Source organism: Actinacidiphila cocklensis (genome assembly GCF_907177275.1).
Taxonomy (GTDB): Bacteria; Actinomycetota; Actinomycetes; order Streptomycetales; family Streptomycetaceae; genus Actinacidiphila; species Actinacidiphila cocklensis.
This window is the reverse complement of sequence record NZ_CAJSLV010000092.1, coordinates 227,587-273,729: the sequence shown is the minus strand read 5'-3', so window position 1 is coordinate 273,729 and position 46,143 is coordinate 227,587. Positions and strand designations below refer to the sequence as shown.

42 protein-coding genes and 2 pseudogenes (1 of these 44 only partly in view) are annotated in these 46,143 nt (G+C 71.3%); 17 read left to right on the top strand and 27 right to left on the bottom strand.

Annotated elements, in window-relative coordinates; all coding sequences use genetic code 11:
- The 3 genes and pseudogenes from NFU81_RS33575 to ssd form a co-directional block, all read right to left on the bottom strand.
- Positions 1–422: pseudogene (locus NFU81_RS33575) on the bottom strand (hypothetical protein); the annotation flags it as partial.
- Between the two features lie 148 nt (positions 423–570).
- The gene (locus NFU81_RS33570) at positions 571–1,725 is read right to left on the bottom strand and encodes a TadA family conjugal transfer-associated ATPase (RefSeq protein WP_251498744.1); all 1,155 of its coding nucleotides are present in this window, start codon (positions 1,723–1,725) and stop codon (positions 571–573) included.
- The gene (gene ssd / locus NFU81_RS33565; protein ID WP_251498743.1) at positions 1,722–2,831 is read right to left on the bottom strand and encodes a septum site-determining protein Ssd; all 1,110 of its coding nucleotides are present in this window, start codon (positions 2,829–2,831) and stop codon (positions 1,722–1,724) included. The genes NFU81_RS33570 and ssd overlap by 4 nt, the downstream gene beginning before the upstream one ends.
- Before the next feature lie 438 nt (positions 2,832–3,269).
- Here ssd and NFU81_RS33560 point away from each other — a divergent pair, with 438 nt between their 5' ends.
- Positions 3,270–4,115, top strand: coding sequence for an HAD family hydrolase (locus NFU81_RS33560; RefSeq protein WP_251498800.1), 846 nt, complete (start codon positions 3,270–3,272; stop codon positions 4,113–4,115).
- A 366-nt stretch (positions 4,116–4,481) separates the two neighbouring features.
- Here the strand turns inward: NFU81_RS33560 and NFU81_RS33555 are convergent, their stop codons facing one another.
- Positions 4,482–5,342 carry a Fic family protein gene (locus NFU81_RS33555; protein WP_422665355.1) on the bottom strand — a complete coding sequence of 287 codons (861 nt, stop codon included), beginning with the start codon at positions 5,340–5,342 and terminating at the stop codon, positions 4,482–4,484.
- A gap of 106 nt (positions 5,343–5,448) precedes the next feature.
- On the opposite strand from NFU81_RS33555, the gene NFU81_RS33550 reads away from it, so the two are divergent.
- Positions 5,449–6,483: an ATP-binding protein gene (locus NFU81_RS33550; RefSeq protein ID WP_251498740.1), complete on the top strand. Its 1,035-nt coding sequence runs from the start codon at positions 5,449–5,451 to the stop codon at positions 6,481–6,483.
- Here NFU81_RS33550 and NFU81_RS33545 read toward each other — a convergent pair.
- A complete protein-coding gene (locus NFU81_RS33545; protein ID WP_422665354.1) occupies positions 6,464–7,867 on the bottom strand; it encodes a polysaccharide deacetylase family protein in 1,404 nt (467 codons plus the stop codon). The genes NFU81_RS33550 and NFU81_RS33545 overlap by 20 nt on opposite strands.
- A 254-nt stretch (positions 7,868–8,121) precedes the next feature.
- Between NFU81_RS33545 and NFU81_RS33540 the strand changes: the two genes are divergently transcribed.
- The 6 genes from NFU81_RS33540 (at position 8,122) to NFU81_RS33515 (ending at position 15,903) form a co-directional block, all read left to right on the top strand.
- On the top strand, positions 8,122–10,407 hold the full coding sequence (locus NFU81_RS33540; RefSeq protein ID WP_251498734.1) for a SulP family inorganic anion transporter: 2,286 nt from the start codon (positions 8,122–8,124) through the stop codon (positions 10,405–10,407).
- A gap of 87 nt (positions 10,408–10,494) precedes the next feature.
- A complete protein-coding gene (acs, locus tag NFU81_RS33535; protein ID WP_251498732.1) occupies positions 10,495–12,453 on the top strand; it encodes an acetate--CoA ligase in 1,959 nt (652 codons plus the stop codon).
- Between the two features lie 175 nt (positions 12,454–12,628).
- Positions 12,629–14,020, top strand: coding sequence for a Na+/H+ antiporter NhaA (gene nhaA / locus NFU81_RS33530; protein WP_251498730.1), 1,392 nt, complete (start codon positions 12,629–12,631; stop codon positions 14,018–14,020).
- Positions 14,021–14,112: 92 nt separating this feature from the next.
- Entirely contained in the window at positions 14,113–14,616 is a 504-nt protein-coding gene (locus NFU81_RS33525) for a phage holin family protein (RefSeq protein ID WP_251498728.1), read from the top strand.
- A gap of 13 nt (positions 14,617–14,629) precedes the next feature.
- Positions 14,630–15,586, top strand: a complete 957-nt coding sequence (locus NFU81_RS33520; RefSeq protein ID WP_251498725.1) for an alpha/beta fold hydrolase — start codon at positions 14,630–14,632, stop codon at positions 15,584–15,586.
- 137 nt (positions 15,587–15,723) lie between these two features.
- Entirely contained in the window at positions 15,724–15,903 is a 180-nt protein-coding gene (locus tag NFU81_RS33515; RefSeq protein WP_251498723.1) for a hypothetical protein, read from the top strand.
- A 45-nt stretch (positions 15,904–15,948) separates the two neighbouring features.
- Here NFU81_RS33515 and NFU81_RS33510 read toward each other — a convergent pair whose 3' ends face one another.
- From NFU81_RS33510 to nth, 3 genes are read right to left on the bottom strand one after another with little or no spacing between them, the layout of a single operon-like run.
- Positions 15,949–17,148, bottom strand: a complete 1,200-nt coding sequence (locus NFU81_RS33510) for a MarP family serine protease (protein WP_251498721.1) — start codon at positions 17,146–17,148, stop codon at positions 15,949–15,951.
- A gap of 48 nt (positions 17,149–17,196) precedes the next feature.
- Positions 17,197–17,907: an NUDIX hydrolase gene (locus tag NFU81_RS33505; RefSeq protein ID WP_251498718.1), complete on the bottom strand. Its 711-nt coding sequence runs from the start codon at positions 17,905–17,907 to the stop codon at positions 17,197–17,199.
- Positions 17,904–18,740 carry an endonuclease III gene (gene nth / locus NFU81_RS33500; RefSeq protein ID WP_251498716.1) on the bottom strand — a complete coding sequence of 279 codons (837 nt, stop codon included), beginning with the start codon at positions 18,738–18,740 and terminating at the stop codon, positions 17,904–17,906. The genes NFU81_RS33505 and nth overlap by 4 nt, the downstream gene beginning before the upstream one ends.
- Positions 18,741–19,005: 265 nt before the next feature.
- On the opposite strand from nth, the gene NFU81_RS33495 reads away from it, so the two are divergent.
- The gene (locus NFU81_RS33495; RefSeq protein WP_033174884.1) at positions 19,006–19,680 is read left to right on the top strand and encodes a Crp/Fnr family transcriptional regulator; all 675 of its coding nucleotides are present in this window, start codon (positions 19,006–19,008) and stop codon (positions 19,678–19,680) included.
- A gap of 154 nt (positions 19,681–19,834) precedes the next feature.
- Here NFU81_RS33495 and NFU81_RS33490 read toward each other — a convergent pair whose 3' ends face one another.
- From NFU81_RS33490 to NFU81_RS33440, 11 genes are all read right to left on the bottom strand, one after another.
- Complete coding sequence (locus tag NFU81_RS33490) at positions 19,835–20,725, bottom strand: alpha/beta hydrolase family protein (RefSeq protein ID WP_251498713.1); 891 nt, start codon at positions 20,723–20,725, stop codon at positions 19,835–19,837.
- A 3-nt stretch (positions 20,726–20,728) separates the two neighbouring features.
- Complete coding sequence (kynU, locus tag NFU81_RS33485; protein ID WP_251498710.1) at positions 20,729–21,943, bottom strand: kynureninase; 1,215 nt, start codon at positions 21,941–21,943, stop codon at positions 20,729–20,731.
- A complete protein-coding gene (locus NFU81_RS33480) occupies positions 21,936–22,772 on the bottom strand; it encodes a tryptophan 2,3-dioxygenase family protein (RefSeq protein WP_251498707.1) in 837 nt (278 codons plus the stop codon). Before NFU81_RS33480 ends, kynU begins: the two co-directional genes overlap by 8 nt.
- Positions 22,773–22,907: 135 nt before the next feature.
- The gene (locus NFU81_RS33475; protein ID WP_251498704.1) at positions 22,908–23,798 is read right to left on the bottom strand and encodes a DUF3152 domain-containing protein; all 891 of its coding nucleotides are present in this window, start codon (positions 23,796–23,798) and stop codon (positions 22,908–22,910) included.
- A 241-nt stretch (positions 23,799–24,039) separates the two neighbouring features.
- Entirely contained in the window at positions 24,040–24,453 is a 414-nt protein-coding gene (locus tag NFU81_RS33470) for a DUF3151 domain-containing protein (RefSeq protein ID WP_251498701.1), read from the bottom strand.
- A 194-nt stretch (positions 24,454–24,647) separates the two neighbouring features.
- Complete coding sequence (gene fbaA, locus NFU81_RS33465) at positions 24,648–25,670, bottom strand: class II fructose-bisphosphate aldolase (protein WP_251498698.1); 1,023 nt, start codon at positions 25,668–25,670, stop codon at positions 24,648–24,650.
- Between the two features lie 237 nt (positions 25,671–25,907).
- Positions 25,908–26,450, bottom strand: a complete 543-nt coding sequence (pyrE, locus tag NFU81_RS33460; protein ID WP_251498696.1) for an orotate phosphoribosyltransferase — start codon at positions 26,448–26,450, stop codon at positions 25,908–25,910.
- A 107-nt stretch (positions 26,451–26,557) separates the two neighbouring features.
- The gene (locus NFU81_RS33455) at positions 26,558–27,361 is read right to left on the bottom strand and encodes an aldose epimerase family protein (protein WP_251498693.1); all 804 of its coding nucleotides are present in this window, start codon (positions 27,359–27,361) and stop codon (positions 26,558–26,560) included.
- Positions 27,362–27,483: 122 nt separating this feature from the next.
- Positions 27,484–28,353: an SRPBCC family protein gene (locus NFU81_RS33450; RefSeq protein ID WP_251498690.1), complete on the bottom strand. Its 870-nt coding sequence runs from the start codon at positions 28,351–28,353 to the stop codon at positions 27,484–27,486.
- A gap of 209 nt (positions 28,354–28,562) precedes the next feature.
- The gene (locus tag NFU81_RS33445; RefSeq protein ID WP_251498687.1) at positions 28,563–30,149 is read right to left on the bottom strand and encodes a polyamine aminopropyltransferase; all 1,587 of its coding nucleotides are present in this window, start codon (positions 30,147–30,149) and stop codon (positions 28,563–28,565) included.
- 90 nt (positions 30,150–30,239) lie between these two features.
- Positions 30,240–30,761: a DUF2617 family protein gene (locus tag NFU81_RS33440; RefSeq protein ID WP_251498685.1), complete on the bottom strand. Its 522-nt coding sequence runs from the start codon at positions 30,759–30,761 to the stop codon at positions 30,240–30,242.
- Between the two features lie 394 nt (positions 30,762–31,155).
- On the opposite strand from NFU81_RS33440, the pseudogene NFU81_RS33435 reads away from it, so the two are divergent.
- The 5 genes and pseudogenes from NFU81_RS33435 to NFU81_RS33415 all read left to right on the top strand — a co-directional run.
- Positions 31,156–31,779, top strand: a pseudogene (locus tag NFU81_RS33435) (aminotransferase class I/II-fold pyridoxal phosphate-dependent enzyme); the annotation flags it as partial.
- A gap of 109 nt (positions 31,780–31,888) precedes the next feature.
- On the top strand, positions 31,889–34,312 hold the full coding sequence (fxsT, locus tag NFU81_RS33430) for an FxSxx-COOH system tetratricopeptide repeat protein (protein ID WP_308208346.1): 2,424 nt from the start codon (positions 31,889–31,891) through the stop codon (positions 34,310–34,312).
- 456 nt (positions 34,313–34,768) lie between these two features.
- Positions 34,769–35,026: a type II toxin-antitoxin system Phd/YefM family antitoxin gene (locus NFU81_RS33425; RefSeq protein ID WP_251498682.1), complete on the top strand. Its 258-nt coding sequence runs from the start codon at positions 34,769–34,771 to the stop codon at positions 35,024–35,026.
- A gap of 10 nt (positions 35,027–35,036) precedes the next feature.
- Complete coding sequence (locus tag NFU81_RS33420) at positions 35,037–35,297, top strand: Txe/YoeB family addiction module toxin (protein ID WP_251498679.1); 261 nt, start codon at positions 35,037–35,039, stop codon at positions 35,295–35,297.
- A gap of 294 nt (positions 35,298–35,591) precedes the next feature.
- Positions 35,592–36,752 (top strand): pyridoxal phosphate-dependent aminotransferase, encoded by a 1,161-nt coding sequence (locus NFU81_RS33415; RefSeq protein ID WP_251498677.1) that lies wholly within the window; start codon positions 35,592–35,594, stop codon positions 36,750–36,752.
- Between the two features lie 227 nt (positions 36,753–36,979).
- Here the strand turns inward: NFU81_RS33415 and NFU81_RS41480 are convergent, their stop codons facing one another.
- A complete protein-coding gene (locus tag NFU81_RS41480; RefSeq protein ID WP_422665353.1) occupies positions 36,980–37,213 on the bottom strand; it encodes a DUF4259 domain-containing protein in 234 nt (77 codons plus the stop codon).
- An 89-nt stretch (positions 37,214–37,302) separates the two neighbouring features.
- On the opposite strand from NFU81_RS41480, the gene NFU81_RS33405 reads away from it, so the two are divergent.
- Positions 37,303–37,752, top strand: a complete 450-nt coding sequence (locus NFU81_RS33405; protein ID WP_251498779.1) for a DUF2199 domain-containing protein — start codon at positions 37,303–37,305, stop codon at positions 37,750–37,752.
- 183 nt (positions 37,753–37,935) lie between these two features.
- Here the strand turns inward: NFU81_RS33405 and NFU81_RS33400 are convergent, their stop codons facing one another.
- Complete coding sequence (locus tag NFU81_RS33400) at positions 37,936–38,472, bottom strand: hypothetical protein (protein ID WP_251498675.1); 537 nt, start codon at positions 38,470–38,472, stop codon at positions 37,936–37,938.
- Between the two features lie 156 nt (positions 38,473–38,628).
- Here NFU81_RS33400 and NFU81_RS33395 point away from each other — a divergent pair, with 156 nt between their 5' ends.
- On the top strand, positions 38,629–39,246 hold the full coding sequence (locus tag NFU81_RS33395; protein ID WP_251498672.1) for a hypothetical protein: 618 nt from the start codon (positions 38,629–38,631) through the stop codon (positions 39,244–39,246).
- A gap of 317 nt (positions 39,247–39,563) precedes the next feature.
- Here NFU81_RS33395 and NFU81_RS33390 read toward each other — a convergent pair whose 3' ends face one another.
- Positions 39,564–40,148 carry a short chain dehydrogenase gene (locus tag NFU81_RS33390; RefSeq protein WP_251498669.1) on the bottom strand — a complete coding sequence of 195 codons (585 nt, stop codon included), beginning with the start codon at positions 40,146–40,148 and terminating at the stop codon, positions 39,564–39,566.
- A 392-nt stretch (positions 40,149–40,540) separates the two neighbouring features.
- Here NFU81_RS33390 and NFU81_RS33385 point away from each other — a divergent pair, with 392 nt between their 5' ends.
- A complete protein-coding gene (locus NFU81_RS33385; protein ID WP_422665352.1) occupies positions 40,541–41,680 on the top strand; it encodes an NADAR family protein in 1,140 nt (379 codons plus the stop codon).
- A gap of 37 nt (positions 41,681–41,717) precedes the next feature.
- Here the strand turns inward: NFU81_RS33385 and NFU81_RS40905 are convergent, their stop codons facing one another.
- The 5 genes from NFU81_RS40905 to argG form a co-directional block, all read right to left on the bottom strand.
- Complete coding sequence (locus NFU81_RS40905; RefSeq protein ID WP_274036786.1) at positions 41,718–41,843, bottom strand: hypothetical protein; 126 nt, start codon at positions 41,841–41,843, stop codon at positions 41,718–41,720.
- On the bottom strand, positions 41,840–42,106 hold the full coding sequence (locus tag NFU81_RS33380) for a hypothetical protein (protein ID WP_251498664.1): 267 nt from the start codon (positions 42,104–42,106) through the stop codon (positions 41,840–41,842). Before NFU81_RS33380 ends, NFU81_RS40905 begins: the two co-directional genes overlap by 4 nt.
- Positions 42,107–42,904: 798 nt before the next feature.
- A complete protein-coding gene (locus NFU81_RS33370; protein WP_251498661.1) occupies positions 42,905–44,683 on the bottom strand; it encodes a caspase, EACC1-associated type in 1,779 nt (592 codons plus the stop codon).
- The gene (locus NFU81_RS33365; protein ID WP_251498658.1) at positions 44,680–45,066 is read right to left on the bottom strand and encodes an effector-associated constant component EACC1; all 387 of its coding nucleotides are present in this window, start codon (positions 45,064–45,066) and stop codon (positions 44,680–44,682) included. Before NFU81_RS33365 ends, NFU81_RS33370 begins: the two co-directional genes overlap by 4 nt.
- Before the next feature lie 495 nt (positions 45,067–45,561).
- Positions 45,562–46,143: the 3' end of an argininosuccinate synthase gene (gene argG, locus NFU81_RS33360; RefSeq protein ID WP_251498656.1), read on the bottom strand. It continues 873 nt past the right edge of the window; only the last 582 of its 1,455 coding nucleotides appear in the window; the start codon falls outside the window, past its right edge; its stop codon occupies positions 45,562–45,564.

The following is a 46,143-nucleotide window of genomic DNA, read 5'->3' as shown; positions in this document are numbered from 1 at the left end:
CGCTCGGCACGCCGCCGCAGCGCACGTCCCGCCAGCGGGACCGCCGCGGCCCCGGCCAGCAGCGGCAGCGCGGAGCGGGTCACCGCCGCGAGCAGAGCCCCGGCCGGCAGGCACAGCGCCTCGACGCGAGCCCACCGGCCCAACAGGGCGGCCCAGCCGTGCCATCGGCCCGGCCCCCCGCCGTCCGACCGCGCGATGTGGCGCTCCACGCGGCCGCGCAGCCCCGCTGCCGCCTCCCGCAGCCACTCCCCCGGCCTACCGCCGGAGCCTCCCGCCGCCGTCCGCTTCCGGCCGTCCCCCGACCCACCGAGCGTCCGTCGCGCCCGGCGCCGCGGCCCACCGCCTTCCACCACTGTCCACAGCAGTACGCACGCGCACAGCACGGCCGCCCACACCACCGCCGCCGGATCGTTCGCCCTCATGCCGCACCCCCGCACCCGGCGCCGCAGAACTCACCGAACTCCGTTGCGGGCAGTGCCGATCGACGGCGGACCGTCCCCATACCGAACCCGGGTGCGTCGCGCTGGGAGGCCCGGCCGCAGAGCGACCCCGCCGGCCGGCCGGCGGCCCTCATGCCGCACCCCTGGCGCACAGCCGGGTCAACCGGTCCCAGCCAGGGCCGCGTTCGTAGCGGCCGCGAGCGTCGCGGAGGAGTGCGGGCACGGTGGCGACCAGGCCGTCGGCGCCGCGGTGCAGCACATGGATCTCGGCGACCCTGCGCAGGCCCGTGGTGTCGCGGGACAGGTGGACGACGAGGGACAGCGCGGCCGCCAGCTGGCTGTGCAGGGCGGCACGGTCGAGACCCGCGGTCGAACCGAGGGCCTCCAGCCGGGCCGGGACGTCCGCCGCCGCGTTGGCGTGGACGGTCCCGCAGCCGCCTTCGTGACCGGTGTTCAGGGCGCTGAGCAGGTCGGTGACCTCGGCGCCGCGCACCTCGCCGACCACCAGCCGGTCGGGCCGCATCCGCAGCGCCTGCCGGACGAGGTCCCGCAGGGTGACCTCCCCCGCGCCCTCCTGGTTGGCCGGCCGGGTCTCCAGCCGGACGACATGCGGGTGGTCGGGCCGCAGCTCCGCGGAGTCCTCGGCGAGGACGATGCGCGCGGCCGGGTCGGCGAGGCCGAGCAGGCAGCTCAGCAGGGTCGTCTTGCCGGTGCCGGTGCCACCGCTGATCATGAAGGACAACCGCGCGTCCAGCACGGACCGCAGGAGCGCGGCGGTCCCGGCGTCCAGGGTGCCTGCGGTGACCAGTTCGCCGAGTGTGAAAGCGCGGGAGCGCACCACCCGGAGCGACAGGCAGGGCGAACCGACCACGACCGGCGGGAGCACCGCGTGCAGCCGGGTGCCGTCGGGCAGCCGGGCGTCGACCCAGGGGCGGGCGTCGTCGAGCCGGCGGCCGGCGCTGGTGGCCAGTCGCTGGGCGAGCCTGCGGACAGCCGCGGTGTCGGCGAAGCGGACGGTGCCGCGCTCCAGGCCCCGGCCGCGGTCGATCCACACCTCGTCGGGTCCGTTGACCAGGATGTCGGTGACCTGCGGGTCGGCCAGCAGCGGCTCCAGCGGCCCGGCGCCGACCAGTTCGGATCGGAGCGCGCCGACCACGCCGAGCACTTCGGTGTCCCCGAGCAGCCGGCCCTGGGCGCGCAGCGCGGCCGCGACCCGGGCGGGCGTCGCCTCGCCGCCGTGTTCGGCGAGCCTGAGGCGAACGGCGTCGAGCAGTTCCGCGCTCATACCGGCACGCTCCCGCCACCGGCCAGAGCCTGGGTGAGGAAGGCGGTGCAGAAGCGGGCGAGCGGTCCGCGCCCGGAGGAACCCGGTGGCCCGCCGCCGCTGAGCGCGTCGACGGCCCTGCTCTCCAGCGGCAGTTCACCAGCCAGCGGGAGTCCGACCAGCCTGGCCGTCTCGCGGTCGTCGAGCCCGGCGGAGAAGGGGCCGCGGGCCACCACCCGCAGGTCCTTGAGGACCATGCTGACGGCCGCCGCGACCCGGGTGGCGGCCGCCACCGCACGCAACTCGGCAGGGACGACCACCAGGCCGACGTCGATCTGCGCCAGCGTCTCGGCGACCGCGTCGTCCACCCGGCGCGGCAGGTCGACGACCACCACCCCGCCGCGCCGCCGGGCGGCGCCGAGGACGGACCTCATGGCCTGCGCGGGGATGAGTACGGAGTCCCCGCGGTCCCAGCTGAGAACGCTCAGCGATTCGAGCCGCGGCAGGGACTCCTCCAGCGCACCGCTGTTGACCCGGCCGCGGGAGTCGGCGAGGTCGGGCCAGCGCAGCCCGCCGCTCCGCTCGGCCCCGACCAGGATGTCGAGGCCGCCGCCGAGCGGATCACCGTCGATCAGCATGGTGCGGCGGCCGGCCCGCGCCGAGGTGACGGCGAGGGCGCAGGCCAGCGTGCTGGCGCCGGCGCCTCCGCGGCCGCCCACCACCCCGATGGTCAGGGCGGGCCGGCCGACGCCTTCTGCGATGTCGGCGATCCTGTCGACCAGCCAGGTCTCGGCGTCGGGCAGCAGCAGCACGTGGTCGGCCCCGATGTCGAGCGCTCTGCGCCACACCTCGGAGTCGTCCAGGTCCCGCCCGATGAGCAGGACGCCCTTGCGGCGGGCCGCCCCGCGGACCCGGTCGGTCGCCTCGGCGCCCACCAGGACCAGCGGGGCGCTGTCCCAACTCGACGCGCGCGGCGGCGCGGTGAAGACGACTTCCGGTTCTGAACCGGCGGCCGCGCACAGGCGCAGCAGGTCGTCGAGGAGCCTTTCGTCATCGGTGACAATCAGCGGTCCGCCCGCGCGCTCGCCCGTGGCGTGCGGTGGTTCGGGCGTGATGGATCCGAACATTTCTCTGCCCCCGTCGCTTCAGATGCGAGCACGGCGTGCGTCGCTGAGATCAGCTTGGGGCGAGAAGCGGGAATTGAGATGATCTTGGTCGGAAATCTGTGGACAACTCGGTGATTGTGGATAACTCGCCACCCACACGAGTGACTTCACGCCGAGGGGGCAACGATTACGGACCGTCACGCGTCGTAGCCATCAGAACCCGCACACGCGCGAAGGAGACCGGCATGGGCGAGTACGGCACACGACCCCCGCGGAAGCGCCAAAACGGTTCCGGACATGCGACGACCCCCGCCGGGGGGGAGAGCGGGGGTCGTCCCCACGGTCCGACTCGGGGGGGGAGGAGCCAGACCGGGTTAGCACGGTCGCGAACGATCCGTGACTTCCATGGTGTACCCGATGGCCTTCCAGAGCAAACCCACGCGCCTGGCCTTACGCCGAATGGTGGTTGCCTATGCTCATCCCGTGGAAAACCACCTGCCACCGCGTACCGCGGCCTTCTTCGATCTCGACAAGACCGTGATCGCCAAGTCCAGCACGCTCGCCTTCGGGCGATCCTTCTACCAGGGCGGCCTCATCAACAGGCGAGCGGTATTGCGCACCGCATATGCCCAGTTCGTGTACCTGGTCGGTGGCGCAGATCACGACCAGATGGAAGGCATGCGCAAATATCTCTCGGAGCTCTGCCGCGGCTGGAATGTCCAGCAGGTACGGGAGATCGTCGCCGAGACGCTGCATGACCTGATCGACCCGATCATCTACGACGAGGCAGCGTCGCTCATCGAGGAGCACCACGCCGCCGGCCGCGATGTCGTCATCGTCAGCGCCTCCGGCTCCGAGGTGGTCGAGCCGATCGGCGAGATGCTCGGCGCCGACCACGTGGTGGCCACTCGGATGGTGGTGAAGGACGGCGCGTACAACGGTGAGATCGAGCACTACGTCTACGGCCCCGCGAAGGCCGAGGCGATCGAGGACCTGGCCCACTCGGAGGGCTACGACCTGGAGCGGTCCTTCGCCTACAGCGACTCGGTGACCGACATCCCCATGCTGGAGTCGGTCGGCCATCCCTACGCGGTCAACCCGGACCGGGCGCTGCGCCGGGAGGCCGCCGCGCGCGAATGGCCGGTGCTCACTTTCAGCCGTCCCGTGCGGCTGAACCAGCGCATCCCGTCGCTGTCGATGCCGCCGGGACCGGTGCTGGCCGCGGCAGCCGTGGGCGCGGCGGCCGCCACCGCGGGTCTGGTCTGGCTGGCGGCCCGACGGCGCCGACCGGTTGTTATGTCGTAATTCGACCTGAAAGTAAAGAAGCACAGCCAGGGGTTCCACTACCGGCCGGTCGGCGGTAGAAAGGACGTAGCGGCCCGCGAGACCACGGAGTTCCGAGAGGAAGACCGAGTTCACAGCAGTTGGCCCCACGGACCGAGCATGAAAACCGGGCACCCACGCGTAGCCGACCCGCCAACCGGGCCAGCCGCACCAGGTAACGGGCGAAGTCCCCGACCTGATCGGCAGAATTCGAGCACGCACTGGTAACCCGGCGGACATGCCAGCGGCGGCACCCACCGGGTGCCGCCGCAAAACTTTCCGGCCACAGCACGAACCTCGCACCGCGGGCGTACGGCAGCCGTCCCGCCCGCGTACAGGAGCGAGCGCTCAGGCGGCGCCGCGCTGCAGGGCCTCGCAGACCGCCACGCTCTCGCGTACACCCAACTCCAGTGCCCGGCCGCAGTGGGCGATCCATTCCGCCATGCCCTCAGGGGTGCCCGAGGCGTAGCCCTCCAGCGCCCGCAGATAGCCGGCCTTGCCCAATTCCGCGTATCCCACCTCGGCCGGGCAGATGGACTTCGGATCCAGGCCGCTGCCGACCAGCACGATGCGCTCCGCGGCCCGTGCGACCGGGCCGTTGAAGGAGCCGAAAGGACGCAGGCACAGCAGTTCGCCGTGCACGACCGCCGCCACCACCAGCGCCGGCGCCGCGGTGCCGGCCAGCAGCAGCGCGGTCAGACCGTCGAGCCTGGCGTTGACCTCGGGGGGCTCCGGCAGATCGATCTCCGCGACCGAGACCAGCGGTTCGTCCACAGGCTCACCGGCGACCCTGGGCCGCCCGACCGTGTCGTCCACAGCCGCACCGCTCGCCGCCACCAGATGCAGCCTGGCCAGTGCCTGCATCGGTGAACGGCGCCACACGCCGAGCAGCTGGCCGGCCTCCGCGGTCAGCCGCAGCGCCGCGCCGACCGTACGGGCCTGGTCGTCCGCGGAGAAGTCGGTGCGCCTGCGGACCTCCTCGAGCGACCAGTCGGCACCGGCCAGCGCGGCCGACCCGCGTGCCCCGCGCAGCGCCGCCTCGGACGTCACCTCGTCCGACCGGCGGCGCATCACCCGGTGCCCATACAGTTTGTCCACAGCCTCCCGGACAGCGTCGACGGCCTCGGGCACGCCGGACAGCGTCCCCAGTACGACCATCGGGTCGGTGGACAGCCCCTGGGCGGCGGACGGATCAGCGTTCGTAGCCATGCCCACGACCCTACGCACCGCGCGACAGGGCAATCGACCACGATCGAGTGGCCTTCCCCACTCCGCACACTCATCCTCTGTGACCATCCGGCTACGCTTGGCGAACATGAAGATCGCTTTCGTCGGAAAGGGCGGCAGCGGCAAGACCACGCTGTCCTCGCTGTTCATCCGCCATCTCGCCGCCGCCCGCATCCCGGTCGTGGCCGTCGACGCGGACATCAACCAGCACCTCGGCCCCGCACTCGGCCTCCCAGAGGAAGAGGCGGCCGCGCTGCCCGCGCTCGGCGCGCACCTGCCGGAGATCAAGGAGTACCTGCGCGGCGCCAACCCGCGGATCGCCTCCGCCGAGACGATGATCAAGACCACCCCGCCCGGCTCGGGTTCCCGCCTGCTGCGGCTCACCGGCGGCGAGGGCGATCCGGTGCACGCCGCCTGCGCCCGCCCGGTGGCGCTCGACGACGGTTCCGTGCGGCTGATGGTGACCGGGCCCTTCAACGAGTCCGACCTCGGGGTCGCCTGCTACCACTCCAAGGTCGGGGCGGTGGAGCTGTATCTGAACCACCTCGTGGACGGCCGGGACGAGTATCTGGTCGTCGACATGACCGCGGGCAGCGACTCCTTCGCCTCCGGGATGTTCACCCGTTTCGACGTGACCTTCCTGGTGGCGGAGCCGACCCGCAAGGGCGTCGCCGTCTACCGGCAGTACCGGGACTACGCGCGCGACTTCGACGTCGCGCTCGCGGTGATCGGCAACAAGGTCCAGGGCGCGGACGACCTTGCCTTCCTGCGCGACGAGGTCGGCGACGACCTGCTGGCCACCGTCGGGCACTCGGACTGGGTGCGCGCGATGGAGAAGGGCCGCCCGCCGCGCTTCGCACTGCTGGAGCAGCCCAATCGGCAGGCCCTCGACACGATGCACCAGCGGGTCGACGCCGCCTACGGGCGCCGCGACTGGGCGCGCTACACCCGGCAGATGGCGCACTTCCACCGCAGGAACGCGGAGAGCTGGGGGAACGCGAAGACCGGGGCCGATCTGGCGACCCAGATCGACCCCGGCTTCGTCCTGGACGAGACCGCGCTCGGCGCCCCCGCGCTCGCGGAGGACCTGAGGCCGGAGCCGGTCAGCGCCCGTCCGGCCTGACCGCCTCGGACGTCGCACCCGGGGAGCCGGGCGCCGCGGGAGCGGCCGGCGACGCAGGGGCCGCCGGGGCGGCCGGCCTGGTCGGCGCCCCGCGGAGGTAGGCGTCCCAGCCGCCCTTGGGTGCCTGCCCGACGTCCAGCCCGCGCAGCCGGTCGAGCACCTTCGGGTCCTGCAGGTCCAGCCAGTCGGCGAGCTGCTTGAACGACACGCACCGCACGTCCTGCTGTCCGCAGACCTCCTTGATGGTGTCCTCGACGGCCTTCAGGTAGATGCCGCCGTTCCACGACTCCAGGTGGCTGCCGATGACGAGCGGTGCGCGGTTGCCGTGGTAGGCGCGGTCGAAGCCGGCGATCAGGCCGTCGTGCATCTGCCCGCCCCACTCGGCGTACTGCTCCTGGTCCGCGCTCCCTTTGTCGGGCGTGCCCGACTGGACCGACAGGAATCCGTCGTCGGTCGACAGCGTCTCGACGTCCCGGCCGGGAACGGGGATGTCCTGCAGCGGGAAGTGCCACAGGCCTTCGGTGCGCGAGGGCCAGATCTGCGGCTGGCCCGAGGGGTCCGCGGTGTAGCGGAATCCGGCCGCCTTCGCCGCCGGGGGCAGCCCCGCCGGGTCCGTACGGCAAGGGGCGCGTCCGCCGACGACGGCCTTCGGATAGTCGAAGGGCAGCGGATCGAGCGCGGTGAGGCCGGCGTTGGTCTTCCAGTGCTGGGTGAGGTCCTGCGCCTGCCGGATCTCGGCCGCCCACTCCTCGGGGGTCCAGGAGCCGGGGCCGCTGTCGGCGGCGTCTCCGGCGGCGGCGCCCGCTGCGGCCGCCTGGTCCGCGGCGTCGCCGTCCTGGCCGCAGAAGTGGCCGTTGAAGTACGTACCGATCTCGCTGCCGTCCGCCCAGGCGAGCCGCAGCTCGTGCAGGGTGTCGGCGATGGTCGCCCGGTCGGTGAGACCGGTGTCGGAGGTGCCGCGCGGGTGCCGCGGCGGTGCGTAGAGGTCCTTGCGGTCGGCGGGCAGCAGGCTGGTCCCGCTGAGGAAGTACGTCATCGCCGCGCCGTTGTGCTCGCCGGCACCGCGGACCTCGGACAGCAGGCGCTGGGAGTCCTCGACGGCGCCGTTCCAGGAGAAGACCACGAACTGCGGGGGCTTCTCGCCGGGGCGCAGCCGGTGGAAGACCGGCTGGCGCGGCTGCGGTCCGGCGTCGGCGGTGGAGCCGTCGCCGATCGCCCGCAGCACGCGGGGAACCTGGGGCGCCGCCTCGGCTCCGGGACCGCCGGGGCCGTCGGAACCGCGGCGGCCGTCGGTGCCCGAGGCGCAAGCCGTCGCCCCCAGGGCCAGGGCGACGGCCGCGGCGCCTGCGGCGACGAGGGTCGGCGTCTTGCGCACGGAGTGCATTCGTACCTCGCATCGCAGAGGGTCGGCGCGGGTGGCCACAAGCTGACCCCAAGCTGACACGGTCACGAGGCGTGGCCGAAGCGACCGGCCCGTTCATCTGCTGAATCACTCGATAGCAGTAAATAACCGCCCGATCCGACCTCTGGACTTCACTCTCCGCATTCGAGCCATTACTGTTCATTTACCGGCTCTTGAGCGTAGCGAGTGATGACACTGCGCTACCGAGTCCCGCCGCCCACCGAAGGAGACGGGAAATGAGACTCCGCAGAAACCTCCACCGATCCGACCTGTCCGCCTCGATCACGGTCTTCCTGATCGCTGTCCCCCTGTCGCTCGGCATCGCGCTGGCGACCGGCGCCCCCCTCCAGTCCGGCCTGGTGTCCGCCGCCGTCGGCGGCATCGTCGCCGGCCTGCTCGGCGGTGCTCCGCTCCAGGTCAGCGGTGCCGCCACCAGCCTCGTGGTGGTCACCGCCGACCTCGTCCAGAGATACGGCTGGCGGGCCACCTGCGCCATCACCGTGCTCGCCGGCCTCGTGCAGCTGCTGCTCGGGGTGCTGCGGGTGGCCAGGGCCGCGCTCGCGGTCAGCCCGGCCATCGTGCACGGCATGCTGGCCGGCATCGGTACGGTCATCGCCATCGGCCAGCTGCACGTCGTGCTCGGCGGCAGCCCGCAGAATTCGACCGTCGACAACATCGCGGCCCTGCCGGACCAGTTGATGGACAGCCACCCCGCCACCCCGTTCATCGGCGCGATCACGGTGGTCGTGCTGCTCGGCTGGCCCCGGCTCAGAGGCCGGGCGGGCGAGGCGCTGCGGAAGATCCCCGCGCCGCTGGCCGCGGTGGCACTGGCGACGCTGGCAGCCGCGAGCCTGTCGGTGCCGCGGGTCGAGCTGCCCTCCTGGCGGACACCGGCGCTGCCCGCGCTGCCGGAGGGGCCGGTCCTCGGGGTCGCCGCGGTGGTCCTCACGGTCACCCTGGTGGCGAGCATGGAGTCCCTGCTGTCGGCGGTCGCGGTGGACGCGCTGCAGGCCAAGCGGCAGGCCGGCGCCCAGGTCGCCCCGGCGAAGCTGGACCGAGAGCTCCTGGGCCAGGGCACGTCCAACGTGCTGTCGGGTCTGCTCGGCGGGCTGCCGATCGCGGGCGGCGCGATGCGCGGCTCGGCCAATGTGGAGGCGGGCGCGCGGAGTCGGCGGGCCACCGTGCTGCACGGGGTGTGGGTGCTGCTGTGCGCGGGGGCGGCGGGCCGCGTGCTCGAAGCGATCCCGCTGGCCGCGCTGGCCGCGCTGGTGATGCTCGTCGGGGTGCGCATGGTGAGCTTCGCGCACATCCGGCACATCCAGCGGCACCGCGAATTCCCCGTCTACGCGGCAACGCTGGGCACGGTCGTTGTCTTCGGGGTGCTGCAAGGGGTGGCCGCGGGCGGAGCGGTGGCGGTCTTCCTGTCGCTGCAGAGGCTGACCCGTACCCGGGTCACCGTGACCGAGGAGCCGAACTGCCACCGGGTGCGGGTGAGCGGGCAGTTGACGTTCCTGGCGGTACCCAGGCTGACCAGGGCGTTCGGCCAGGTGCCGGACGGGGCCAACGCCGTGGTGGAGCTGGACGGGTCGTTCATGGACCACGCGGCGTACGAGGCGCTGCGCGGCTGGTGCGCGCGGCACAGGTCGCGCGGTGGCCGGGCGGTGTTCGGCGACGGTGCCGGACGGGCAGTCAGCGAGCCGGTCAGCGCGCACGCCTGCCGCCCGTGGACGCCGTGGCGCAACCACCACTGCACCCGGTCGGAGTCGGTGCCGGCCACCAGCGGCGGGCAGTTGATCGGCGGGGTGAGCGCCTTCCAGCGCAACACGGCACCGCTGGTCCGCGAGGAGCTGGCGCGGCTGGCCCGCGAGGGGCAGCGGCCCGGCCAGCTGTTCATCACCTGCGCGGACTCCCGGCTGGTCACCAGCATGATCACCTCCAGCGGACCGGGTGACCTCTTCACGGTGCGCAACGTCGGGAACCTGATGCCGCCGCCGGGTTCCGAGGCGTCGTGCGACTCGGTGGCCGCCGCCGTGGAGTACGCGGTGGACGTACTGGGGGTCTCCAGCATCACGGTGTGCGGGCACTCGGGGTGCGGTGCGATGCAGGCGCTACTGGGTTCCGACCACGAGCCGGGCGCGCAGACACCGCTGGCACGCTGGCTGCGGCACGGCAGACCGAGTCTGGCCCGGCTGTCCAGGATCGGCCGGCTGGGGCGCGGTGAAGTGGCCCTCGCCGACCGGCCGGTGGCCGACGACCACGAGCGGCTCAGCCTGGTCAACGTCATGCAGCAGCTGGATCATCTGATGGCCCACCCGTGCGTGGCCCGGCGGGTGTCGGAGGGTGCACTCCAACTGCACGGGATGTACTTCCACGTCGCAGAGGCGCAGGCCTACATCCTGGACCCGGCGACCAGTGTGTTCGCGGCGGTACAACCCGAGGCCGGGCAGCGCGCGGTGCCGACCGCCGCCGCCGCCGGCGGCGGGCCCGAGCCGGAGGCGTACGGGCTTGCCGCAAAGGTCTAAACCATTTCGTAGCGAACCCTTGTCAGGGTGCGCCAGGACTGATGAGGTAGTGCTGGGACATCTGGGACACCCTGACAAGGAGCTGGCGTGAGCAGCAACGAGAGCCTGGCGAACCTGCTGAAGGAGGAGCGGCGGTTCGTGCCTCCGGTGGGGCTGGCCGCCGCCGCGAACGTCACCGCGGCCGCGTATGAGCAGGCCGCGGCGGACCGGCTGGGCTTCTGGGCCGAGCAGGCCCGGCGGCTGACGTGGGCGAGTGAGCCGACCCAGACGCTGGACTGGTCGAACCCGCCGTTCGCCAAGTGGTTCGCCGACGGCGAGCTGAACGTGGCCTACAACTGCGTCGACCGCCACGTCGAGGCCGGACACGGCGACCGTATCGCCCTGCACTTCGAGGGCGAGCCCGGCGACAGCCGGGCGATCAGCTACGCCGAACTCAAGGACGAGGTCAGCCGCGCGGCCAACGCCCTGACCGAACTCGGTGTCGGCAAGGGCGACCGGGTCGCGGTGTACCTGCCGATGATCCCCGAGGCGGTCGTGGCGATGCTCGCCTGCGCCAGGATCGGCGCCGCCCACTCGGTGGTCTTCGGCGGCTTCTCCGCCGACGCGGTGGCCTCCCGGATCGACGACGCCGACGCCAAACTCGTCATCACCGCCGACGGCGGCTACCGCCGCGGCAAGCCCTCCGCGCTCAAACCCGCCATCGACGACGCCGTCGCCCGCACCCCGCAGGTCGAGCACGTCCTGGTCGTCCGCCGCACCGGACAGGACGTGGCCTGGACCGAGGGACGCGACGTGTGGTGGCACGAGATCACCGCCCGCCAGCCCGCCGAGCACACCCCGCAGCCCTTCAACGCCGAACACCCCCTGTTCATCCTCTACACCTCTGGCACCACGGGAAAGCCCAAGGGCATCCTGCACACCTCCGGCGGCTACCTGACCCAGGCCAGCTACACCCACCACGCCGTCTTCGACCTCAAGCCGGAAACCGACGTCTACTGGTGCACCGCCGACATCGGCTGGGTCACCGGGCACTCCTACATCGTCTACGGACCCCTGTCCAACGGCGCCACCCAGGTCATCTACGAAGGCACCCCCGACACCCCGCACCAGGGCAGGTTCTGGGAGATCATCCAGAAATACGGGGTCACGATCCTCTACACCGCGCCCACCGCGATCCGCACCTTCATGAAGTGGGGCGACGACATCCCCGCGAAGTTCGACCTGTCCAGCCTGCGGATACTGGGCAGCGTCGGCGAACCCATCAACCCCGAGGCCTGGATCTGGTACCGCGAACACATCGGCGCCGGCACCACACCCGTCGTCGACACCTGGTGGCAGACCGAGACCGGCGCGATGATGATCAGCCCGCTGCCCGGCGTCACCGCCACCAAACCCGGCTCCGCACAAACCCCCCTGCCCGGCATCGCCGCCACCGTCGTCGACGACGAAGCAAACGAAGTACCCAACGGCTCCGGCGGCTACCTCGTCCTCACCGAACCCTGGCCCTCGATGCTGCGCACCATCTGGGGCGACGACCAGCGCTACATCGACACCTACTGGTCCCGCTTCCCCGGCCGCTACTTCGCCGGCGACGGCGCCAAGAAAGACGACGACGGCGACATCTGGCTCCTGGGCCGCGTCGACGACGTCATGCTCGTCTCCGGCCACAACATCTCCACCACCGAAGTCGAATCCGCACTCGTCTCCCACCCCAAGGTCGCCGAATCCGCCGTCGTCGGCGCCACCGACGAAACCACCGGCCAGGCCATCGTCGCCTTCGTCATCCTGCGCGGCACCGCACAAGACAGCGCAGACCTGGTGGCAGAACTGCGCGACCACGTCGGCAAGACCCTCGGCCCCATCGCCAAACCCAAACGCATCCTGATCGTCTCGGAGCTGCCCAAGACCCGCTCCGGCAAGATCATGCGCCGCCTCCTCCGCGACGTCGCAGAAAACCGCGAACTCGGCGACGTCACCACACTCACCGACTCCTCCGTCATGGACCTCATCCAAAGCCGGCTACCCACCGCCGCCAGCGAGGACTGACCCGCCGTAAGGGGAGGGCGTCCCGGCAGGGCGGCGCCCTCCTCCTTACGGGCTAGGCTGAGGACACGTCGCGGCGGGATCGCGACGAGACTTGAGGGAGCGCCGGGAAGTCTGGTCGGCACACAGCACACCTGTGTCCGCAGCCGGTTGAACGACTCCCAGGAGGCCGCCCCCCGTGTCCGACCCGAGGCGCCGTCGCACCGCCGTCCTACTGGGCCGGCTGTCCCTGCCTGAGCGGAACTTCCTCGCCGACGCGCTGCGCACCGAGACCGTGGGCGGCGTTCTGCTCCTGCTGGCCGCCGTGGCGGCACTCATCTGGGCGAACACGCTGCACCACAGCTACGAGGCGGCCGCCGACTTCCACTTCGGGCCGTCCGCGCTCGGCCTGCACCTGTCCGTGGAGCACTGGGCGGCCGACGGCCTGCTCGCGGTGTTCTTCTTCGTCGCCGGCGTCGAACTCAAACGCGAACTGGTCGCCGGCGAGCTGCGCTCACCGGCGGCGGCCGCACTGCCCGTCATCGCCGCGGTGTGCGGCATGGCGGTGCCGGCCCTGGTCTACACCGTGGTCAGCGGCGCCGGCGGCGGCTCGCTCAAGGGCTGGGCCGTCCCCACCGCCACCGACATCGCCTTCGCGTTGGCCGTGCTCGCCGTGATCGGCACCGCTCTGCCGGCCGCGCTGCGCGCGTTCCTGCTGACCCTCGCCGTCGTCGACGACCTCATCGCGATCCTGATCATCGCCGTCTTCTTCACCTCGATGATCAACTTCGCGGCGCTGGCCGGTGCCGCCGCCTGCCTGGTGCTCTTCTGGCTGCTGCTGCGCATCGGAGTGCGCGGCTGGTACGTCTACGTGCCCCTCGCGCTGGTCATCTGGGCACTGATGCTCAACAGCGGGGTGCACGCCACCATCGCGGGCGTGGCCATGGGCCTGATGCTGCGGTGCACCACCCGGCCGGGCGAGAGCCAGTCCCCCGGCGAGCACGTCGAACACCTGGTGCGACCGCTGTCCGCGGGCCTGGCCGTACCACTGTTCGCGCTGTTCAGCGCGGGTGTGGCGATCTCCGGGCAGGCGCTGGCCGACGTCTTCACCAGGCCCGAGACGCTCGGGGTGTTCATCGGCCTGGTGGCCGGCAAGACCATCGGCGTCTTCGGCGGCACCTGGTGCGCCGCCCGCTTCACCCGCGCGGAGCTGAACCCCGACCTGACGTGGCCCGACGTCTTCGCCGTGTCGGCGCTTGCCGGTATCGGCTTCACCGTCTCGCTGCTGATCGGCGAACTGGCCTTCGACGGCCACCCGCTGCTCACCGACGAGGTCAAGGCCGCCGTGCTGGTCGCGTCGGCCGTCTCCGCGGTGCTGGCCGCGGTCCTGCTCAAGCTGCGCAACAACACCTACCGCCGGCTGTACGACAACGAGGAGCGCGACGAGGACGGCGACGGCATCCCCGACATCTACGAGGAGAACGAGCCCGAATACCACCTCAGGATGGCCGAGATCCTGGAGCGCAAGGCCGCGGAGCACCGCAGGCTCGCCCAACTGGCCCGCCGCAACGGCGGACCTGACACCATCTGAGGCATGATCGGATCAGCGAACGGGCGGAGCGCCGGTGTCCGACCGGGACCCGTACCGCCCCCGCAGGGGACGACGGAACGACGGAGGACGCGATGAGCGAGGCCCACAACGGTGACAGCCGCAGTATCGGGCAGCTTTTCGCCGCCGCCACGGCGGAGATGAGCGCCCTGGTGCACGACGAGATCGCGCTCGCCAAGGCGGAGCTGCGGCAGGACGCCAAGCGCGCGGCGTTCGGCAGCGGGGCGGTCCTCGGCGCGCTGGCGCTCGCCTTCTTCTCCGTGCCGATGCTCAGTTTCGCCGCGGCGTACGGCCTCCAGGCGCTCGGACTCACGCTGGGCTGGTCGTTCCTGATCGTCTTCGGCGGCTACGTGGTGCTGGCGCTGCTGCTCGGCGCGTTCGCCTACGGGCGGTTCAAGAAGGTCAAGAAGCCGGAGCGCTCGATCGCGTCGGCGAAGGAGACCGCGGCGGTGCTGCAGAAGGCCAGGCCGCACCCGCGCGAGCTGGCCGACGGCGGCGTGCCCGCGCTGCGCAGCGGAGCCACGGAGTCCTCACGCGTCCTGCCCACCCGGGACGCCACGGCCGACGCGAAGATGTGACACGCTCTGGAGCATGAACCTCGCCGACGGGTCGGGAAACCCGTGGAAAAAAGGCGGGTCGAGCGCGTCGGTGGCCCGGCCCGACGGCCCATGGACGCATCGCGACGTGGCTGCCAACGGCGCCCGCTTCCACATCGCCGAGGTCGGTGACGGGCCGCTGGTGCTGTTCCTGCACGGCTTCCCGCAGTTCTGGTGGACCTGGCGGCACCAGCTCACCGCGCTGGCCGACGCGGGTTTCCGCGCGGTGGCGATGGACCTGCGCGGGGTCGGCGGCAGCGACCGGACGCCGCGCGGCTACGACGCGGGCAACCTGGCCCTCGACGTGACCGGGGTGATCCGCTCCCTCGGCGAGGCGGACGCCGCTCTCGTCGGCCACGACCTGGGCGGATACCTGGCCTGGACGGCCGCGGCGATGCGGCCCAAGCTGGTGCGCCGGCTCGCGGTCAGCTCGATGCCGCACCCGCGGCGCTGGCGTACGGCGATGCTGACCGACCTGCGGCAGAGCCGCTCGGGGGCGTACATCTGGGGCTTCCAGCGGCCGTGGCTGCCCGAACGGCAGCTCGTCGCGGACGACGCGGCGCTGGTCGGGCAGCTGATCCACGACTGGTCGGGTCCCTCGCTGCCGGACGACGAGGCGATCGACGTCTACCGGCGGGCGATGCAGATCCCGTCGACCGCGCACTGCGCGGTGGAGCCGTACCGCTGGATGGTGCGGTCGATGGTGCGTCCGGACGGCATCCAGTTCAACCGCAGGATGAAGCGGCCGGTCAGGGTGCCGACACTGCATGTGCACGGTTCGCTCGATCCGGCGATAAGGACGGGCAGCGCGGCGGGCAGCGGGGAGTACGTGGAGGCGCCCTACCGCTGGCGGCTCTTCGACGGCCTCGGGCACTTCCCGCACGAGGAGGACCCGGCCGCCTTCTCCGCCGAGCTGATCAACTGGCTCAAGGACCCGGAACCGGACCGCTGACCCCGTCCGAAGCCCCCGTCCGAGTCCCTGCCCGAGCCGGTACGACAAAAGTATGATCGTTAAAATGCCGGACGCATACGCCAACCGGACCAGCAAACGGCGATTACCGACCACGAGGCGCGGGCACTTAGGTCGGTATGGGTTGGACGCACGACTACCGTGATGTGTCACGGAATCGCCGAAGTACTTCCGCTGCCGTCAGCACTACGACGCCCATGGACCTCTTCCCGCCGGGCGAGGTCCCGCTGGGCATTCCCCGCATCCTCAGGCGCCGGGCCAGGTGGGTCGGCGCCCGGCTGCGCCATCCGCGCGACTGACACCCGCCGTGCCGCGCCGGGGGAAGGCACCCCGGCACGGCCGGCTCACAGCGCGCAGCTCTCGCTGTCCACCTGCCGGTCCGCGGTACGTCCCGCGGACGCGTCAGGGGCGATCTCGTCCGCGGTCAGGGCGTAGCCGGTGTTGGAGTCGTCGAGCGACTTGGCGAAGACCACCCCGGCGACCTTCCCTTCCGGGGTGAGCAGCGGGCCGCCGGAATTGCCCTGCCGGACGGTCGCGTAGAGCGAGTAGACGTCCCGGTGGACCGTGCCGCGGTGGTAGATGTCCGGGCCGTTGGCCTGGATACGGTCGCGGACACGGGCGGCGCGCACGTCGAAGGGGCCGTTCTCCGGGAAACCCGCCACGATCGCGTCGTCGCGCGTGCGCTCGTCGGTGGTGGCGAAGTGCAGCTCGGGCGCCTTGAGCCCCGGCACGTCGAGGACGGCGATGTCGCGCTGCCAGTCGTAGAGCACCACCCGGGCGTCGTGCAGCTTGCCCTTGCCGCCGACCTGCACGGTGGGCTCAGAGACGCCGCCGACGACATGCGCGTTCGTCATGACCCGGTCCTTGGCGAAGACGAAGCCGGAGCCTTCGAGCACCTTGCCGCAGCCGGGCGCGGTGCCGACCACCTTCACGATGCTGCGCCGGGCGTTCTCCACGACGGGGCTGTTGACCAGCGCGGGATCCGGCGCGGGCACCGAGGTGATCGACTCGGAGCCGAAGGTGCCGAAGACCTGCGGCAGGCCGTTCTGCGCCAGCGTGGAGCTGAAGTCGGTGAACCAGGTGTCGGCCTCCGCCGGGACCACCCGCGAGACCCCGAGCAGCACCTTCGAGGACCGAACCTCGCGGCCTATCGTCGGCAGCGCTGTGGTGGCCAGGGCGCTGCCGATCAGCCACGCGACCATCAGCATCGCCAGCACGTTGACCAGCGCGCCGCCGCTCGCGTCGATCGCCCGGGCCGGCGACCAGGTGATCTTCGTACGGACCTTGTTGCCCAGATGGGTCGTGAACGCCTGCCCCACCGACGCGCACACGATGACGATGGCCACCGCCGACACCACGGCGACGGAACCGGGGGTCGCGTCGCCGGTCGCCTTGTCCCACACCAGCGGGAGCAGGTAGATCGCGACGAGGCCGCCGCCGAGGAAGCCGATCACCGACATGACGCCGACGACGAAGCCCTGCCGGTAGCCGATCACGGCGAACCAGGCGGCGGCGAGGATGAGCAGGAAGTCCAGCACGTTCACGGGGAACACGGTCTCATGGCGACCTGAGCGCGTGGGACCGTACGGTTGTCACAGGTGCTCGGGGCGGCCGAGCGGGACCGTACGCTCCCGGTCCCAGGGCAGCTCCCAGCCGGCGAAGTACAGGATCTTGTCGATCAGGCCCGCCGTGAAGCCCCACACCAGGGCGTCCTGCACCAGGAACGCCGGGCCGCGGAAGCCGCTGGGGTGGACGAGGGTGGCGCGGTTCGCGGGGTCGGTGAGGTCGGCGAGCGGGACCCGGAAGACCCGGGCGGTCTCGGCCGGGTCGACGACGCCGACCGGGCTCGGCTGACGCCACCAGCCGAGCACCGGCGTCACCACGAAGCTGCTGACCGGGATGTAGAGCCGCGGCAGCACCCCGAAGAGCTGCACTCCCGCAGGGTCGAGGCCGGTCTCCTCCCGGGCCTCGCGCAGCGCGGCCCGCAACGGCCCGTCACCGTCGGGGTCGCCGTCCTCCGGGTCCAGGGCGCCGCCGGGGAAGGACGGCTGGCCCGCGTGCGAGCGCAGGGCCGCGGACCGCTCGATGAGCAGCAGGTCGGGCACGGCGGCCCCGCCCGCGCCCTGGTCCTCGCCGAAGAGGATAAGCACCGCGGACTGGCGGCCCCCTGCCGCGGGCGGCAGGAACCGGCTCAGCTGCTCGGGACGTATCCCGTCCGCCGCGTCCGCGACCGGGCGGAGCCAGCCGGGCAGCCCCTCCCTGCTGACCGTCACCCCCGCCCCCGTCCCCCGTGCCTGCGTCATGAGGCCGCCAGCGGGGGCGCGGGCTGCCCCGGATAGTCCGGCGGTGGCTTCAGGCGCTGGCCGGGTGCGCCGCCCTTCTCGTACTTGAGCAGCTTCTTCGCCTTCTCCGGGTCCATCTCGCCCTCGCCGTACGAAGGGCACAGAGGTGCGATGGGGCAGGCGCCGCAGGCGGGCTTGCGGGCGTGGCAGATCCGGCGGCCGTGGAAGACGACGCGATGCGACAGCATCGTCCACTCCGACTTCGGGAAGAGCCCCGCGACGTCCTGCTCGACCTTCTCCGGGTCCTCGGAGGTGGTCCAGCCGAAGCGCCGGGACAGCCGTCCGAAGTGGGTGTCCACGGTGATCCCCGGTACGCCGAAGGCGTTGCCGAGGACAACGTTGGCCGTCTTGCGGCCGACGCCGGGCAGCTTGACCAGGTCTTCGAGGCGGCCGGGGACCTCGCCGCCGAAGTCGTCGCGCAGCGCCGCGGACAGGCCGAGCACCGAGCGGGCCTTGGCGCGGAAGAATCCCGTGGGCCGCAGGATCTCCTCCAGCGCCGTCGGATCGGCCGCCGCCATCGCCTCCGGCGTCGGATACAGCGCGAACAGCGCCGGCGTCGTCTGGTTCACCCGCAGGTCGGTGGTCTGCGCGGACAGCACGGTGGCGATCAGCAGCTCGAAGGGATTCTCGAAGTCCAGCTCGGGGTGGGCGTACGGATACACCTCGGCCAGTTCGCGGTTGATCCGCCGGGCCTGCCGCACCAGTCCCGTATGCGTCTGCGCGACCTTCGCCTTCTTCTTGACCGCGGCACCGCCGGCCGCGGTCCCGCTCGTCGCGCCACTACTCGTCGCCATGCCGCCAGACTACGGGCCGCCACCGACACCCGGCGGAGATCCGTACCGCCGGTGTCGGCGGCCCCGTCCCGGCGGGTGTTCGCTGACAGCGGAATCCACCCTCGCGGCCACCCGTTCAGCCGCCACCGACACCTCACCGGACGCCCAATCGGACCCCCGGAGCACGGATACGGCCCCGGATACGACATCCTTGTGATTGATCGCACTGCTTTGAGACGTCATGCATCATGGGGACATCCCAGCGATGCCGACAAGGAGAGAGCTCGTGGACGACGTTCTGCGCCGTGCCCCGCTTTTCGCGGCGCTCGACGACGAGCAGGCCGCTGAACTGCGTGCCTCCATGACCGAGGTCACGCTCGCGCGTGGCGACTCGCTGTTCCACGAGGGCGACCCCGGGGACCGGCTGTACGTCGTCACCGAAGGCAAGGTGAAGCTGCACCGCACCTCGCCCGACGGCCGGGAGAACATGCTGGCCGTGGTCGGACCCGGCGAGCTGATCGGTGAGCTGTCGCTCTTCGACCCCGGCCCGCGGACCGCCACCGCCACCGCGCTGACCGAGCTGAAGCTGCTCGGCCTCGGCCACGGTGACCTGCAGCCCTGGCTGAACGTACGGCCCGAGGTCTCCACGGCGCTGCTGCGCGCCGTCGCCCGCAGGCTGCGGCGGACCAACGACGTCATGTCCGACCTGGTCTTCTCCGATGTGCCCGGACGTGTCGCCAAGGCGCTGCTCGACCTCTCCCGGCGCTTCGGCGTGCAGTCCGAGGAGGGCATCCACGTCGTCCACGACCTCACGCAGGAGGAGCTCGCGCAGCTGGTCGGGGCGTCGCGCGAGACCGTGAACAAGGCGCTTGCCGACTTCGCGGGACGCGGGTGGCTCCGCCTCGAAGCGCGTGCGGTGATCCTGCTCGACGTCGAGCGGCTGGCCAAGCGCAGCCGCTAGCGCTCTGCGGCGCCCTTCTGAGGGGGTGCCCCTTGCGGTGGGCGGTCGGCTTTCCCCCGGTGGGGGTTACGCGCGCAGTTCCCCGCGGCGGCTAAGGCAAGCGCGCAGCGCAAGGGGCACCCGCCCCCGCCCCCCTGGCAGGGGAGGCGGACGGCTACCAGGCGAGTTGGGCGATCTCGTCGGCGACAGCCGACACCGCCGGGGCGGACGGGTCGATCAGCGGGAAGTGCCCGGTCCCGGGCAGCCACGCCGTGACGACCTCCTCCCCCGCTGCCGCCGCCGCGCGGGCGTACGCGTGGCTGACCTGCGGCGGGACGTCGATGTCAGTGGTGCCGTGCACGATGGTGACCGGGATGCCGGTGGGAAGCAGCCCGGCGGGGTCGACGTGCGGAAGCCGGGCCGTGAGGTGGTCGGGGCCGCCGAGCAGCTCGATCACGGCGTCGGAGCACACCCGCAACCGCATCGCGGAGGTGAAGTCGGCTATCGGGGCCAGCGCCACCACGCCGCGCAACGGGGGAGGTGCGGGGCGGTGCCAGCGGGACTCGGGGGGCAGCACGTGCCGCGCGGCGGCCCACAGCGCCAGGTGGCCGCCCGCGCTGTGCCCGGTGAGCACGACGCGGCGCGGGTCGACCTGGTCCGCGCCGAGCGCCTGTACGGCCAGTGCGGGCAGCGCGTCGACGGCGGCGGCCACGTCGTCGAAGGTGTCGGGCCAGCGCCCGGCGGCGGAGGCCTTGCCGGGGGCGCCCGTGCGGTATTCCACCGACGCCACCGCGAAGCCCTGCCGGGCCAGGTGCGCGGCCAGCGGGGAGATATGCGCGCGGTCGTAGCGTGCCCGCCAGGCACCGCCGTGCAGCACCGCGACCAGCGGCGCGGGACGGGCGTCGCCGCCGCGCGCGGGGGCCGGACGGTAGAAGTCGACCAGCTGCCCCTGCTGGTCGCCGTAGCGGGCGGTGGCGTCCGCGGGCACGGGTGCGTGCCGGAAGGCCGACGCCTCCTCCGCCGCGGCCTCGGACCGGGGCGGGGGCACGGCGGAGTCGGCAGCCATCGGTCAGGCGGTCCCTTCGATCACGTCGGCCAGTACGCGCGCGGCGCGCAGCGCGTCCGCGTAGCGGGTGTAGAGCGGGGTGAAGCCGAAGCGCAGCACGTCGGGCCTGCGGTAGTCGCCGACGACGCCCCTGGCGGTCAGCTCGCGCATCACCTCGGCGGCGTCCGCGCAGCGCAGCGACACCTGGCTGCCGCGTTCCCGGTGCGCGGCGGGCGTGACGGAGTCGACCCGGCCGGGCGGCAGCAGCGCGGCCGTGCAGTCCAGGAAGAAGTCGGTCAGCCCGAGGCTCTTGGCCCGTACGGACTCGGTCGTCACGCCGTCCCAGACGTCGAGGGCCGCGTCGAGGGCGAGCAGCGAGAGGATCTCCGGGGTGCCGACCCGGCCGCGGGGCGCACCCTCGGCGGGCTCGTAGCCGGGCGACATGCCGAAGGGGTCGGCGTGCGAGTTCCAGCCGGGCAGCGGCGAGTCGAAGCGCGGCTGCAGCTCGCGGCGTACGTAGAGGTAGGCCGGCGAGCCGGGGCCGCCGTTGAGGTACTTGTAGGTGCAGCCGACCGCCAGGTCGACCCCGTCGGCGTCCAGCGCCACCGGCAGCGCGCCCGCGCTGTGGCACAGGTCCCACACGGCGAGCGCGCCCGCCGCGTGCAGGGCGGCGGTGGTGCCGGCCAGGTCGTACAGCCGCCCGGTGCGGTAGTCGACGTGGTTGACCAGGGCGGCTGCCGTCGAGGCGCCTGCGGCCGCGCCGATGTCGGCTGCGGGCACGGGCCGGACGGTGCGGCCGGTCAGCCGGGCCGCGGAGGCGGCGATGTAGCCGTCGGTGGGGAAGGTCGCGGCGTCCACCAGGATCTCGGTCCGCCCGGGCGGCGCCATCCGGACCGCGGCGACCAGCGCCTTGAAGACGTTGACGCTGGTCGAGTCGCCGACCACGACCTGCCCGGGGGCGGCGCCGACCAGCGGGGCGATACGGTCGCCGATCCGCTCGGGTGCGGTCCACCAGCCGCTCTCCTCCCACGACCTGATCCGCAGCTCGCCCCACTCGCGGGTGACGACGTCGGCCAGCCGCGGCAGCACCCCGGTGGACAGCGCGCCCAGCGAGTTGCCGTCGAGGTAGACGGTGGCGTCGTCGAGCGCGAAGCGGTCGCGTACGGCCGCGAGCGGGTCGGCGGCGTCCAGGGCGGCGGCGCGCGAGGTCAGCTCGGGCCGGCGGTTCGGGTCAGACATGGCTACGGGCCGTCCACAGCTCGGGGAAGACGTTCTTCGTGGCGCGCTTCTCCAGCCAGGCCACCCCCGCGGAGCCGCCGGTCCCGGTCTTCGCGCCCATCGCGCGGCGGGTCGCCACCAGGTGGTCGTTGCGCCAGCGCCACACGTATTCGGCGACGTCGGTGAGGGTCTCGCCGAGCCTGATGAGGTCGGAGTCCTGGTCGTCGGCGGCGTAGACGCGCTGCCAGGCCCGTTCGACCTCGGGGTGCGGCTCGTAGCGCAGCGACGGGTCGCGGTCGAGCACGGCGGCGGGGATGGCGTAGCCGCGCCGGTCGAGCAGCCGCAGTACCTCGTCGTAGAGGCTCGGCTCGGTGAGGGCCTTCTCCAGTTCCGCGTGGGCGCTGGGGGTGCCGCGGTGCGGGACGAGCATGGACGCGGACTTGTCGCCGAGCAGGAACTCCAGCCGCCGGTACATCGCGGACTGGAAGCCGGAGCCCTCGCCGAGGGCGGAGCGGTAGGCGTTGAACTGCCCGGGGGTGAGGTGCGCGATCGGCTTCCAGGATGCGTTCAGCGACTCCAGCTCCGGCAGGCTGCGGTGCAGCGCCGCCATGGCGGTCGGCAGGTCGTCCTGGCGCAGCGCACGCGCCGCGGTGGTCCATTCGTGGACCAGCAGGGTGAACCACAGCTCCATGACCTGGGTGGTGACCAGGAAGGCCATCTCGCCGGGCTCGTCGGACAGCGGGTGCTGCAGATGGGTGAGCACGGACGCCTGTACGTAGTCCTCGTACGGCGTGCTGCCCTCGAACGAGAGGTTCGGGGTCGCCGCCTCGTCGATCGGTGTGTCGGACATGTCTACCTCCAGAACGGGTCGCCCGGGATCACCGGGCCACGCCGCGATCATCGGCGGTGCGGACGAATCCGGCAAGGCCCGGCCTCCCGCGGCGTGCCGCCGCAGGAGGGTCGCGCGGCCGGCGGGCGCCGCAGGTCACGCGACGGGCGGCCCGGAGATGTAGCGCCCGCGGGCGTCGTAGGGCCACTGGTTGGCGGTGCAGCCCTTGAGGCCCTTGATCTGCTGCATCATCACCGGCGCCGGCTTGCCCGGTCCCGGGCAGCCCTCGTGGTGGTGGCCGATGCGGTGGCCGACCTCGTGGTTGATGATCAGCGCGCGGTAGCCCTCGATGGGGCCGTCGAACTCGGGCGAGCCGAGCATCCAGCGCTTGAGGTTGACGACGACGGTGGCGCCGACGTCGCAGTTGACCTCGCCGCGGGTGAGCAGGCCCGCGGCACCGCAGATGTCGTCCACGGTGTCCGGTGTCGCAACCTTGATCACGAAGTCGGCGGGGCCGGAGGAGACCAGCTGGAAGCCGTCGTGGCCGTCGGCGGTCCAGCCGCGCGGGTTGGCCAGGATGGCGGCGATCTCGTGGGCCGCGTCGGTGGCCGACAGCGAGATGCCGCCCTCGACCTCGACCTTGTAGCGGCGGATGAGGCCGTGCCCTGAGGCGCTGCCGTCGGCCCTGGCGGTGCTGAAGGTGCCGGTGCCGGACTTCGGCACGGACGTGGGCGGCGGCGGCGAGGGCGTGCGGGTCGGGCGCGGCGGGGTGCTCGTGGCGGTGCGGGAGGGGGACGGCCGGGCGGAGGGGCTGCGGCCGCCGTCCGCGGCCGCGGAGGACGGCGGGGTGGTGGTGGCCGTGGCGGACGCCTTGATGCCGTCGTCCAGCACCGCGGAGCCCGCGGTCTCCTGGGTCTTGTGCCAGGCCGCGTATCCGGCGGTGACGACGACGAGGAGGACGACACCGAGCGCTAGCGGCCCGGCTATCGCGGCGCGGCTCTTCGCCCGCCGGCGTCCATGACGATGCCGGCTGCGTTGTGCTGCCAAGACTCCCCCTGCGGCCGCGCAGCCGGCCCACGGCCCCGGCTCCTGCTCCGGCCCCCCATGGCTTATCCGTGCTGCGTGTGGACATGTGGTCGGACACACACGTGTACGACACGAAGAACACCGCCAAGAATCGCACACAGGTACGTGGCTATGCCACGCGCCACCCCTCTGTGGCAGGACTGCAACATTGGGCGGCGGGCGGCAGGCGGCCGCAGGGGGGCCGGGGCGGCCCCCGGGGGACTCAGCTCAGGGTGTCGGCAGCGGTCGGCGAGCTGTCCCGCAGGAAGGCGGTGCAGCGCTCGTACTCGTCCTCCTCGCCGATGGCCTGGGCTGCCCGGCCGAGCGCGTGCAGTGCGCGCAGGAAACCGCGGTTCGGCTCGTGCTCGAACGGCACCGGGCCGTGGCCCTTCCAGCCGGCCCTGCGCAGCGCGTCGAGGCCGCGGTGGTAGCCGGTGCGGGCGTAGGCGTAGGACTCCACGACGCTGCCCGCCTCGAAGGCGTCGTCGGCAAGCTGTGCCCAGACCAGCGAGGACGCCGGGTACTTCTTCGCGACCTCGGCGGGCGCGGTGCCCGAGGCGAGCAGCTCGCGCGGCTCCGGGTCGTCGGGCAGGTGGGTGGGGGCGGGACCCCCGAGCAGATTCTCGTGATTGGCCATGGGTTCCAGTCTGCCCGAGCCGGCGTGCGAAAGGACCCCGGGCAAGGTTGCCTGGGGTCCTTTCGGGGTCTCACGGCCCTGCGGGCGGCGGCCGGTGGGCCGGGCAGCGCCGGTGGGCCGGGCAGCGGCCGGTGGGCCGGGCAGCGGCCGGTGGGCCGGGCAGCGGCCGGTGGGCCGGGCAGCGCCGGTGAGGACTACTTGCGCTTGTTGCCCGCCGAGCGCAGGTTCTCCGCGGCGACGACGACGCGGGCGGCCATGCCCGCCTCGGCCGCCTTGCCCCACACGCGCGGGTCGTAGGCCTTCTTGTTGCCGACCTCGCCGTCGACCTTCAGCACACCGTCGTAGTTGGCGAACATGTGCCCGGCGACGGGACGGGTGAAGGCGTACTGCAGGTCGGTGTCGATGTTCATCTTCACGACGCCGTTCTCCAGCGCCTCGTTGATCTCCTCGAGCGTGGAGCCGGAGCCGCCGTGGAAGACGAAGTCGAAGGCGTTGGCCTTGCCGTACTTCTGCGCCACCGCGTCCTGGAGCTCCTTGAGGATGCCCGGGCGCAGCACCACGTTGCCCGGCTTGTAGACGCCGTGGACGTTGCCGAAGGAGGCGGCCAGCAGGTAGCGGCCCTGCTCGCCGAGGCCGACCGCCTCGACGGTGCGGAAGGCGTCGTCGACGGTGGTGTAGAGGTTGTCGTTGATCTCGTGCGAGACGCCGTCCTCCTCACCGCCGGTCGGGGTGATCTCCATCTCCAGGATGATCTTGGCCTTGGCCGCCTGGGCCAGCAGCTCCTTGGCGATGGCGAGGTTGTCGTCCAGGTTCTCGGCGGAGCCGTCCCACATGTGGGACTGGAACAGCGGGTTGCGGCCGGCGTCGACACGCTCCTGCGAGATCGCCAGCAGCGGGCGGACGTAGGCGTCCAGCTTGTCCTTCGGGCAGTGGTCGGTGTGCAGCGCGACGGTGACCGGGTACTTCTCGGCGACGATGTGAGCGAACTCGGCGAGCGCGACCGCGCCGGTGACCATGTCCTTGCTGTACTGGCCGCCCAGGAACTCCGCGCCGCCCGTGGAGATCTGGATGATGCCGTCGCTCTCCGCCTCGGCGAGGCCGCGCAGCGCGGCATGCAGCGTCTGCGACGAGGTGACATTGATGGCCGGGTAGGCGAACCTGCCCGCCTTCGCCCGGTCGAGCATGTCGTTGTAGACCTCGGGGGTTGCGATGGGCATCGTTTCCGCTCCTCAGATTCCGCGGGGTGGTGGTGCTGGCGTGGCGACGTCATCGTCGGCCCTATCTTCCCATTCCCGAACGGATACACCACCTCGGTACGGAGCCTGTCGCGGACCGCCCGCCGCATGTTTCACGTGGAACATCACGGAGCGCACAAAACCGCAGGTCAGCGCACCGCTGGGAAGAGGTCGCCGGGGCCGCCGCCGACCGGGATGCGGACGGCGGCGGCGAGCAGATCAGCCCAGATCGAGGTCGGCCAGCGAATACGCGGCGAGATACGGCAGACCCGCCTGCGTAACCTTCGGCTCCGCGCCGCGGTCGACGATCACGGCGACCGCGACCACCTCGCCGCCCGCTTCCCTGACCGCCTCGACCGCGGTCAGCGGCGAGCCGCCGGTGGTCGAGGTGTCCTCCACCACCAGCACCCGGCGGCCCTTGACCTCCGTGCCCTCGATACGGCGCTGCAGCCCGTGCGCCTTGTTGGCTTTGCGCACCACGAAGGCGTCCAGCCGCTTCCCGCGCGCCGCGGAGGCGTGCAGCATCGCTCCGGCCACCGGGTCGGCGCCCAGTGTCAGGCCGCCGACCGCGTCGAAGTCCAGGTCAGCGGTCAGGTCCAGCATCACCTGTCCGGCCAGCGGTGCCGCCTCGCCGTCCAGCGTGATGCGCCGCAGGTCGATGTAGAAGTCGGCCTCCAGCCCGGAGGAGAGGGTCACCTTGCCGTGCACCACGGCCTTGTCCTTGATCTGCTGCAGCAGGGCACTGCGTACGTCGTCACTCATGCCCACAAGTATCCGGCCCCGCGACCGGGCGCACGCAGCGCCGGTCGCGGGGCCGGTTCCGTTCCTCGGGGGCGGATCCCCTGGTCGGGCAGGGGCGGGTGCCCGGGTCAGCCGATCCGGTGCCAGGTCCAGACGGTGGAAATCTCCAGCGGGTCGATCGGGGTGACCAGCCGCGGTGCGGTGTTCAGGCCGTTGGGCGGGCCGGACTGCGGCTCGACGCACACCGCCTCGGGCTGCTCGTCGTAGATCACCGCCCACTGTGCGGGGCTGCGCACCTCGAGCCGCATCTCGCCGGGCCAGGTCAGCGTCACGTCCACCCCGTCGGGCATGCCGAAGCAGTCGTCCCAGGGGCCGGGCTTGGGGTCGATGCGGTTGCCGTTGGGCAGGTGGTTGCTGCCGCGCTCCTCCTGCCACTCCGCGCTGAACGCCAGCTCGACGTCCTGCCCGCCCTGGCCGAGGTTGCGCCGCCACCACGGGTGCCAGCCGGCCTGCGCGGGGAAGGAGTCCCCGCCCGCCGGCGCCTCGACGCTCATCGTCAGGGTCACCGAGTGCGGTGCCAGCTCCACGGTGTGGGTGACCCGTCCCGGGTAGGGCCAGGGGTCGGCCAGGTCGAAGTAGTAGGCCGCGGTCGTGGCGGTCGCTGGGGCCGCCTCCTGCCAGGCGACGTGCCGCCCGGTGCCATGGATCGCGTGCGGGGGCGCGTCCACCGGGAGCTGGTGGGTGACACCGCCGTTGCGGAAGACCCCGTTCTCGGTTCTGCCCGCCCACGGCACCATAAGAAAGGCGCCGAATCGGTCGCCCTGGCGCAGGAGTTCCGTCCCCGCGACCCGCAGGGAGGCGATCCGGCAGCCGTTCCCGGGCTCCAGGATCAGTTCGGCGTCGCCCGCCGTCAGCTTCGTCTGGTTCTCCACGCGACGAGCGTAGCGGGCGGGTGCTCTGACGTTCACTTATGGTCCGGCGAGTGGGTGGTGGCGGCGAGCTGACGCCGTCTCGCGGGACGGCCGGCCGACGCGGTTGCCAGGGCGCTCCGAGCTCAGCCGCGGCGCCGCAGCACGCGGCCCACGACGACCGCGGAGGCGACCAGCGCCGCGGCCACCGGTGCCGCCCAGCGCAGGGTGGCCGCCGCGGACGAGCTGTCCGGCGCGGGCACGGGTGCGTACCGCCCGCGCGGCGGCGCGTGGTCGACCTCCTCCGCGCTGCGGCCGATCATCGTCCGGCGGGCGTGCGCGGCCTCGGCGGGCGGTACGAGGTCGTCGAGCGCCGCGGCGCTCTCCGGGACCTCCACCTCGACCTCGACCAGCTCGAAGTCGTCGAGGTCGGCGGGCTGCCCCGGCTCCCCCAGGTCGTCCACCACGTCCGGCTCGGGCTCGCCGGCCGCGTCGTCCGGCTCCGCGGGTACGGCCTCGGGTCCTGCCGCGTCCTGCGGTGCGTCCTGCGGCGCTTCGTCGGCCTCGTCCTGCGGTACGTCCGCGTCGCGCGCCTCGGCGGCCGGGGCGTTCGCCGCCAGCTCGGCACAGAAACGGTCCAGCAGCCGCCGTACGGCCGCCTCCACCGCCGCGGGCTCGTACGTCGCGAGCCGGCCCTCCGCCTGCGCCTCGCCGCGCCAGACGACCGTCACGCCGGCCTCGGGCTGCACCGCCGTCACCACGGTGACCTCGGCGGTGGCCGTGACGCTCCCGCCGCCGCGCACCTCCGTGCCGGCCGCCCGCACCGTGAAGCCGGGACCGTCGCCGCTGACCGTCACGGTGCCGCGGTAGGTGATCGTGGAACCGCCGACCCGCAGCCGCAGCCGCCCCTCGGCGGCGCCGTCGGGCGCCTCCCCGGCGTCGGGCTGCCAGCCGGGCAGGCTGGCCCGCACCACATCCGGCGTGCGCAGCGCCTGCAGCAGACGCACGGTGGTCATGCCCGGAACGAAGGACTCATGCTCCATGCGGCGGAGCCTACCCACCAGCGCGCCCCCTTGACGTTTCCGCGACCCGCACTTTTTCCCCGGCGCCCCTGCCCCGCCGTTCCCGAGCCGCTCCCGCGCGTTCCCGAGCCGCCTGTCCCGCCGTTCCCGAGCCGCCTGCCCCGCCGCTCCCCAGGCGCTTACGACGCGCGTTCCCGGGCCGCCTACGACGCCGGTATCCGCGGCCGCAGCAGCGTCGACGGCGGCAGCGAGCGGCTGGGCCGGGTGGTCAGCGGCGCCCGGGCGGCCAGCCGCAGCACCGGCGGGGTGAGCGTCGGCGGGGTACCCGGGGGCAGGGCGAGCGGCGGAGCGGCGGCCCGGGCGGCCAGCAGGTAGGCCTGGTCGGGCGCGTCCCCGGGACCGCCTGGGGCCACCGGCAGCCAGTACGGCGAGGTGTGCAGCCCCACCGCCCGTACGGTCGCGTCGATCGTCCAGAAGGTGCGGGCCGAGCCCGCCGCCGTACCCGCCCGGACGGCGAGCCGGCCGCCGGGGGCCAGGGCGCGGGCGGCGAGGCCGTAGAACTCCTGCGAGTACAGCTTGGCGCTGCGGGAGACCCCCGGGTCCGCCAGGTCGGCGACGATCACGTCGTAGGTCCCGCCGGCGTCACCGTGGTGCAGGCGGCGCAACCAGTCGAAGGGGTCCGCGGTGACCGCTCGCACCCGGGGGTCGGCGTAGGCGAGGCCGTTGAGGGCGGTCAGGCCCGGGTCGGTGCGGGCCAGCCGCAGCAGCTCGCCGTCCGGCTGGACCGCGCTGACCTCGGCGACGTCCCCGTACCGCAGTACCTCGCGCAGGGCCAGGCCGTCACCGCCGCCGAGCAGCAGGACCCGGGTGTGCGGGCCGTTCATCGCGGGGTGGACGAGTGCCTGGGCGTAGCGGGCCGTCGCGGTGCCCGCGACCCGCAGCCGGCCGTCGAGGTAGAGCCGCAGCGGGCGGCCGCCGCTGCCGCCGCCGGTCAGCACGATCTCCTGGACCGAGCTCTGCTCCGCGACCCGCACGTCGCTGCCGTAGACCGCCCGCCGGGCCGCCCGCTCGAAGGGTCCTGCCGCGACCGCGGCACCGGCGAGCACAGCGAGCACCAGGACGTTGGCGACCAGCAGCAGGCCGCGGGCGCGCCGGCTGAGGTCGCCGCGGAAGAGCCACAGCACGGTCGCGCCGCCGGCCGCCGCGTTGACCACGCCGGTGGCCAGCGCGCCGGTCAGCTGCCCGAAGTGCGGCAGCAGCAGGAAGGGGAAGGCGAGCCCGCCGACGAGCGCGCCCACGTAGTCGGCGGCGAAGAGGTCGGCGACCGCGCCGCCCGCGTCCTGCTGCCTGATCCGCTGCACCAGCGTCATCAGCAGCGGCACCTCCGCCCCGGTCAGCACCCCGATCGCGAAGGCGCAGCCGACCATCGCGGGCGTGGCCTGCCCGAACCAGGCGAAGAAGCCGTAGAGCACCATCACCGACAGGCCGCCGACCAGGGCGAGTCCGGTCTCGACGGCGGCGAAGGCGGCGGCGGCCCGGCCGCGTAACCGTTTTGCCAGCAGCGAGCCGAAGCCCATCGCGAAGACCATCACCGACAGGATCACCGAGGCCTGGGTGACCGAGTCGCCGACCAGATACGAGGCCAGGGCGACGAGTTCCAGCTCGTAGACGAGCCCGCAGGCGGCGCAGACGAAGACGGCGGCGAGCACCAGCGCGCGGGCCGCGGCCGCGGGCACCGGTAACCGCAGGCCGAGTCGCGGGGCCTCGTTGCGATGGCGCTGGTCGATCATGAGTGCACGCTATGTCAGGGTCGAGGTGCCACCGGTCACCCACAGGGGTGCAATCGGCGGCTCCGGGCGGCGGACCGGGGCGGTATCGGGTCAGTCCAGCGCGTTCACCCGGGTCCTGGTGGTGACCAGCCGCCCCTCCTGCGGATACGCGTGCCAGGTGCGCCAGCGCACGCCCCCCTCCGCGTACTGCACCAGCATCGCGGTGAAGGCGTGCGGGTCGCCGGGGAAGGTCCCGGCCAGGCCGTGCGGGTGGTCGGCGACCAGCGCGAGCAACTCCTGCGCCCGGCCAGCGAAGGAGCCCTGCGACAGCGTCTCGATGCGGGCCGCGAATTCGTAGTCCCACACGCCCACCCGGCGTGCCACCCCGAACGGCAGCGGCGCCCGGCTGCCCGGCATGCACGCGACCGTCTCCGAGCACTCGCCGCGCCCGGCGTCGACCAGGACCTGGTGCGAGGCGCCCAGCAGGCGTAATTCGACCTTGGCCCGCAGCCCGCGGCCGTCGCCGACTTCGACGTTGAGCACGGCGAGCGCGGGAAGCGCGTCTTTGCCGAGGCACCAGGCGAGATCTCCCGCGCGGGTGTCGGTGTACGAGGTTTGCAGGGTGGTGAGCATGGGTCGGCTCCGCAAGCACGCAGTGGATCGAGCACGCAGTGGATGTGATGGGCCGCTCCACGCGCCCAATTGACAGGGCGCGCGTCGGCTCGTGCCCACGTGGGGTCCGCTGGACCCGAACGGTCCCGGCTCGAAATGGGTCCGAGACCTACGGAATCATGAATCACGGGTCGGCTTCAGGGTTTTTACCCATCTGTGTGCACTTTCCATCCCTTGGAGCGCCGACGAGTTCACGTGTTCACCCGCATCCGTCCCACTGCTCCCGCACACCCCTGCCGGCACACACGAGCGGCGCTCACCGCGGTGCTCGCGGTGGGCGCGCAAGACGGCTCGCCCGAGGGCGCGGGACGCTCAGCCCGCGGCGCCGTTCCCGGTCAGCGCGAGGAACTCCGCCCGGGAGACCGCGATCGCCGAACTCGCCGTCGAGCGCGACCTCCTCGTCGTGACCGACGAGGTCTACGAGCACCTGGTCTTCGACGGCACGCACACCCCGCTGATCTCCCTCCCCGGCATGGGCGACCGCACGGTCTCCATCTCCTCGGCGGGCAAGACCTTCTCCTTCACCGGCTGGAAGGTCGGCTGGGTGACGGGCTCCCCCGAACTCGTCGCGGCCGTCCGCACGGCGAAGCAGTTCCTGACCTACGTCGCCTCAGGCCCCTTCCAGTACGCCATCGCGGAGGCCCTGGCCCTGCCCGACACGTACTACACCGGCATCCGCGACGACCTTCTGACCAAGCGCGACCTGCTCGACGCCGGCCTGCGCGACGCCGGCTTCGCCGTGTACGAGCCGCAGGGCACGTACTTCATCACCACCGACATCGCCGAGCTCGTCCCGGACACCGACGCGTTGACCTTCTGCCGCTCGCTGCCCGAACGAGCCGGCGTCGTCGCCGTCCCCAACTCCGTCTTCTACGACCACCCCACCGCGGGCCGCACCCAGGTCCGCTTCGCCTTCTGCAAACAGGAAAAGGTGCTGGCAGACGCCGCCACCCGCCTCCGCGAGGCGTTCAACGGCTGAGCGCCGAGCGTTCCTCCCTTTCCCCTGCGGCATGCGGCAGGCTGCGGCACCATTTTCGGGGAGGCCGTCCGCCTAGCAACCGGCCGGCCGCGCTTCGGGGAGGGCAGGCATGTCGCACGGCACTCGCTGGACACTCGCTGTTGCCGGCTCGGTCGCCGCGTTCGCAATTTTCTGGCCTGTGCTCGACTGGGCGGGGCTGAACGAGGCGGTCGTGCTGGCATGCGCACCGACGGCCGGTGCGACCGTACTCACAGTGGGTGGTTGGTACGCAAGCCGGGAGCAGCCTGCGATGGCCCCGGGGTCCCCTTCTACAGGAGCGACGTCCTCGCTCGTCCTAGGTGCCCTACCGCGTCGTCCCCTTGCTTTCCAGCAACGGCACGCCGCCTCACGCGCTCTGCGGGAGGCGGCGAGTCCCGGTCGGGTCGCCGTCGTGTGTGCCGTCACGGGCGCCCGAGGTGTGGGGAAGACCCAACTGGCCGCCGCATTCGCCCGCGAATGCGTCAAGGCACAGTGGCGGGCCGTGGTGTGGATCGTGGCCGAACGGCCGGGACAGATCGTTTCCGGGCTCGCCGATCTCGCCCACGAGGCCGGCGTACGGGCACCGCTGCAGAACGCGGAACTCGCTGCTGCCGCCGCCCGGCGCTGGTTGGAGGCGTTGCACGAGCCTTCGCTGCTGGTCTTCGACAATGCGGCCGATCCTGACGAGACGGCCCGCTGGCTCCCCCGTACCGGGCGGACCACGGTGATCGTGACCAGTACCCTGCGCTCCTTCTCCCTCCTCGGCACGCCTGTCGAACTCGATGTTTTCACCGAGCGGGAAGCGGTGGACTTCCTCATGGAACGGTCGGGACGCGACGACAGCCAGGGCGCTGCCCAGGTGGCACGGATACTGGACCTGCTACCCCTCGCCTTGGCCCAGGCAGCCTTCGTGATCCGTGCTCAGGGCCTGACGTTCGCCGATTACGAGGAGCGGTTCGTCCGCAATCCCGCCTCCGACGCGCTTCCCCGCGTACCTGGGGGGCACTACCCGCAGGGCGCTGCGACAGCGCTGCTGCTCGCAGTCGGCGATGTCGAGCGTTCAACAGAGGCGGGCCACGCGCGCGCCATCGTCGACCTCATGGCGCTGCTGGCACCCACGGGCGTAGGGCGCGGCGTCCTGCACAGTGTCGCCCCCGGCGACACCGCCGGTATGGACCGCACGCTCGGTAGCCTGACCGACGCGTCACTCGCGTTCTTCGCGGCGGACGGGGCAACAGTACTGATGCACCGGCTGGTCCAGCGGGTGCTGAGGGACAGGCTGGCTGGAGAAGGGCGCCTCGCCGAAGCCGTAGCACAGGCAGCCGGCGTTCTACGTGGCCTCTGCGAAGATCCTGGCGAGCCGGCCCGGCGCGAACTGGCCCCGCACGTCAACAGCCTCTGGGTCTGGGCACAGCCGCTGGGAAACGCAGTCCTCGCCGGCCTGCTCGATCTGCGCAGACACGCGGTCCGCCAGTTAGGCGCGGCCGGTGAACTGGCCAGCGCCAGGGCATTGGGCGAGGAAGTCCTCGACGATCACCTGCGGCTGCTGGATGCAGACGACACCGCCGTCGTCTCAGCACGCGGCACGCTCAGCTCGGTGTACATCACCGCGTCCTACCCGCAGATGTCGGTCCCCTTGATAGAGGACAACCTGGACGTGTGCCGGCGGTCGGCGGGACCAGAAGCTGACGAGACGCTGGAGATGACCAATACGCTCGGTTATCACCTTGAGGCGGCTGGACGCCTGGACGACGCCGTAGGTACTCATACGGTGAATCTGGACGACTGTCTGCGTGTCCTGGGGCCTGACTCGCCAGTCACTCTCCGGACCCAGATCAACCTGGCCAGCTGTTACCGGGCACAGGGCCGTCATAGTGAAGCCCTTGCACTCTTCGAGAAGACCGCGGCGGACAATCTGCGGGTCGAAGGGCCGGAACACCTGTCCACACTCAACGCCTTCGGCGAACTCGCCCGCATGTACGAGCGAGTGGGGAGATACGCGGAATCCCTGGCTCTTCACAACGACAACCTCGCCGGATACCGGAGCCTGCTGGGGACGGACCACGACATCTACTTCTGGTGGCAGCCTTTCCGCTCGCTGGCCCTGCAGGGCGTCGGCCGCCACGCGGAGGCGCTCGACCTCCTCACCACGCTCCTCTCGGCATCCCGGGAGCGATTGGGACTGAGCCATCCTGACACCCTGCGGGTGCAGGTCTTCCTCGCACGCGCCTACGCTTCGGCAGGCCGTTACAGTGCTTCGCGGTCGCTCCTCGCCCAGACCATCGCCGACAGGGCCCGGGTCATCGGCCCCGACCACCCGTGCACCCTCAATGCGCGCCGCAACCTGGGCTGTGTCTGCCTGAAAGCGGGAAGCCGCGCAAGGGCGACGCGCCTACTGGAGTCGGTGGTCAGGGACTACGACCGGGTTCTGGGACCCGAACACCCCTACACGCGCACAGCGAAGCAGAATCTGCTGGCTGCGCGGAGCGGACGGCGATTCGCCGGACGCACGTGAAAACTCCTGCCGCGCCCCCCGAACGGCTTCGGCCGTGACACACATGGCCGGGGGCTCACTCCCTTCCCGATGTCGCCAGACGGGCCTGCAAACGGTGATGAGCATGTGCGCGACAATCAAGGAGGCTGCCGTCCGGCGCCCGGATCGGCGAGGCCGGGATCATCCGGCAGGGCATCCACCTCGCGGCCACGGCGAACCGCGTCTGGGCACGGGCTCCCACGTCACACGATCGCGTAAGGGCCGCCCGGCGGGTGCGCCTGCTCCCCTTCCGGATCGCGTTTCGCTCGGGATTCCCCTTCCCCGGGCCGCGGAGGACTCGGAGGGCGGCGCCAACTCCGGCGATTGCCGACGCGGTCAGCAGATCCGACGGCAGCTCTACGGGCCGGGTCGGCTGCCGTGCCATGGCGCTTACCGGGGACTTCACGTACAATTTCTTGTACAGGAAGGAGGTCGGCTGTGAAAACCATGTCCTATTCCGAGTCGCGCGCGCGGTACGCCGAGGTGCTCGATTCCGTCACCGACGACCGCGAAGAGGTCGTCATCACCCGGGCCGGACACGACCCGGTCGTCATCGTCTCCCTTGAGGACTACGAGTCCCTGAAAGAGACGGCCTACCTGCTGCGGAGTCCGGCGAACGCCCGGCGCCTGCTCGCCTCGATCGACGAGCTGGAAACCGGCGGCGGCACCGTACGCAAGCTGGCGACCGACGAATAAGAGCCGACCGATGAAGATCACCTTCTCCTCCCGTGCATGGGAGGACTACCTGTGGTGGCAGCTTCAGGACCGAAAAACCCTGAAGCGCATCAACACGCTCATCGCCGACATCGCCAGGAACGGCAATGACGGGATCGGCAAGCCGGAACCCCTCAAGCACGGATTCCAGGGCTATTGGTCGCGCCGCATCAACGACGAGCACCGACTGATCTACAAGGCGACCGAGGACAGCGTCCTGATCGCACAGTGCCGCTACCACTACGAGAGCTGACGGGATCCCATCGGATCGAGCGCAGAAACCCTGCTCCGAGCTCTGAGGTCGTCGCCCAGCCGCTGACAGAGCGATCCGGTGCGAGGAGGGGGACCGGCCTCGGCCGGTGCCCCCGCCCGCACCGACTGCCCCTGACGGGCCCGTCATCGACATACGAATGAGCGTGTGAACGCGGAGTGGCCTGGGTCAAGCGTTTTCACCTGCCTATTGGGTGCTTGCCGCGTAGGCCAGCTGCCGCGCATCAGCCAGGATGGACCCCAGGGGATCGGCATCCGGGTTGAGGACGGTGGAGAGATGAGCGGCAGGCCGCTGCTGAACCGCAGGCTGGACGGGCTCGGGACGACGATCTTCGCGGAGATGTCCGCGCTTGCGCTGACGACGGGCGCGATCAACCTCGGCCAGGGCTTCCCGGACACGGACGGGCCGGAGGCGATCCGGGAGGCCGCCGTGCGTGCGCTGCGGGGCGGCCGCGGCAACCAGTACCCGCCGGGGATGGGCGTTCCGGAACTGCGCACGGCGATCGTCGACCACCAGCGGCGCTTTTACGGCTTGAACTTCGACCCCGACACCGAGGTGCTGGTCACCGCGGGCGCCACCGAGGCGATCGCGGCGGCGATGCTCGCGCTGCTCGAACCGGGCGATGAGGTCATCGCGTTCGAGCCCTTCTACGACTCCTACGCGGCGAGCATCGCGATGGCCGGCGGTGTACGCGTCCCGCTGACCCTGCGCGCCCCCGACTTCCGCCCCGACCTCGACGCCCTTCGCGACGCCATCACCCCCCGCACCCGCCTGCTTCTCCTGAACAGCCCGCACAACCCGACCGGCATGGTGCTCACCCGCGACGAGATGACCGCGATTGCCGAGCTGGCTGTGGAGCGCGACCTCATCGTCGTCACCGACGAGGTCTACGAACACCTGGTCTTCGACGGCGGCGAACACATCCCGCTGATCTCGCTGCCCGGCATGCGCGACCGCACGGTCTCCATCTCCTCAGCGGGCAAGACCTTCTCGTTCACGGGTTGGAAGGTTGGCTGGGTTACCGCCTCCGCTCCCCTCCTCGCGGCCGTGCGCACCACGAAGCAGTTCCTCACCTATGTTGCCTCGGGCCCGTTCCAGTACGCCATCGCGGAAGCCCTCAGCCTCCCGGACGCCTACTTCACCGCCTTCCGCGACGACCTCCAGACGAAGCGCGACCTCCTGGCCGACGGCCTCACCGCGGCCGGCTTCGAGGTCTACCGCCCCCAGGGCACGTACTTCATCACGACGGACATCGCAGCCCTCGGCGAGAAGGACGCCCTCGCCTTCTGCCGCTCACTCCCCGAACGCTGCGGAGTGGTCGCCGTCCCCAACTCCGTCTTCTACGACGACCCCGACGCCGGCCGCACCCAGGTCCGCTTCGCCTTCTGCAAGAAACAAGACATCCTCAAGGAAGCAGCAGCCCGCCTCCACGGATAGCAGCTCGCAGCTGTAAAGACAGGCTGGCCTGGGGCCGGCAGAGAGTCGCCCACCCGGTTGCTGAACAGGCACTGCGGCGTGCCAGGGTGCTCGCTTCCCACGTTCGTTGGCGAGCGGGCGGGCCTTGCACTATGCCGTTCACCTGCGTATAAAGCCGGCCGTTGCCCCAGCCCGGCCAACTCCGCGAGAGCGCTCCTCCTGCAGCCTGCCTCGGCGTCCCGGCAGGTTCAAGTGCACGTCACCGTGGCATCGGCGGCGCGTTTGAGGACTCTGCGGACCATAGGCCCTCGCTCTTCCAGGGCTGCCTCGTCCAGGTCGCCGGCGAAGTCGGCGGCGGTGTCGTTGTCGAAGGGGCCTCTGTCCCAGGTGCCCGCGTCATCTCCTCGCGTAGCATTCCGGGAATCCTCGCAGTGGCCACCGACAGCTGAGCCCGGACGGCGCCGGCGCCATACGGCGGCCACCGGAGCCGGGCGGTCGCTAGGCTCCCGCCATGTCTGACGATCTCGGCTTCACATGCTCACGCTGCGGCGACCACCATGCAGAGCCCCCCATGGGCTACTCGACCATGGCTCCCGACGTCTGGGAGCCCCGCTTCGAGAATGACCCGGACAGCATGCTGTCGTCCGACCAGTGCGTGATCAGGGGCCAGCACTTCTTCATCAGGGGCCTGATCGAGATACCCGTGATCGGCAGCGAGGACGTCTTCTCATGGGGCGTGTGGGTCTCCCTGAGCAAGGACAACTTCGCCCGCGCCCTCGAGGTCTGGAACACCGAGGGCCGCGAGACCGAGAAGCCCTACTTCGGCTGGCTCAGCACCGAGCTCGCGCTCTACTCCGAGAGCACCACCGACTTGAAGACCAACGCCCACACGCGACCGGTCGGCAGCCGCCCGTTCATCGAACTGGAGCCCACCGACCACCCCCTCGCCGTCGAGCAGCGCAACGGCATCACGCATGCCCGCGTGCGCGAGATCGCCACGGCTGTACTGCATCCGACGTGATCGCCCGGGGCGACCGGGCTCCCGGAACCTGTCGGATGTCGTTGAGCGTCCGTCGGCCATCACCTCCGGACACGTTCAGGTTGAAGGCTCGATCTCGCTGATGGCACGCGTCAGCTCATCCACCAGCGCCTGGTGCTGTTCCCGTGCGACTCGTTCAGGGTCAAGCCCCGTGAGGGCCATGGGTCAGCTCTCCTCGGTTGCCGGGTCAGGCTCGTCCGAGGCGCCGCGCATGTCGAGGCCGGCACTGACGGCCTGGTGATCGTTGATTCCGACGTGGTGGATGAAAGCCCACGTGTCGAGCTGGTGACAGGCGAAGGCGGGGTCGTATGCCGCAGTGGGCAACTGCGGGACGCGCTTGCGGCCTGTCTCGTCCAGCCGGTACGGCTCCCGGAAAGCCGTGCTCCACTGCCGAAGTACGGGGGTAAAACGCTCGCAGGCTTCGTCGGCGCTGGTCCCAAGGTACGCGGCAATCTGTTCCCAGGAACTTCCTCTTTCGAGTTCGTAGATGACCGCCGCCGCGACGGTTCGTTCCGCCAATTCAACAAGCTGCCGGGCCTGGCTGAGTCGCCCTCCGAGGCCAGTATCGGCGTCTTGGCGCGTGCCTACGAGACCAGCGGCGCTGGTAGCCACGCCCTGGGCTTGGTCGGAGAGCACGAGCCGGGCGAGTCCCTGGCGGGAGTACTTCAGGCGTTCGTCGTCGTAGGGGGTCGACTGGCTCATAGGCACAGCGTTCCATGGCCTCCTGGCCCTTGGGCACCAAGTTTGCGGGGAGTTCGTGCAACTCCAGGGTCCAGGCGCGCTCGCGGACGAGCGGGATTCGACCTGTTGTCGGTCGCCTCCCCTATCGTGCGGGCGACGCATCGTGGAGGGAGCAGGGTGGGATTCTCCGGGGATTTGATCTTTGGCCGCAGTGAGTGCCCGCTGGTGGAAGCGCCGGTTTTCAGCGGCCTCCGTGAGGAGGTTCGGGACGGCATTCATGCATGGTGGCCTCGACCGGGCGGCTGGCAGACACTACAACTCGACTACGGGCTATGGGAGGAAGCCAGCCTTGCCGCGCTGGTCCAGTGGACCGGGGCCGCGGCCTGTTGCGCCTCCGTCTACGACAGCGACACTGCGCTGGTCACAGGGCTGGGGACCGACGGCCGGCAGTGGGATGCCTACCTGCACTTGGAGTTGCTGGCGGCCAGCGAGGCGGGAGACCTCTGGGCGGAAGAGCCTGCGGGCATGGGTGACATGAGCGTATGGGTGACCACACCCGCCTACGCGGCAGCCACCCGACGCAAGCTGGCCGAACTGGACGCGACGGTACCGGCCGATGCGCGGGCTGCTCTGGCCTGGGCGGCCAACGCGGGCTTCCCCGGTAAGGCCGACCCGGCCTCGATCGAGGCCGTTCTGCGCTCCCACGAGGTCTTCGTGGAGGAGTCGTTCACGGCGCTGCTGGACAGGCTGGGGTTCCCTGCCGCAGCAGAGCCTGCTGACCACCTCACGGTCTGACTGATCTCTTCGGGTACGCCCGAGAATTCGAGGCGCGTCGAGCACCGCTGCCCGACCATTCACCCAGAATTCTTCATTCTGTCCGGATGGACACTCCCGCCGTGGATGCCGCTCACCGTTGGCTCGCGGAGGACGGCGTCACGCAGGTTGATAGCGGCGAGCGGGCCGATAGCGAGAACACTGGTCAGCTCCTGGGCGCCAACGAGGTCGCGCTCTCCTGGGCAGGGGCGGGGAACCCGCCAAGGCCAGCTGACACCTACAAGACCCGCCTTGGCGGCCCGCCGCCCGCACGGCGGCGTGCCATCCCCGCCGGGCGGTCACGGACGCATGGTCTGGCCCTGCGCGGTGCCTTCCACAGCCTCCACATACACACGGGCTACCTCGGAGACGGGAGTACCATCGGCCGAGTCCATGCCCATGTTTTCCAGGGTCTCCTTGATCCACCCAGGGCTGATGAGATTGATCCGCAGATTCCGCGGCAGCTCACCAGCCGCGTTGCGGACGAAACCCTCCAGGCCAGTGTTGATGAGCGCCCCCAGCGACCCACCAGTCAGCGGCGCGGCGAAGGTGCCCCCAGTCAGGGTGACAGAGCCACCGTCCCGCAGATGACGCACGGCACGCCGGGCCAGGGCAACCTGCCCCAGGAGCTTGCCCCGCGCTCCGGCCGCGATCTCGTCATCTGACGCGATCACCAAGTCCACCAGCGGGCCGCTGGCAGCACAGCACACCACCGCGTCGAGGTCTGGCAGCTCCTCGAAGAGCGCGTCCAGGGAGGAAGGAACTTCCAGATTCACCTTCACCGGGCCGCTCCGCGAAGCCTTCACGACCTGATGAGAAGCCTCTAACGCGCTGGCGACAGCAGTGCCGACCGTTCCGGTCGCCCCGATCACAAGTACTTTCATGTCACCGATGATCTCAGTGGTGCCACGCCGACATGCTGCCGCCTCGTCCAACTGCCGTCATCTCTCGTGAACAACAACGACCCTCACGATCTCCAACTGCTGCCCGATGCGGCAGACAAACGCTGCTGCTTGAAGTGAACGAAGCCAGGCAATTGGATCTCCCGGCCGACACCGAGTATCTGGGAGAGCTGCGCGCTGTCCTCTCCGCCGGCCACACGAACCACTTCCGCAGTCCACAAGCATGGACCGAGGCCCTGCAAGCCCGTCCGTAGCCGCCATCTCGATCCCTCGACGCTGAGGTCGGTCCACGCCAGGCGGAGGCGAATAGCCGCCTCGTAGCGGTTGATGGGCGTACACGTCTGGAACCGATGGACAGGCGGTAGCGTGCGCCCATGACATGGCGGGGACCGACGTATCGGATGGTGGACGGGGAGCGGATCCACGGGGCCTGGTGCCACGTATGGCAGCGGCAGCGCCTCGAAGCACAGTGGTTCGTGAACGACCTGATCGTCTTCGCCGACGGCGCGATCATGTGCGGGGATCGAACCGACGTGGCCGGCCTGCAGAGGCTGCTGGCATCAGGAACGCTCACGCCGACCAAGCCCGGGGTTCCCACGCTCGCTGCCGAACCGTCGAAGTGGCTTTCACGACACGGCGAACCGCTGACTCCTGAGGGGTTCCTCGCGGAGGTCGCCGACCGGATCGAAGAGCTGAGCGGCCGGTCAACCGCAGGGGAACGCTGCTGGGAGGCTATCCGGCGCTACCAGCAGGGTCCGACGGAACACCATCGCGCCCTGTTGCGGGACGCCTATCTGGCAGTGCCGCCGCACCTGCGCATCTACGTTCTGGGCGACATGGACCGCCAGGATCGTCCCCTGCGGATCCTGCTCACCGACCTCGGCCAACGCGTCGACGGGGACGGTCCTGTGGCGACGGAGGAAATGCACCAGTCAGCCCTGGACTATTTCCATCGTGGGGACGATGGAGTTGCACAGGCACAGGAGCGGCGCGCTGTGCAATATGCGGACGACCCCGACGAGGGCACCGGCCCGGCCGTCACCTTGCACGAGACCGTATTCCCGCGAGGCTGGCCCGAAGAACTGGGGCTGTTCGTCCTGCGCAACGATTTTCCGGCGCCCGTGCAGTTCGCGGGTGAAACCTACCCCTCCGTGCTCCACGGCTACTGGGCACTGTCCGCGGCCGATGCTTCTGATCGTGCGCAGATAGGGGACGCCCCCACCGCCCGGGAGGCACATGACCTGGGGGGACGCGCAAGCCGACGGACGGACTGGCCCAGCGTGCGGCTCGCCGTCATGACCGGCCTGCTGCGCGCGAAGTTCGCCCAGCACATCGAACTTGCCGAGATCCTCGTCTCCACGGGCGACGCCACCATCAGCTATACCGGGTTGTCGGACTCTCCCTTCTGGAGGGATGCCCCGGACAGTCGCGGACGGAACTGGATGGGCCGACTCTTGGAGCTGACCCGATCCGAACTCGTCTCGCAGCAGGCGCTCGCCGAGGGAGACTCTTGAGGACTGCTGAACCTGCCCGAGTCGAATCGTGTGGGCACTACAGCGGGTTCTGGTCGATGCTGATCCGGTCCCAGTCCATGTACCGACCGAGCTTCTTCGGTTCGTCGATGACGACGCCCGAGAACAGGAAACGCAGCACGGCATTGCGACGCTCGTCCGTCATTTCCTCGGCCTCCCAGGCGGCCCGTGCGCCCGCGCCCGTAAGGCCGTCGAGGAGTCCTCCACCTCTTCGGCCACGCCCTCGGAGAGGTTGCTGCTGGCGAGCCGACCGTCCACCCGGAGCTCGCTGAGCAGCTTGACGGCCGCCTCGCTGACGAAGTCCTCAAGCGTCGGCGCCACTATCGCCCGGGAGCACTTCTTCTCGTCGTTCCGTCCCCGGCGATTGCACTGGTACGCAGGACCTGCGCTCTTGGCCGTACCCGACATCAGGGTGCCGCAGCGCCCGCACAGGACCAGGCCGCGTAGGAGGTAGTACCGGTGCCGGGGCTTGCTGAGTGCCTCCTTGTGGGCTGCCGATCGGAACTCACGCCGTGCCCCTGGCCTCGGCCCACACTCCCGCGTCGATGATCGCGGGCCAGGTGCCGGGGCCGGCGTCGGCGGGAACGGGCAACCGACACGTCTGTCCATGCCACAGGCACCGCGCGAAGGCGGAGAACACGGCAGCCGGCCGGTCGGTTGCGTTCACGAATTGGGACTGCCGGTGACCGACACCATTCGCGTCATCCGCGGACTCGGCGGGCGGTCAGGTCGCGGGCGGGTGAAACGGCGCGGCGCGGGTGACGGCTCCGACCGACCGGCCGCGGCACCGATGCGGGCCGACACGTTTGCTTCCGCCCTCTTCCCGGCGATCTGCCCGCTGCGACCGGATGAGCGTGTGACCGAGGCGTGGCCTGGGTAACCGGCTCCCCCGACCTCGTCGCGGCCGTCCGCACGGCGAAGCAGTTCCTGACCTGCGTCGCCTCGGCCCCTTCCAAGCACGCCATCGCCCAGGCCCAGGCCCTCGCCCTCCGCGACACGTACTACACCGGCATCCGCGACAACCTGACGGCCAAGCGCGACCTGCTCGACCGTTCGGAGGCAGGGACCGGAAGTGGCTGCGGCAGCCGGGGGCCGTCACCCGAGTGGGTCCACTCGCGTCCGATCAGCGGCGTCATCGTGCGGGCGCCTGCGCAGGCGCTTCCTCGCGCCAGCGCCCGCGCCCGCGGCCGCGCCCGCGCCCGCGCCTCAGCCGTGCTGGAGCCGTGCCAGGACGCGCGCGCTCTCGCGCTCGACGGCGACCCTGCCGTACTTGCTCACCAGGGCCAGGTAGAAGAGGCCCGGCGCCGTGGGCGACCACAGGTCGGCACGGTCCGGGTGGAAGATGAAACGGGTCACCGGTTCGATCTCGAAGTCGACCAGTTCGTGCCGGTCGTGCTCCCATTTGTCGGACACGCCGCGGGACCGGCGGGCGATGAACTCGTGGGAGGTCACCCCGCGCAACCGCGCGAGGAACAGCGCTCCCCACTGGTGCGTGCCCTTGTCGATGGTCAGCGCCAGCATGCTGAGCCGGTACTCGTCCGCACTGAGTGCCAGCTCCTCGCTGAGTCCGCGACGCGCCACGTCGAAGATGTTCGGAGCCCGCCGGGCCGCGTTGTCCACGACCCGTGACAGCGCCTCGTTGGCCGAGGAGTTCCAGGTGCCGGGATGCGAACCCACCGTCTGGCTGCGCCGCGAGACGATCAGCTTCTCGTCGCGCGTGATCACGGCGACGTTCGTGCCGAAGGAGGAGCCCATGAAGGCGGGCACGTCCATCGGGTCGTACGGGTCGAGGTACCGGCTCCTGGGAGTCGTTCCGTCCGCGAACTGCCGGTCGAGCTGCTGCGTGGCCAGGAAGGTGAAGTAGTCGGAATTCTGCAGCCGGAGATAGATCTCCGGGGCCTCCGTCTCCGCGACCCGCCCGATCGTGACCTGGTCCACCGCGAAATTGAGCCCGTTCCAGAAGTACGGCTTCCCGGCAAGGCGCAGCGACTCCTGCTCGGCCTCGATCTCCGCCCGCCACCGGGCCATCTCCTCCGGGAGTTCGACGTCCTCGTCCATCGTCCGTACGTGGACGGAGTCTTCCGGAATGGCACTCTCGCCGTCGCCCTCGACGACCAGCAGATCGGTGTGCATCGTGCCCCAGGTGAAGGGCTCCCAGGACGCACTGCTCGCGAACGGCGCGAAGGGCTGCCCCCGGCCGCCCGGGACGGTCTGCTCCGGGATCGGCGCGCTTGCCGCCCCGGACAGCGCGCGATTGCGCACCAGGGCCAGCTGGCCGCCGAGTGCGCGGTTGTGCTGGTCGGGCTGCGGAAAGCCCTTGACCACGAGGTTGCGGCTGACCCGCTTGAAGATCGTGTCCATGTCGAGGAGTTCCGACGCACCTTCGATGCCCGAGTCGAGGGTGTGCATCAACTCCCCGGTGAAGGCCGTGTACTCCCCGTCCAACGGGGCGACCGCGAGCCGGGTGGGGGTGGTGGCCGCCCAGACCACGGCCCCGTGCACGCCGGTCGACTCGGGTCCCATCACCACCCCCATCTGCTCGTTGGCGGCGCGGCCGCTGTAGCAGCAGTCGAGGATGATGACCCGGCGGGTGGCCGGCGAGTCCCCCTGCAGCATCGCCGTGCGCACCCACTCGTAGTGGATCGAGTTGTAGCGCACGGCCGACCGCGGCTGGCGGGTGTTCTTCAGCGCGAGATACAGGCCGCCCTCGTCGGAGAAACCGTGCCCGGCGAAATAGAAGATCAGGGCGTCCGTCGCACGTTCTGCAGCGGTCTCCAGGACCGTCATCACCTCGTCCGGGTTCTCCGGGTTCCGGATGACGTGGCAGTTCTCCGGCGGCAGGCCCCAGTAGGCGGGGTCGGTGAGAACCCGGCGCAGACCGTCCAGATTCCGGTCCACGGACTCGATGTCGGGGTGGTACTCGTACTGCGATCCGCCGACGAGGACTACCTGTGAGTGCTGCCCGGAAGGCAGCCGAGAGCTCAACTCGGCTCCTCCGCACCGTCATGCAGCTCACCGGTGGACACCAGCGGCGCTTCCGCGAGACCCGGCTCCAGGGCCGCGCGGACCTCCTCGGGGGTCGCGCCCGCTGCGAGGACCCGGTCCTGCCCGTCCTGCCGGATCGTCCGCGCCCGCCGACTCGACCGGGACGCCTGCCAGGTGGTGAAGGACACGGCCAACCCGGCGATCGCCGCCGCGTCGTTGATGATCACGTTCAGCGCGTCGAGGGCGCCGCCCATCAGTTCCGGCGAGGGCTCGCCCTCGACCAGCCGGATCGTGACCGCCCCGACGAGCTCCGGGTCCTGCTTGAGCCAGCGGTGCAGAGACAGCAGCTCCGCTTCGTCGTCGGGTCCCGCGCCTAAGATCATGAACTCCACGGCATCCCCCACGTATTGGTAAATCCCCTGGATCAAAACAGGATCGGGCCCGTTTCGCAACGGCCGTCCCACCGGCTCGGACCTGATCTCGCGCCGCTTGTGAGGCACCCGCAGCGCGGTCTTCGGTCATGAGCGGACGATCGACGCGACGACCGCGGTGCCCTCGGCCACCCCCTCGGCCACGCCTTCGGCCAACGCACCGTCCGCGAACGGTGACCGGGACGGCGGGCAGCTCGCGGCCACCGGCTCCGGCCCCGCCACCCTCTGGACGGCGGTCGGCGGTCGGCGGTCGGCGGTCGGCGGTCGGCGGTGGCGTCGTGCTCGCCGCCGGTGCCGCGCGGCCCTGGTCGGCGCTCGCCGGCGCGCCTCGGCCCGCCGCGGCTGAGGCAACAGGCGACGGACCCGGTGGAATGCCACCGGGTCCGTCGCCTTCGTCAGCCTCGGGACCACGCGCGACGTGCTCGACGCCGACGCCCTCAGCGCTGATCAGTCCGTGCCGAACTCCATCGCGGCGAGGTCCAGCAGCTCGTCGTCGGGCTCGGCCTCTCCGCGGGAGGCGATGGCCTCGGCGCCGCCCTCCGGCATCTGCGGCATGGTGCCGATCAGCCCGGTCGCGGCTGCCTGCGCGGCGCCGATGGCCGGACCGCCCGCGCCGATCAGGCCGAGCTGGGCGTACTGCTCCAGCTTGGAGCGGGAGTCGGCGATGTCGAGGTTGCGCATGGTGAGCTGGCCGATCCGGTCCACGGGACCGAACGCGGAGTCCTCGGTGCGCTCCATCGACAGCTTGTCCGGGTGGTAGCTGAAGGCAGGGCCGGTGGTGTCGAGGAGGGAGTAGTCCTCACCGCGCCGCAGGCGCAGGGTCACCTCGCCGGTGACGGCCGCGCCGACCCAGCGCTGCAGGGACTCGCGGATCATCAGTGCCTGCGGGTCCAGCCAGCGGCCCTCGTACATCAGCCGGCCCAGGCGCCGTCCCTCGCTGTGGTACTGCGCGACGGTGTCCTCGTTGTGGATGGCGTTGACCAGGCGCTCGTAGGCCGCGTGCAGCAGGGCCATGCCGGGGGCCTCGTA

Coding starts and splice junctions, on each gene's coding strand:
- NFU81_RS33385 (WP_422665352.1), top strand. CDS start 40,541: ATGACATGGCGGGGACCGACGTATCGGATGGTGGACGGGGAGCGGATC.
- NFU81_RS33555 (WP_422665355.1), bottom strand. CDS start 5,342: ATGGCTACGAACGCTGATCCGTCCGCCGCCCAGGGGCTGTCCACCGAC.
- NFU81_RS33550 (WP_251498740.1), top strand. CDS start 5,449: ATGAAGATCGCTTTCGTCGGAAAGGGCGGCAGCGGCAAGACCACGCTG.
- NFU81_RS33420 (WP_251498679.1), top strand. CDS start 35,037: ATGAAGATCACCTTCTCCTCCCGTGCATGGGAGGACTACCTGTGGTGG.
- NFU81_RS33470 (WP_251498701.1), bottom strand. CDS start 24,453: ATGGCCAATCACGAGAATCTGCTCGGGGGTCCCGCCCCCACCCACCTG.
- NFU81_RS33540 (WP_251498734.1), top strand. CDS start 8,122: ATGAGACTCCGCAGAAACCTCCACCGATCCGACCTGTCCGCCTCGATC.
- NFU81_RS33450 (WP_251498690.1), bottom strand. CDS start 28,353: ATGACCACCGTGCGTCTGCTGCAGGCGCTGCGCACGCCGGATGTGGTG.
- NFU81_RS33490 (WP_251498713.1), bottom strand. CDS start 20,725: ATGGCTGCCGACTCCGCCGTGCCCCCGCCCCGGTCCGAGGCCGCGGCG.
- NFU81_RS33570 (WP_251498744.1), bottom strand. CDS start 1,725: ATGAGCGCGGAACTGCTCGACGCCGTTCGCCTCAGGCTCGCCGAACAC.
- NFU81_RS33505 (WP_251498718.1), bottom strand. CDS start 17,907: ATGACGCAGGCACGGGGGACGGGGGCGGGGGTGACGGTCAGCAGGGAG.
- fbaA (WP_251498698.1), bottom strand. CDS start 25,670: ATGCCCATCGCAACCCCCGAGGTCTACAACGACATGCTCGACCGGGCG.
- pyrE (WP_251498696.1), bottom strand. CDS start 26,450: ATGAGTGACGACGTACGCAGTGCCCTGCTGCAGCAGATCAAGGACAAG.
- NFU81_RS33545 (WP_422665354.1), bottom strand. CDS start 7,867: ATGCACTCCGTGCGCAAGACGCCGACCCTCGTCGCCGCAGGCGCCGCG.
- NFU81_RS33560 (WP_251498800.1), top strand. CDS start 3,270: ATGGTGGTTGCCTATGCTCATCCCGTGGAAAACCACCTGCCACCGCGT.
- kynU (WP_251498710.1), bottom strand. CDS start 21,943: ATGTCTGACCCGAACCGCCGGCCCGAGCTGACCTCGCGCGCCGCCGCC.
- NFU81_RS33440 (WP_251498685.1), bottom strand. CDS start 30,761: ATGCTCACCACCCTGCAAACCTCGTACACCGACACCCGCGCGGGAGAT.
- NFU81_RS40905 (WP_274036786.1), bottom strand. CDS start 41,843: ATGACGGACGAGCGTCGCAATGCCGTGCTGCGTTTCCTGTTCTCGGGC.
- NFU81_RS33515 (WP_251498723.1), top strand. CDS start 15,724: ATGGGTTGGACGCACGACTACCGTGATGTGTCACGGAATCGCCGAAGT.
- NFU81_RS33380 (WP_251498664.1), bottom strand. CDS start 42,106: ATGTCGGGTACGGCCAAGAGCGCAGGTCCTGCGTACCAGTGCAATCGC.
- NFU81_RS33400 (WP_251498675.1), bottom strand. CDS start 38,472: ATGAGCCAGTCGACCCCCTACGACGACGAACGCCTGAAGTACTCCCGC.
- NFU81_RS33405 (WP_251498779.1), top strand. CDS start 37,303: ATGGGCTACTCGACCATGGCTCCCGACGTCTGGGAGCCCCGCTTCGAG.
- NFU81_RS33415 (WP_251498677.1), top strand. CDS start 35,592: ATGAGCGGCAGGCCGCTGCTGAACCGCAGGCTGGACGGGCTCGGGACG.
- fxsT (WP_308208346.1), top strand. CDS start 31,889: ATGTCGCACGGCACTCGCTGGACACTCGCTGTTGCCGGCTCGGTCGCC.
- NFU81_RS33390 (WP_251498669.1), bottom strand. CDS start 40,148: ATGAAAGTACTTGTGATCGGGGCGACCGGAACGGTCGGCACTGCTGTC.
- NFU81_RS33525 (WP_251498728.1), top strand. CDS start 14,113: ATGAGCGAGGCCCACAACGGTGACAGCCGCAGTATCGGGCAGCTTTTC.
- nth (WP_251498716.1), bottom strand. CDS start 18,740: ATGGCGACGAGTAGTGGCGCGACGAGCGGGACCGCGGCCGGCGGTGCC.
- NFU81_RS33480 (WP_251498707.1), bottom strand. CDS start 22,772: ATGTCCGACACACCGATCGACGAGGCGGCGACCCCGAACCTCTCGTTC.
- ssd (WP_251498743.1), bottom strand. CDS start 2,831: ATGTTCGGATCCATCACGCCCGAACCACCGCACGCCACGGGCGAGCGC.
- NFU81_RS33445 (WP_251498687.1), bottom strand. CDS start 30,149: ATGATCGACCAGCGCCATCGCAACGAGGCCCCGCGACTCGGCCTGCGG.
- NFU81_RS33365 (WP_251498658.1), bottom strand. CDS start 45,066: ATGATCTTAGGCGCGGGACCCGACGACGAAGCGGAGCTGCTGTCTCTG.
- NFU81_RS33520 (WP_251498725.1), top strand. CDS start 14,630: ATGAACCTCGCCGACGGGTCGGGAAACCCGTGGAAAAAAGGCGGGTCG.